Here is a 56136-nt window from a genome sequence, read left to right on the forward strand (position 1 = left end):
CCGAACTCGGAAGTTAAGACCTCCAGCGCCAATGATACTGCCAGTCCACTGGTGGGAAAGTAGGTCGTCGCCAGGACTTTTTTTATTTCTGCTCTCCACCCCGTATGTCCACATTCATCGCCGCTTTTGTCTTTCTCCTCCTCATCACAGCCTTCTCTACACACGTCTTCGGCCTGCCGGCGAACTGGCTGGTGATCCTTATTCTCTGGATTTGGGACCTGCTAAATCCGGAAGTGAGCATCCCTCTACAGACCTACCTGCTTTTCCTCGGTTTTTCATTTCTCGGAGAATGCATCGAATTCGGGCTGCAGACTGTCGGCGCCAAAAAATATGGCGCCTCCCGGTCCGGAAACTGGGGCGCCATCGCCGGCGCCATTGCCGGCGCAATTTTCGGCGCCCCGTTCCTGCTGGGTCTGGGCGCGCTGGTCGGGGCCATCGTCGGGGCTTATTTCGGTTGTTTCGGCATTGAATTGCTGAACAAGCGCCCTGTGCACGAAGCCAAGCAGGCCGCTTGGGGCGCCATGCTCGGCAAGGTGCTCGGGCTTTCGGTCAAGATAGGAATCGGAGCGGTATTGCTGGTTCAGTCTTTCGACTTCATGTTCTGAACATCGCCCGCGCCGGTCACGAATCCGACCGATACCCTTCGTCCATAACCCTTCCCGTTGTCATGGCCGCGTTCTTGGCCAGTTCGTCACAGCGTTCGTTTTCCGGATGCCCGTTGTGGGCCTTGATCCAGTGGAAGTGGACCTTGTGCTTTTTCAGTAGAGGGATCAGCCGTTCCCACAAATCGCGGTTTTTCACAGGCTTTTTCGCCGATGTGAGCCACCCGTTTCTGACCCAGCCTGCAATCCACCGTTTGGCAACGGCGTCGCATACATAGCGGGAGTCGGTGTGGACATGGACGGTGCACGGCCGCGTCAGTTCCGAAAGGGCATGGATGACCCCGCGGATTTCCATGCGGTTGTTGGTCGTCTCGAGATACCCCTTGCTGATCTCCTTCTTCACGTCTCCCCAAGCCAGAATTGCGGCCCAGCCTCCGGGTCCCGGATTGCCAAGACTGGAACCATCTGTATAAACTGTCACTTCGCAGCCCGGTGCGGGTGCATTTTTATCGCTGTCTTCAGGATGTTGGGCGGGTGCGGCCAATTGGGTCTCCTCTCATTTCCTTGACCTCTCATGAGGAGTCTTTTACCAAGGATAATTATGAATTGGGATTGGGAAAAACTACAAGAACGGCGGCAGAGGCAGTCTGGGCCCATACCAGGCCCGGATCTCGGTGATTTGAACGAGAAAGTCAAACAGTTGAAACAGATGAATCTTCCCGGTTGGAAGGTCATCGTGCTCATCGCAGTTGTCCTCTGGCTCGGCAGCGGCATCTACCTCGTCCAGCCGGACGAGGTCGGCGTGGTCAAGCGTTTCGGCGCCTACGACAGGACCACGGAACCCGGCCCGCACTATCGTCTGCCCTTCCCCATAGAATCCGTGCTCACGCCGCAGGTCACCAAGATCCAGCGGATCGAAGTCGGATTCCGTGGAAGCTCCGCGTTCACGGTCCCGACAGGTGCGCAGGTCCGGCTGGTGCCCGAGGAATCCCTCATGCTCACGGGCGACGAGAACATCGTCGACGTGCAGTTCATCGTGCAGTTCCTCATCGAGAACGCCCAGGACTACCTCTTCAACGTCGCCAATCAGGAGAAGACCGTGAAGGACGCGGCCGAGGCGGCCATGCGCGAGGTCATCGGGTACAACAAGATCGACGCCGCCCTCACGGACGACAAGATGACCATACAGAACGACACGCGCGACCTTCTGCAGAAGACCCTCGACAGCTACAAGAGCGGCATCAGGGTTGTGGCCGTGCAGCTGCAGGACGTGCATCCGCCCAAGCAGGTCATCGACGCCTTCAAGGATGTGGCCAGCGCCAAGGAGGACAAGAGCCGCTTCATCAACGAGGCAGAAGCCTACGAGAACGACCTGATCCCCCGCACCAGGGGCGAGGCGGCCGCCATCACCAACCAGGCCCAGGCCTACAAGGAGTCGAAGATACTCCAGGCAAGGGGCGACAGCGACCGTTTCCTGTTCGTGCTCGAAGAGTACCGCAAGGCCAAGGACATCACCAAGAAGAGGCTCTACCTCGAAACCATGGAGGAAATCCTTTCCAGGCCCGAGGTCGAGAAGATCATTATTTCCAACGAGTCCATGCAGAGGGTATTTCCGTACCTTCCCTTGCAGCGGTCGGGCAAGGCGGGCGTGTCCACGCAGGGAGGGGCGCAGCAATGAGAACGATCCAGATCACCCTTGCCGCCATTGTCGTAGGTGTTTTTCTGCTGCTGCAGTGCGTGTTCGTGGTTGACCAGACCGAGCGGGCCATTCTCCTGCAGCTGGGCAAGCCCATTGGCGCGGACTTCGGCCCTGGGCTGCATTTCAAGCTGCCCTTCGTGCAGAACGTCATCCTCTTCGACGGGCGAGTGCTGGAGTATGACGCCCCCGCGGCCGAGATCATCACCCAGGACAAGAAGAACATGGTCGTGGACAACTATTCGCGCTGGAAGATCGAAAATCCGCTCCTTTTCTATAGGACCGTGCGCAACATCCAGGGCGGCCTGTCCCGCATCGACGACATCGTCTACTCGCAGATGCGCGAGGCCCTCGGGCGCTATACTCTGACCGAGATCGTGGCCGTCGAGCGCTCCACCATCATGGAGGAGGTCACGACCAAGTCCAACGCGCTGCTCGGCGAATACGGGATTCGCGTCATCGATGTGCGCATCAAGCGCACCGACCTGCCCAAGGAGAACCAGATGGCCATCTACGGCCGCATGCAGGCCGAACGAGAGCGGCAGGCCAAGCAGTATCGCTCCGAAGGCCGGGAGGAGGCAGCGAAGATCACGACCATGGCAGACCGGCAGAGAACCGTCATCCTGGCCGATGCGAAGCGGGCTGCCGAGTCCGCCCGAGGCGAGGGCGAAGCGGCGGCCACGGCCATCTACGCCCAGGCCCTGACCCAGGATCCCGAATTCTACGAGTTCGTGCGGACCATGGATGCGTACAAGAAGACCATGAAGGACCAGACGCAGTTCGTTCTGACTCCAGAAAGCGAGTTCTTTAAGTTTCTGAAGTAAGTTGGCTGAACACAAGGCAAAAGAAAAGGCGGGGTGACCCGCCTTTTCTTTTGCAATTGTTGCCAAACGCTACAGCGTCTTCGCGTCTTCCTCGACCTGTTCGATCATCTTGCGTCGCTCGGCCTGAATCCGTTCGGCCAGGGCCGCATCGTGCAATGCCAGGATCTGGGCCGCGAGCCAGGCCGAGTTGCGGGCGCCGACCTTGTCCAGGGCCAGGGTGCCGACGGGGAAGCCCGGAGGCATCTGAACCGTGGCCAGCAGTGCGTCCCATCCGCCCAGGGACGAGGCCGAGATGGGTATGCCCAGCACCGGCCGGATGGTCTTGGCCGCCACGGCGCCGGCCAGGTGCGCCGCAAGACCCGCGGCGCAGATGAAGACCTGCACGCCGGCGTCCTCCAACTCGCGGATCAGCCGGGCCGTCCGCTCGGGCGTGCGGTGGGCGGAGGTGATGGTGAAGGTGTACGTGATGCCGAGTTTGTCCAGCACGTCCGCGCACGGGCGCACCGTGGCCTCGTCGGATTTGCTGCCCATGAAGATCGCAACTTGGGTCATTGTGTTCTCCTAAGTCCTTTGACGGCGATATCCGTGCGGTAATAGCTGTTGTCGAACGATATCCTCTGCACTGCCTCGTAGGCGCGGGCGCGCGCCTGTCCGAGGTCCGAGCCCAGGGCGGTCACGCCCAGAACCCTGCCGCCGCTGCTGACGGTCCGCCCGTCCTGAAGCTGCGTTCCCGCCTGGAACACGTTGACGCCTTCGATTTTTTCCGCCTCGTCGATCCCCTCAATGATCATCCCTTTCGGGTAGCTTTGGGGGTAGCCCTTGGCGGCCATGACCACGCAGCAACTTGTTTCCGTATGGAAGACAACCTTGGCCGGGTCAAGGGTGCCATGCACGCAGGCAAGCATGATCTCGACCAGGTCTGACTTGAGTCGCGCCATGAGCGGCTGGCATTCCGGGTCTCCGAAACGGACATTGTACTCCAGGATCATGGGGCCCTTTTCCGTCATCATGAGGCCGGCATAGAGCACGCCCTTGAAAGGCTGGCCGATGGCCGCAAGGTGCGTGGTGATGGGGCTGATGGCAAGGTCGGCCATGGCGACGTACCGGTCCTCGGGCAGGACAGGGGCCGGGCTGTACGCGCCCATGCCTCCGGTGTTGAGGCCCGTGTCGTTGTCACCGATGCGCTTGTGGTCCTGCAGGGAAGGCATGGGCACCACGGTCGAGCCGTCGCAGAAGGCCAGGAAGGAGGCCTCCTCGCCCACCAGGGCCTCCTCGACGACGACCGTCAGGCCGGCTTCGCCGAAGACGCGGTCCAGCATCATGTCCTTGAGGGCGCCTTCGGCCTCGGCCATGGTCTGGGCGATGACCACGCCCTTGCCCGCGGCCAGTCCGTCGGCCTTGATGACCATGGGCAGGGGATGGGCGCGGACGTATTCCAGGGCGCTGTCATAGGATTCGAACACCTGGAAGTCGGCCGTCGGTACCCCGGTCTCCCGCATCATGGTCTTGGCGAAGGCCTTGGAGCCCTCCAGCTGGGCGGCGAAGGCGCACGGGCCGAAACAGGGGATGCCCACCGCGTCGAGAGCCTCCTTGAGGCCCAAGACAAGGGGCAGCTCCGGGCCGGCGACGACAAGATCGATCCGGTTGTCCCGGGCAAAGGCCGTCAGACCGTCGATGTCGTCGTCCAGGATGGCGACGTTGGACCCGAGCAGGGCCGTGCCGCCGTTGCCGGGGGCGATGAAGAGCTTCGAGAGAAGCGGACTGCGGCTGATCTTCCAGGCCAGGGCGTGTTCGCGGCCCCCGGCCCCAACGATGAGAATATTCAAAGGTTCCTCCTCGAATCTGATGCGTGGTGCGAGGCGCTTCCTTCAGGAGCGCCTCTTGAACTGTTTCTCCAGGTCGCCGACGCTCCAGCGCAGGGTGACGGGGCGACCGTGGGGGCAGAAATTTCTGTCTGGCAGGGACTGCCAGGATTCGATCAGGGCCAGGGCCTCGTCAGGGGTCAGTACGTCGCCGGCCTTGATGGCCGCCTTGCAGGCCATGACCGCCCAGAGATCTTCCATGGAGCTGGCCTTGTCCGTCAGGGCGTCCTCCAGGAATTCCCGGGCTTTTGACGGTGTCAGCAGGGCCGGCACGGCGTGGAGCAGGAGCTTCGGTTCGGTCGCTAGTTCAAGGGAAAAGCCGAGTTCGTCGAGCTGGGTCCAGATTTCCTGCACCAGCAGCGCCTGCGACGGGTGCATGGGGATTTCCAGCGGCATAAGCAGCGGTCGGCGGTCGCCGCGGGACCCGCTGGTGCGCAGCATGTGGAAGAGCACGCGTTCGTGCGCCGCATGCTGGTCGATGAGCGTGATCTCGGTCGAACCCGCCAGGATGAGATACGTGTCGGCGAACTGTCCCAGGTAGCGGGTGAGCGCGGCCTCGGGCTGCGGGGCGGGGTCAGGGCTGCGCTGCGGTGTTGGCTCCGGGGGCACGGGCGCCGCCGGTGTTTCGAAAAGTTGCTGCACGGCCGCAGAGGAGGAGAATTTCCGGGGCCAGGGCTGCTCGTAAAGCGGGCTGTCTGGTCGGGCAGGGACGGGGGCGTCTGCAAACGCCCGCTCCTGTGGGGGAGCGACGGGCAGGACGGGAAGGCTCCGGGACACGGAAAAGTGCGCCGCATTTTCGGTCAGGGGTGGCACGTCGGTGCATGCTTCCAGCGCCTTGGCCACGGCGCGTCGCACCAGACGGAAAACGGTGCCCTCATCTTGGAAGCGGACCTCGGTCTTGGCCGGATGCACGTTGACGTCGACTTCATCGGGGGGGAGTTGTAAAAACAGCACGGCCTGAGGGTATTCCTTGCCCAGGATTCTGCCGCGATAGGCCTCCCGGACGGCGCTGATCATGGTTCTGTCCTGGACGGGGCGGCCGTTGACGTACACGAGAATGCGGTCGCCGCGGGCCTGCGCCGTCGCCGGGTCGCCAATCAGGCCGCGGACGGAGAACGGGCCGTCGGCCATGTCCACGTGGTGCGCGGAATCCACCAGTTCACGCGGCCAGATGGCGCTCAGGCGCCTGGGCAGGTCTTCGCCTGCCAGAAAACGATGCACGGTTCTTTCACCGTTCAGCAGTTCGAAGTCCACGTCCAGGTTGGCCAAGGCGATGCGGACAAACAGATCGCCGCATTTGCGGGTTTCCGTGGCGGGCTGTTTCAGAAACTTGAGTCTGGCCGGGACGTTGGCGAAGAGATCCTGAACTTCGACTTCGGTCCCTCTGGGCATGGCCGCAGGACCGATGGCCACCACGCGGCCGTGGAGGACTTCCAGGGCCGAACCTTCTCCATCATGCGTGGCGGACGCCAGCCGGAACCGGGACACGGAGGCGATGCTCGGCAGCGCTTCGCCCCGGAACCCGAAGCTGCGGATGGCGCTCAGATCCTCGATGGTCGAGAGCTTGCTCGTGGCATGCCGCGTCACGGCCAGTTCGAGCTCGTTTTCGGGGATGCCGCACCCGTTGTCGCTGACCCGGATGCAGGACTGACCGCCGTCGCGGATAAGGACGCGCAGGCGGGTCGCGCCGGCATCCAATGCGTTTTCGATGAGTTCCTTGAGAACACTGGCGGGACGTTCCACCACCTCGCCCGCGGCAATCTGGTTCTGCAGTTCGGGCGGAAGGAGGCGTATCTGTCTGGCGCTGGCCATGGTCTAACGGCCTACGGAGCCCAACTGCGCCAGGATGACACGGAATTCGAAACGGGTGTCGTCATCAGTCTGGGTCCAGGCCGTCTCGGTGGAGAAGCACTGGTGGTCGTAGCGCAGGGCGATGCGTTTCTCCAAATCGGTGCCGGACTCCCAGTCCACCCGGTACAGAAAGGCGGCGCTCCATTCCTTGGTGATGCCAAAGCCGCCGCCGAAGCCCGCGATGCGTTCCCGTTCCTGTTCCTGCCTGAGATATTCGTCGATCTCTTCCAGGAAATCCAGGCTGAAGGACGCGTACACCCTGTCTTCGTAGTACGCCCAGAGCGCGTGCTCGTGTTCGGTCACGTGGTTTTCGTACGGCGAGTACCACGTCTTGTTCGTCAGGTAGAGCCAGGGGGAGAGGCGTGTCGTCAGGTCCGCAAGCACGTCGGAGAAGGGACGGTTGGGGTACTCGTCCGTGTCTTCGGTCCTGGTATCCTCACGGATGTCGAACGACTGTTCGAGGCGCAGGCGGGCCAGGTCGAGGTAATCGACCTTCAGGCCCGTCTTGCCCTGCGTGTCGGGGCTTGGCTGCATCCTTCCGGTCTTGGTGGTGAAGATGTTGGTCAGGGAGTAGGTCAGTTCGTTGGTGGGCCTGATGCGGTCGTCTTCATCGAAATAGGGGTATTCGCCCTGAGACGCGTAGGGAATGTAGGTGTATTCGAGCCTCGGCTGCACGGCGTGCCGGAGTTTGAGCCAGGTGAAGGAGCCTGAATCGGGAGAGACGTCGCTTTCGTCCGTCAGGGTGAAGACGCGAGAAAACTCGGTGTAGGCCGAGGTGGTGAAGTCTGGCAGGAACCGCGACGGGTTGGTGTCGTCGGTGTTCACGTCGTCGTCTTCGCCTTCGTATTTTTCGACGAACCAGGTCGTGCCTCTGAGGCCGCCCTTGGGGATGACGGAGCCGTACTCGAAATGCAGGGGCAGCCCCAGGACGGGATGAACATCCAGGCGCGAGCCCGTGGTCCCGTATTCGCGCCAGAAGGACGCCAGTTGCGAACTTCCTTCGATCGTCAGCGGCGTGCTCAGAAGCTGGGTCTGGTACAGGTGAAGATTGAGTTCGGGCAGACGCTGCAAGGTCGGGTCGTCTTCCTTGCCCTTGTTCGACAGCTTGCTGTTGCTGCCGTATTCCAGGTTCTGGGTGTATTCGACCAGGCCCTGCACGCCGACATTGGCCCAGTTGTGGCTCAGCAGGAGGCGGTTGACGCGCAATTCGCTGTCGTTGTCCTCGATGTCGCGGCCGAAATACTGCAGGAAGTCCTTGCGGCTTTTGTTGAAGCCCGAATATCCGCGTGAGAATTCGCGCAGATAATCCTGATCAGAAACCAGGTCCAGGTCGAGCTTGAGGTTCCAGTCAGGCTCGCCGAGATAGCCGTCGAATTTGCCGCGGGCCCACCACCTGTTGCGGTCCTTCCTGCTCATTTCCGGGTTGTCGCTGTAGAGCGAAGTGTCCTCGGTCTCCTGGTCGAAGAGATAGTCGAGCTTGAAGATGCCCTTGGTGTGGATGTCCGGCACGAGTCGGTATTCACCGCCGAGCATGAGCCCTTTGGCCGTCATCAGGTGGGAGTAGAGGGTCACGTCCTGCTCTTCGTCGATGACCTGATAGTACGGTTGGTCATACGTGATGCCGAGCCTTTCGCTTGTGCCGATTTCCGGGAGCAGGAAGCCGCTTTGACGTTCCGTCTTGACCGGAATCACCGCGTAGGGCGCCATGAGCACGGGCTGGTCCAGAATCTGGAAGCGCGGGGCCCAGAGGTGCGCGTAGCCGTCGACGGTGATGTCTCCTCGTGACGTCTTGATGGACCAGGCGGGTCGGTCCCCGTCGCAGACCGTGACGGTGGCCTCTCGGAATTCATAGGTTTCGGGGCCCGTTTTCTTCAGCACGGCGCCTTCGAAGTACATGTGCGGGTCTTCCATGAAGACCTGGCCGTTCTTGAGCCATCCCGTGTTCGATGCGAGGTCGAATTCGGCTTCCTCGGCCTTCAGGAAATCCCCCTGAAACCTGGCCTCGACGTTGCCGCGGAGGAAGACCCATTTCGTGGATTGGTAATAGCGTGCGTAATCGGCGCGGATGTAGTCCGCGCCGCGATCGAGCACCACGTTGCCGAAGGCTTCGATATATTTGTTGTCATGGCTGGCTGCGGTCCTGTCCGCCAGCAGACGCCAGGATTGGGGTTCCGTCTCGGGGGCGTCGGCGGCGAGTGCCAGCCCAGCTGAAAAGAAAAACAGGCAAATCAGGCCGGGAAGCAGAGTGCGTAACTTCATGTAGGTGCCGTTGCGGTGTCGAAAGTTCGTGTGGACGTGGCGGCACTGGTAGCACAAGCGGCGCTGGATGCCTAGCCCGAAGACGCAGGGTGTCCGGAACGGGCGCTGGACGAAGGACGGCCGGTGACATGAATTAACATGGCGGATTCACGGCCATGTTGCGTTCATCGTCCTTGTTTCATTTTTCACAAACGCTTGACCTTGAGGGGGAGGTGATTTAAGAACCCCGCAAATCTGTCCTGCTCGCCACATGCGTTGCTCCGGCAACGTTCGCTTTTTTTAACAATCTGGAATTCAAGGTAATTATGGAACTGAACAAATTTTTGACCGACAATCAGAAGGGCATTTGTGCGCAATGGACAGACGCCATCATCAAAACCTATCCCGACGAAGGCGCCAAATTTTTTTCCGGATCTTCCAACCAGTTCGCCAATCCGGTCGGGCACACCTTTCGAAACAACATTGAGAAAATATTCCTGATCCTTGCGCGTGGCGGAGACGTCGCGGAGTGTTCCACGGATCTGGACGGAATTCTGCGCATCAGGGCGGTGCAGGGTTTCGCGCCGTCCGTGGCGCTCAGCTTTCTGCCGGCGCTGAAGGAGATCGTACATCGGGAGTTGGCCAAGACCGGCCGGCCGGAGGAGATGGCTGAGGCGCTGCACGACTGGAACGTGCGCGTCGATCGTCTGACCATGGTCGGATTTGATCTGTATATGGCGTGCCGCGAGGTTCTGTGGAAGCAAAAGGCCAATCAATTGTACAACAGAACACACAAGCTGCTTGAGCGAGCAAATTTGCTGAAAGACGAGGAGGTAGCGGGGTAGTGTCCGTTAAGTATATTTTCAGTGTTAACCCTTTAGCGAGGTAAAAGGTACATGAAAGCTCTTTACTCCCTATTCCTGGTCTTTGCCCTCGCGGCAATAGCCCTTGTGGGCGCCGGGGCCTTGGGTATGGAAAAAGCCTTTGGGCTGTACATACCCTTCCTGGCAGTCGCGGTTTTCGTGGTGGGATTCTGTGTGAGGGTTGTGGGCTGGGGCAAATCGGCTGTGCCGTTCTGCATCCCCACAACGTGCGGCCAGCAGGAGTCGCTTCCCTGGATCAAGCAGAGCACCATCGAGAACCCCTCCACCACGGGCGGCGTCGTGATGCGCATGCTTTTCGAAGTGCTGCTGTTCAGGTCCCTGTTCCGCAACACGAAGGTGGACCTGCATGAAGGCACGAAGGTGACCTACGGTTCGAGCAAATGGCTGTGGCTTGGCGCGCTGGCCTTCCACTACTCCTTCCTGACCATCGTGCTGCGTCACATGCGGTTCTTCACCGAGCCGGTTCCGGGACTCATCGCCGGCATCGAGTCCCTGGACGCCTTGTTGCAGATCGGCGCACCGACCCTGTACCTGACAGACCTCGTCTTCGTGGTCGCGGTGACCTATCTTTTCCTGCGCCGCGTCGTCGTGCCCCAGGTCCGCTACATCTCCCTGGTGCAGGACTACTTCCCGCTGTTCCTGATCCTCGCGATCGCGTTCACGGGCATCTTCATGCGCTACTTCGCCAAGGTCGACATCATTTCCGTCAAGCAGTTGGCCATGGGCCTGGTGACTTTTTCCTGGAACGTGCCGGAAGGAATCGGCGTGCTCTTTTACATCCACATGTTCCTGGTCTCCGTGCTGCTGGCCTACTTCCCCTTGAGCAAGCTCATGCACATGGGCGGCGTGTTCCTTTCGCCCACGCGCAACATGAACTGCGCTTCCAGAAAGTTCAGGCATGTCAACCCCTGGAAGTTCGAGAACGTTCATTACCACACTTATGAAGAATACGAGGACGAATTCCGTGAGAAGATGGTCGATAAGGACCTTCCCGTGGACAAGCCTCTAGCAGAAGGAGCCGAGTAATGTCTGATCTGCCACGCCCTGAAAAGCTTTTTGCGAGTATCGACTACACGCCCCCCAAGGCGGACTGGATGGACGTGCCGACGGTGATCAAGCCCGGCCGCTACTGCTACGCCGCCAACCCCGACAGCGTGAACTACGTCGGCCTGCCCAACGCCCATAAGTGGAACCCTCTCGACGAGGATTGGGGTCTCCCCGAGAACTGGCAGGAGATCATTTTCAACGGCCTGCGCGAACGGCTGCACAAGTTCCGCTCCTTCAAGATCTTCATGGACATCTGCGTGCGCTGCGGCGCCTGCGCGGACAAGTGCCATTTCTTCATCGGTTCCGGCGACCCCAAGAACATGCCGGTGCTGCGCGCCGAACTGCTGCGTTCCGTGTACCGCGGCGAGTTCACGACCTTCGGCAAGATCCTTGGCCGATTCGCTGGCGGCCGCAAGCTGACGGCTTCCGTGCTCAAGGAGTGGTGGTACTACTTCTTCCAGTGCTCCGAGTGCCGCCGCTGTTCCGTGTTCTGCCCCTACGGCATCGACACGGCCGAAGTGACCATAATCGGCCGCGAACTGCTGAACCTTCTGGGCCTGAACATCGACTGGATCGCAACGCCGGTGGCCAACTGCTACCGCACCGGCAACCACTTGGGCATCCAGCCTCACGCTTTCTTCGACATGATCGACTTCTTCTGCGACGACATCGAAGACATCACCGGCATCCGGCCCGAGCCGAACTTCAACCAGAAGGGCGCCGACATCCTCTTCGTCACGCCTTCGGGCGACGTCTTCGCCGATCCCGGCACCTACACCTGCATGGGCTACCTCATGCTCTTCGAGTACCTCAAACGCGAGTACGGCCTGAGCGTGACCTGGTCGACCTACGCGTCCGAGGGCGGCAACTTCGGTTTCTTTACCTCGCACGAAACCATGAAGCGCCTGAACTCCAAGATGTACATGGAAGCCGACCGCCTGGGCGTGAAGTGGATCCTCGGCGGCGAATGCGGTCACATGTGGCGCGTCATCCATCAGTACATGGACACCCTGAACGGCCCCGACTTCCAGTCCTCGCGCATGGAAACCCCGGTCAACCCCATCACGGGCACGGTGTTCAAGAACGCGGCCAGCACCAAGATGGTCCACATCGCCGAGTTCACCGCCGATCTCATCAAGCACGGCAAGCTTAATCTGAACAAGAAACGCAACGCCAATGTGCATCTGACCTGGCACGACTCCTGTAACCCCGCCCGCGGCATGGGTCTCCTCGACGAGCCCCGTTACGTGGCCAAGAGCGTGGTCGAGAAGTTCACCGAGATGCCCGAGGGAACCATCCGTGAGCAGACCTTCTGCTGCGGAGGCGGCGCCGGCCTCAACGCCGGCGAGAACGACGAGCTGCGCATGATGGGCGGCCTGCCCCGCGCCAACGCCGTGAAGTACGTGCACGAGAAATACGGCGTGAACATGCTGGGCTGCGTCTGCGCCATCGACCGCGCCGTGCTGCCCAACTCCATGGCGTACTGGGTGCCTGAAGTCAGCGTCTGCGGCCTGCACGAACTTGTCGCCAACGCGCTGGTTTTCCCTGGCGAAAAGGAACGTGAAACCGATCTGCGTGGTGAAGACCTGCCCGGGGAGGATGAATAATGTACGACAAGAATAAGATTCTGACCGGTCTTGCCGTGTTCGTGGTCTTCATGACCTATCCTTTCTGGAACAACATCGGTAGCGCCGCTTACGTGAGACCCGAAATCGAGAAGCCGAAGAACTCCAAGGAATGCGTGGAGAGCGTCGAGTTCATGCGCGCCGAGCACATGGCCATGCTCAACCAGTGGCGCGACGAGGTCGTGCGCGACGGCGTCCACGAGTACCACTCCAAGGCGAATCACCAGGCCTTCCAGAAGAGCCTGACCAAAACCTGCATGAAGTGTCACGAGAACAAGGATCAGTTCTGCGACAAATGCCACGCTACGGTTTCCGTGAACCCCTACTGCTGGGATTGTCATGTTGATCCGAAGGGGGTGAAGAAATGAAGACCATGCGTAGAAACTTCCTGAAAATCGCCGCCGTGGCCGTGCTCGGCTGGAGTGTGCGTCCCGCCTCCCAGCTCCTGGCCTCCGGCGGCGCCGAGCCGAGCGAAGGCCTCCTCTTCGCCTCTCGTCACAAGGTCCATGCCGGCCCAGGCGCTCTCAAGGCGCAGCGCTGGGCCATGGTCATCGACACGGCCAAGCTGAACGAAAAGGTCATGGAAGACATCGTGCATGTCTGCCACTCCATCCATAACGTGCCGAACATCCCGGGCAACCAGAACATCAAGTGGATCTGGGAGACGCACATGGAGCACCTTTTCCTGGATGATCTCCACGAGTTCCAGCCCGAGGCCGGCGCCAAGGCCGCCCTGGCCCTGTGCAACCATTGCGACAATCCTCCCTGCGTGCGCGTCTGCCCGACCAAGGCCACGTTCCAGCGCGAGGACGGCATCGTCATGATGGACTTCCATCGGTGCATCGGCTGCCGCTACTGCATGGCCGGTTGTCCCTACGGCTCCAGAAGCTTCAACTTCATGGACCCGCGTCCGTACATCGAAAAGACGACCCCCGATTTCCCGACCCGCACCAAGGGTGTCGTCGAGAAGTGCGAGTTCTGCGCCGAGCGTCTGGCCGAGGGCAAGCTGCCGGCCTGCGTCGAGGTATCCGAAGGGGCGCTTACGTTCGGCGATCTGGCCGACCCCGAGTCCGATGTGCGTAAGCTGCTGGCGGAGCGTTTCTCCATCAGGCGTAGTCCGACCCTTGGAACCAAACCTTGTGTCTACTATCTCGTGTAAAGGGGTGAACCATGCTTGAAAAAGCCATAAAAGGATCAAAAGTTTACTGGGGCTGGATCGCCTTCCTGCTCCTCCTGATGAGCGTCGGGGCGGCCTGCTACTGGCAGCAGCTCTCCCACGGTCTGACCATCACCGGCATGAGCCGCGACGTGACCTGGGGCTTCTACATCGCGCAGTTCACCTTCCTGGTCGGCGTGGCCGCCTCGGCCGTCATGCTGGTCATCCCCAAGTACCTGCACGACTACCACAAGTTCGCCAAGATCCTGATCCTCGGCGAATTCAACGCCGTGGCCATGGTCATCCTGTGCCTGCTCTTCATCGTAGCCGACCTGGGTTCCCCGCAGCGTCTGATGAACGTCCTGATCCACCCGACGCCCAACTCCATCCTGTTTTGGGACATGGTGGTCCTGAACGGCTACCTGCTCATCAACATCCTGGTCGGCTGGGTGACCCTCGAAGCCGAGCGCAAGCAGGTCGCGCCGCCCAAGTGGATCAAGTTCTTCATCTACCTGTCCATTCCCTGGGCGGTGTCCATCCACACGGTCACGGCCTTCCTGTACTGCGGCCTTCCCGGCCGCGGCTACTGGCTGACCGCCGTGCTGGCCGCCCGCTTCCTGGCCTCGGCTTTCGCCGCCGGCCCCGCGTTCCTCATCCTGGTGACGTACATCGCCAAGGTCTTCACCGGCTTCGATCCCGGCAAGGGCGTCCTGCCCACTCTGGGCAAGACCGTGGTCTACGCCATGTGCGTAAACCTGTTCCTGCTCCTGTGCGAAGTGTTCACCGTCTTCTACAGCCAGATCCCTTCGCACATGGCGCACCTGCAGTACCTCTTCGCCGGGTACCACGGACACGGCGTGCTCGTGCCCTGGATGTGGTCCGCCATGATCATGGCCGTAGCGGGCATCCTCATCCTGCTTGTTCCCAAGAACAGACAGCAGGACAACATGCTTATCATCGGTTGCCTCCTGATCTTCATCGGGGCCTGGATCGACAAGGGCCTTGGCATGATCGGCGGCGGCTTCGTGCCGAACCCTCTGCACGAGATCACCGAATACGTTCCTTCCCAACTCGAACTGGGTGTCTCCCTGGGCATTTACGCCACCGGCTTCCTGGTTTTGACCATCCTGTACAAGGTCGCCATCGGCGTGAAGCAGGAAGTCGAGTAGATCGCCTCGTCCGCGGGCGCCCCACCGGGCGCCCGCTTTTTTTTCTGCCTGAAATCACAGCATAAATTTACTTTGTCGCAAAGTCTCGATTTGGGTTTACAGCTTTTTTGATCGTGTGTAAGGGTCCCTTATCCAACTCGCAAAAGCGGGAATTTCAAAGAATTTTGGAGGTAGATCATGGGTTATACTGTTACCGTCGATGTCGACAAATGCGTTGGTGATGGCGAGTGCGTGGACGTGTGCCCCGTTGAAGTTTACGAACTTCAGGGTGGCAAGGCCGTGGCCGTGAACGAAGAGGAGTGCCTCGGCTGTGAGTCCTGCGTCGAAGTCTGCGAGCAGGGCGCCATCACCATCGAAGAAAACTAGGTCTTTTTCTCAGGCAGGCCCCCCGCGGGCCTGCCTTTGTCCCAACCGCCAACGGCTCAGGGCGCGCTCCCTGCTCCGCCGATAATCCATTTTTCAGTCCCAGATTCGGCTGTCGCGCCCATTTCCACGGGATGCCCTGCGCTCCCGGTGAAGGTAGTATTCCATGAATTCAGACTTCTCAGTTTTCTTCAGCGAGTATGAGTCTCTAGTTGCTCAGATCGACGCCGTTTTTCAGAAGGTCGCCGGAAACTTCGTCGCCGAAGTGAAGTGCCGCCAGGGATGCAGCGACTGCTGTCATGCCCTTTTCGACCTGACGCTTATCGAAGCCATGTACCTGAACTCGAAATTCGCCGAACTGGAAGAGTCCCGCCGCAACGAGATTCTGATTGAAGCCGACAAGGCCGACCGCAAGGCCTATGTGTTCAAGAAGAAAGCCTCCCGGGAAGCGGAGGTTGTGGACCATTCCGAAATCCTGCTGCGCACGGCCCAGGAGCGTCTACGCTGTCCGCTGCTCGGACCGGACGACAAATGTGTCATGTACCGGTATCGGCCCATCACCTGCCGCATTTACGGAATCCCGCTCGAAATAGGCGGCAAGTCGCACACCTGCGGCTTGTCCGGATTCGAGCCCGGAAAGTCCTACCCGGCGGTGAAGCTCGAGCGTATTCAGGACATGCTGCTGGCGCTCAGCAACAAGGTGCTCGATTCCGTCGGTTCGCAGTACTCCGATTTCCGGTTCATGCACGTCCCGGTTTCCTCGGCCCTGATGACCGTCTATTCCGATGAATTTTTCGGTCTGCAGAAAGACGATGCTGCTACGGGCGGCTTCGCCGGAGGATCCGATGCATAAGCCTTTCGCCATGACCGAAGAACACGAAGCCCAGAAAAAGGCCATCTATGAGACGATGTCCCCGCGACGGCGCAAGTTCGTGGACCGCATCGGCTACGAGCGCTGGAATCCCTTCGCCGAGCCCAAGGAGCCCATCGAGTGGCGCACTGACGGGACCAAGAGAACCACGCAGCAGCTCGTCAGGGAATACCTGCAGAAGCATGCCCCCGAGAAGTACAGCAATGCTTACGGGCAGGGCGTTCTCGAGATGTGTCTGGGCATGGTCAACGGCGACGAGCGCTATATCGGAATGTTCGAGTTTTCCCTGTGGTATGCGGAAGAACTCAAAAAGCACAGTGTCGACATCAACGATTACAAGCCCTAGGTGCCTTATGAAAAAACATGCTGATTACGGCCCCAAGTCGGTGGCAGCCCTCAAAGCCGCCCTGCAGGACAACCCCGATTCCGCAACGCTTCTGTACAATCTGGGCGTGTCCCTTGTCGCGGAAAGAAACCTCGATGAGGCCCAGAAAGCCTTCGAGGAGGCTCTCGCCCTCGAACCAGGGATTGCCGAGGCCTACGTCCAGCTCGGCGGTCTGGCAATGCACCGCGGCGACCTCGATGAATGCCTGAAGATGAATCGCAAGGCCACCGAGGTACGTCCTCGCTTCGCCGTTCCGTGGGGAAACATCGGGTTCGTGCACATGCAGCAGCAGAACCCCGACAAGGCCGTGAAGGCCCTGAAAAAGGCCATCAGCCTGGACCCGCAGTTCATTCAGGCCCATACGACTCTCGGGAGCGCCTATCTCGCCCTCGGCGATCCGGACGGGTGCATCATGCAGTGCAGCAAGGCCATCGAGATCGAGCCGATGTTCGGCCCTGCCTACAACAACATCGGCCTGGCCTACTTGGACAAGGGTGAGCCGAAGAAGGCCCTCATCTACTTCGACAAGGCAGTCGAGACCGGTTTCGATGTCGAGTCCCAGGTGCTGGCGGAAATCGCGCAATATAGATAAACTCTTTGTTCCGGGCCGACGGCGGGTGAAATACAGGTTGACAATTAACCGGTATTGTACGAAGATTCACGAGCATGAATTTTTCAGAACTTGCTGAAATTGTTAAGAGGTAGAGGGTCGCGCAGTAGTTAGAAACTGTCGCGATGACTGTGCACGGTCTAATCTTTTTAAGGAGGATGTGTAATGGCTAAACATGCGACCCCGTTGCTGGATCAGCTTCAGAGCGGTCCGTGGCCGAGTTTTGTGGCGGACATCAAGGAGGAAGCCGAGAGACGTCTTAAGAACGCGAACAACGTTGAATACCAGATTCCCGTTGACGTTTGCGATGACCTCCTCGGTATCCTGGAGCTGTCCTACAAGGACGGCACCACTCACTGGAAGCACGGCGGCATCGTCGGTGTTTTCGGTTACGGCGGCGGCGTTATTGGTCGTTACTGTGACCAGCCCCAGATGTTCCCCGGCGTTGCTCATTTTCATACCATCCGTGTCGCTCAGCCCGCGGGCATGTACTACACCACGGAGTTCCTGAAGCAGCTCTGCGATCTTTGGGAAATGCGCGGTTCCGGCCTGACCAACATGCACGGCGCCACCGGCGACATCGTGTTGTTGGGCACCACTACTCCCCAGCTGGAAGAGTTCTACTTCGAGCTGACCCACAAGATGAACAACGACTTGGGCGGTTCCGGTTCCAACCTGCGTACCCCTGCTTCCTGTCTGGGCGACTCCCGCTGTGAATGGGCCTGTTACGACACCCAGGAACTGTGCTACCAGATGACCCAGGAATATCAGGACGAACTGCACCGTCCGGCCTTTCCCTACAAGTTCAAGTTCAAGTTTGATGGTTGTCCGAATGGTTGCGTGGCCTCCATCGCCCGTTCCGACATGTCCTTCATCGGCACCTGGCGCGACGACATCCGCATCGACCAGGAAGCTGTCGCCGCCTATATCGGTGGTGAAATCCAGCCCAACGGCGGCGCTCACGCCGGCAAGGACTGGGGCGCTTTCGACATCCAGAAGGAAGTCATCGACCTGTGCCCGACCGAATGCATGTGGCTGGAAGACGGCAAGCTGAAGATCAACAACCGTGAATGCACCCGTTGCATGCACTGCCTGAACGTCATGCCCCGCGCTCTGCGCATCGGTAATGACCGCGGTCTGTCCATCCTCGTCGGCGCCAAGGCCCCGATCCTGGATGGCGCGCAGATGGGCTCCCTGCTCGTGCCCTTCATGAAGGTCGAAGAGCCTTATGACGAGATCAAGGAGATCATTGAAGGCATTTGGGAATGGTGGATGGAAGAAGGCAAGAACCGTGAACGTCTTGGTGAACTCATCAAGCGTCAGGGCTTGGCCAAGGCCATCGCTGCCGTCGGTCTGACCCCGGTGCCCCAGCATGTTATGGAACCCCGCCACAATCCGTACATCTTCTGGAAGGAAGAGGACGTTGAAGGCGGCTGGGATCGCGACATCGCGGATTACCGTAAACACCATCAGAGATAAGAAGGGGGGTTGAAAATGGCTTTTGTTTCTTCCGGATACAATCCCGAAAAACCAATGGAAAACAGGATTTCGGACATCGGCCCCCGCCATGCTTCCGACTTCTTTCCCCCGGTCATTGCCAAGAATAAGGGGCAGTGGCTGTGGCACGAAATCTGTGAACCCGGCATCCTGATGCACAAGGCCGAGAGCGGCGACGAAGTCTACACTGTTCGTTGCGGCGGCGCCCGCCTCATGTCCATCGGTCACGTTCGCGAAATCTGCGAAATCGCCGACAAGTTCTGTGGTGGCCACCTGCGTTTCACCACGCGTAACAATATTGAGTTCATGGTCGGCACCCTTGCCGAAGCCAAGAAGCTCAAAGAATTCTTGAACGCCCAGAAGTTCGACGGCGGCAGCCACAAGTTCCCCGTTGGCGGAACCGGCGCCGGCATCACCAACATCGTCCACACCCAGGGTTGGGTCCACTGCCACACCCCGGCCACGGACGCTTCCGGTACGGTCAAGGTCGTTCTTGACGAACTGTTCGAAGAGTTCGGCCAGATGCGCATGCCCGCTCAGGTCCGCATCTCCATGGCGTGCTGCCTGAACATGTGCGGTGCCGTTCACTGCTCCGACATCGCCATCCTGGGCTACCACCGCAAACCTCCGGTCATCGACCACGAGTGGCTGGACAACCTGTGCGAAATTCCGTTGGCCGTCGCCGCCTGCCCCGTAGGCGCCATCCGTCCGACCAAGAAGGAAATCGTGACCGAAGCCGGCGAGACCAAGACGGTCAACACCGTTGCCATCAAGAACGAGCGCTGCATGTTCTGCGGTAACTGTTACACCATGTGTCCGTCCCTGCCCCTGTCCGACCAGACCGGTGACGGCCTCGTCATCATGGCCGGCGGCAAGGTTTCCAACCGCATCAGCAATCCCAAGTTCTCCAAGGTCGTCGTGGCCTTCATTCCGAACGAGCCGCCCCGCTGGCCCACGCTGGCCAAGACCATCCGCAAGATCGTCGAAGCCTACGCCGGTGACGCCCGCAAATACGAGCGCGTTGGTGACTGGGCCGAGCGCATCGGCTGGGAACGTTTCTTCGAAAAGTGCGGTCTGGATTTCTCCGAGCACATGATCGACGATTTCCGTGATCCGGCCTACTACACTTGGCGTCAGACCACGAACTTCAAGTTCTAAGCTGACCCGCCGATTTGAAAACCTATAGGGCCGGCGCAAGCCGGCCCTAAACCATAAGAGAGGCGAGCATGTCAGATCCTAAACAGATCGTTTTGGAGTACATCGAGTCCAAGTCCAAGCAGAAATCCAAGTTTTATTTCAACGACCTGGCCGCTCTTTTTCCCGATATGAAAATGCGCGAAGCCAAGAAGGTGATCAACCAGCTCGTTTCCGACGGCGTGCTTGAATACTGGTCCAGCGGCAGCACCACCATGTACGGTGTTCCCGGGGCTGGTAAGCAGGCTCATACCGAAGGCGAAGATTAAGATTTTCTGATGCCTGCCTCTGTTTTGACGTGTCCCCGGATACTTGTTGCCGGTCTTGGCGGCGGTTCCGGCAAGACCATCGTCAGCCTGGGGCTCGCACGCGCCTTCACGGAGCACGGCCTGAGCGTTCAGGCCTTCAAAAAGGGTCCAGATTATATCGATGCCAAATGGCTGAGCCTGGCCAGCCGGAGCGACACGACGAATCTGGATCCTTTCTTGTTGTCGTCAGATGCCTTGCGGAACCTTTTCTGGTCTCGGGCTCGCGGAGCCGATCTGGCCTTGCTCGAAGGCAATCGGGGGTTGTACGACGGCAAGGACGTCGAAGGCTCCTGCTCATCGGCCGAACTGGCCAAACTTCTGAACTGTCCCGTCATCGTCGTTGCCGACTGCACCAAAGTCACCCGCACCATGGCCGCCATCATTCTTGGCCTGACCGCCTTCGACCCGCTGGTCGATATCCGGGGCGTCGTTCTGAACCGCACGGCCGGGTGCCGTCATCAGAACATCCTGCGAGATTCCATCGAGAAATACACCGACGTCAAGGTTCTCGGCATCCTGCCGAAACTAGCAGAAAACCCCATTCCAGAACGGCACATGGGGCTCATTTCCGACGCCGAGCACGAACGCGACCCGTTCGCGGCCATCGCCGGTTGCCTGCGCGACAACGCCGATCTCGACGCGTGTCTGGCGATCGCCCGCTCGGCGCCTGCTTTCCATGGGGAACTGGCGTCTCTGTACCCGACCGCTTCTGCTGGGAAGTCAGTGCGCATCGGCGTGGCTCGTGACGCTGCCTTGTGGTTCTACTACCAGGAAAATTTCGAGGCCTTGCGGCATGCCGGGGCCGAACTTGTCGAATTCAGCCTGCTTGAGGACAGCGCAGTGCCTGACGTCGATGCCGTGTACATGGGCGGCGGGTTTCCCGAGACCCTGGCTCAAGGCCTGGCTGCTAATGCCGCCATGCGCGAGTCGGTCCGTGGCCTCGTTCACGCAGGGATGCCCTTTTACGCCGAATGCGGGGGCCTCATGTACCTGAGCCGTGAGCTTTTGTATGGCGGCGTTTGCTATCCCATGTCCGGGGTGTTCCCGTTGACGACGAAGGTCTTCGAAAAGCCGCAGGGGCACGGCTACATGAGTTCCGTCGTGTCTGCGCCCAACCCCTTTTATGTCGGCTCCACGCGGCTCACCGGTCACGAATTCCATTATTCCCGCTGCATCGACATCGAAAACGTTTCATCCTTCGTTTTCAAGGTCGAGCGTGGCCAGGGCATGGCCAAAGGGTGCGATGGCGTGCTCTTTCGCAATTGCCTGGCCGGCTACACACATATGCATGCGCTCGGAAACCCCTCCTGGGCCGGAAATTTTGCCGCCGCGGCCAGGGTGTACCGCGATGCCCGTCTTGCCGGCCATCTCTGCCCCGATATCAGACTTTGAAAGTCCACTTGACCTACTCAGGAATAGTTATTAATAGTTAATCTCAAGAAACGGAGGTGAACTATGGGACAGTTACGAGCTTTCAAGGATCTCATCATTGATTGGGAAATGACCCCGGAAGATGCCGTGGCCATCTATCTCGAATGGGGCAACAACGGATATCGAGGCGGCTATCAGAACGCAGTGCGAGGCAAGGAAGACTTTTCCCATTACTTCGTCATAAATACCTGGAATGAAAAACCGACGGTCACGCTTTTGTATCGCAACTCCGACGGTGCCGACGAACTCGCGGTCCTTCCGCTCCCTGACAAACTGGCGGACAAGTTCCTCAAGGGCGTGTACAACCACAAGGGCGTTTACCCAGTCAACGACGATGTGAGACAGTGGCTCGAAAAAGAGCTGTATAACTGACCTCATTTTCCATATTCTCTTGAAAAGCCGGCTAGTCCGGCTTTTCGCGTTTTTGCGCATTGACTGTTCGTGCCACATCGCTACCGTATTTTCAGGCGTACCTGAGGTGCGTCGGCGTTTTCACCGTCGCTATGATGACCGACATGCTCCCAAGGAGGGCCGATGTCTTTGAATACATGCCGCAGGTGCGGTACCTGCTGTCGAAAGGGTGGGCCGGCCCTGCATCTGTCGGACTCCGGGTTGCTTGAACACATTCCCATGGGCAGCCTGGTCTGCCTCAGGCGCGGGGAGCAGGCCTTTGATCCACGCGCGAAGGGCCTTCGTCCATTGGAGGTCGAGTTGCTGAAGATCCGCGGTCGGGACGGGGGATGGGCGTGCATGTATTTCGAGGAGGAGAACGCGGCGTGCGGTGTCTACACGCACCGGCCCCTTGAATGTCGTTCCCTGTCCTGCGCGGATACGGGAGACATATTCTGCGCCATGGACACTCCGACTCTGGCCCGGGAGCATGTCGTTGCCGTCGGGTCGGCCCTGCGGGCATGCATCGAGGAGCACGAGCGCCTCTTTCCTGCAGGGGAAGCGGTTGGGCTTGCCGCTGTCCGGCGGACTGGCGACGGTATCCCGCAGGAACTCGACAGCCTCATCCGCCGCGAGGCGCATTTCAGGCAAAGCTTCGCGGAGAAGGTCGGGACGACGGACGAAGACCTGTGGGCGTACTTCGGCCGTCCGCTGTGGCTGGTCCTGGCTCCGCTGAACCGCGACTACATGCAGTATGGATTACGGTAAAATCGGCGTCAAATTGTTGACTTGCGTTCGGAGCGCATTATCTGTGACGCGAACGATTCGAGCATAAGGAGTGGTACTACTTTGGAATACAAGGACTATTACACGCTGCTCGGTGTGGCCAAGGGGGCGAGTCAGGAGGAAGTCGGCAAGGCATTTAAGAAGCTGGCCCGAAAATACCACCCCGATCTGAACCCCGACAATCCCGAGGCCGAGGCCAAGTTCAAGGAGATCAACGAGGCCTACGAGGTCCTGAAGGATCCGGAGAAGCGCAAGCTCTACGACTCCCTCGGGCCCAACTGGAAGGATGGACAGAACTTCCAGCCGCCGCCGGGTTTCGAGAATTTCCAGTTCCGTTCCGGCGGGTTCGGCGGCGAGGGCTTCAGCGACTTCTTCGAGACCATCTTCGGCGGCGCCGGCGGTTTCGGCGGGGGCGGAAGCTACGGTGGCGGCCGCTTCGGCGGCGACCCGTTCGGTCGGACCATGCGCAGCCGCGGCCACGACGCCGAGGTGCGCCTCAACCTGACCATGGAGGAGGCCTACCGCGGCGGGCGCAAGACCCTGACCCTGCAGGAGCAGGTGCGCGGGGCCGACGGCAGGCCGCAGATGCAGTCCAAGACCCTGGAGGTCAACATCCCTTCAGGGGTCAAGGACGGGGCCAAGATACGTCTGGCGGGGCAGGGTTCGCCCGGCATGGGCGGAGGGCCGGCCGGAGATCTGCTGTTGCAGGTGACCATTGCCGAACATCCGCTCTTTCGCCTCGAAGGAGTGAACGTCGTCTATGACCTGCGTCTGGCCCCGTGGGAGGCGGTCCTGGGATGCACAGTGCGCATCCCGACCCTGGACGGGCCCGTGGACATGAATATCCCGGCCGGGATGAGCAGCGGACAGAAGCTGCGCCTGGCCGGCAAGGGCCTGGGCAAGGGCGAGAGCCAGGGAGACCAGTTCGTGCGCATGGTCATCCGTTCCCCGAAGAATCTTACGGACCGGGAGCGCCAACTGTGGCAGGAACTTGCCGAAATCTCTTCATTTCAGGCCAGGTAGGAGTGGGGAATGACCATCGTGCAGATACATGAACATGCCGTGCCGGCGACCTCGGACCGCATCAGCCTCAGGGAGTTCCTGGATCTGACGGGGGTGACCGAGGACGCGCTCATGGAGCTGGTCCGGCTTGACTGGATTGTCCCGGCCCGGACCGCCCGGGAGGAATTTCTTTTTGTCGATATGGATGTGTATCGCGTGCGCAAATACAGACGCCTGTGTTCGGATTTCGAACTCAGCCCCGTGGCCGGCATCATAATCGTCGACCTTCTGGAACGTATCGCACACTTGGAAGAACGGCTGAGCGCCTCGGCTGACCGACTCTGACGGTCCCGCTCGCGCGACGTTAACGGAGGATTCACATGGATCTGAATAAATTCACGCAGAAATCACAGGAAGCGGTGGCCGAAGCCCAGCAGGCGGCCATCCGTTTCGGGCACCAGCAGGTGGATGTCGACCACCTCTTCCGCGCCCTGGTGGGGCAGGAGCAGGGTCTCGTCCCCCGACTGCTGGAGCGCGCCGGCTACGACGTGAAGGCCATCGCCCAGGCCCTGGACACGGAGCTCGGCAGGCTGCCGCGTGTCAGCGGCCCCGGCGCCCAGCCCGGACAGATTTACGTTACCCAACGCATGAACGAGGTCATGCTGGCCGCACTGGACCTGTCCAAGCAGATGCAGGACGAGTACGTCAGTGTGGAGCACGTGTTCCTGGCCATCCTCGACAAGCCGGGCACGGGCCCGGCGGCCGCGGTGTTGCGCCAGTTCGCCCTGACCAAGGACAAGGTCCTCTCCGTGCTGGCCGAAGTGCGCGGCAACCAGCGCGTGACCTCGGCCAACCCCGAGGAAACCTACGACGCCCTGAAGAAATACGGCCGCGACCTGGTCGAGGACGCCCGCAAAGGCAAGCTCGACCCCGTCATCGGCCGCGACTCGGAAATCCGCCGCTGCATCCGCATTCTCTCGCGGCGCACCAAGAACAACCCGGTCATGATCGGCGAGGCCGGCGTCGGCAAGACGGCCATCGTCGAGGGCCTGGCCCAGCGCATCCTGAACAAGGACGTGCCCGAGGGCCTCAAGGACAAGACCGTCTTCGCCTTGGACATGGGCGCGCTCATCGCCGGGGCCAAGTACCGCGGCGAGTTCGAGGAGCGCCTCAAGGCCGTGTTGAAGGAAGTGCAGAAGTCCGAAGGCCGCGTCATCCTCTTCATCGACGAACTGCACACCATCGTCGGCGCGGGCAAGACCGAGGGCGCCATGGACGCGGGCAACCTGCTCAAACCCATGCTGGCGCGCGGCGAGCTGCACTGCATCGGCGCCACGACCCTGGACGAGTATCGCAAGTACATTGAGAAGGACCCGGCCTTGGAGCGCCGCTTCCAGCCCGTGGTGGTGGACGAGCCCAGCGTCGAGGACGCCATCTCCATCCTGCGCGGCCTGCGCGAGCGCTTCGAGGTCCATCACGGCGTGCGCATCTCCGACTCGGCCCTGGTCACGGCCGTGACCCTGTCCAGCCGCTACATCTCGGACCGCCAGCTGCCCGACAAGGCCATCGACCTCATCGACGAGGCCGCGGCCATGATCCGCACGGAGATCGACTCCCTGCCGACGGAACTGGACGAGATCAACCGTAAGACCATGCAGCTCGAGATCGAGCGCGAGGCCCTGCGCCGCGAGAGCGACGCCGCGTCGCGCGAGCGCCTGGAGAAGCTCGAGAAGGAGCTGGCCGAGCTCAAGGAGACCCAGACGGGCCTTCGCGCCCAGTGGGAGCGCGAGAAGAGCGGCATCGACGAGATCAGCCAAATCAAGAAGGAGCTGGAGGCCACCAAGGAAGCCATCGCCAAGGCCGAGCGCGAGTACGACCTGAACCGGGCCGCCGAACTCAAGTACGGCCGTCTGACGGAGCTTGAGAAGAAGCTCGCGAGCCTCTCGGGCGGCGGCGACGGCGAGCCGCGCCTGCTGCGCGAGGAGGTCGGCCCCGACGACATCGCGGCCATCATCTCCAAGTGGACGGGCATCCCGGTCTCCAAGCTGGTGGAAGGGGAGCGAGAGAAGCTTCTGAAGCTCGCCGACATCCTGCACGAGCGCGTCATCGGCCAGGACGAGGCCGTGCAGGCCGTGGCAGACGCGGTCCTGCGCGCCCGGGCGGGCCTGAAGAACCCGCAACGGCCCATCGGCTCCTTCATGTTCCTGGGGCCCACGGGCGTGGGCAAGACCGAGTTGTGCAAGACCCTGGCGAAGTGCCTCTTCGACACCGAGGAGAACATGGTCCGCCTCGATATGAGCGAGTACATGGAGAAGCACACCGTGGCCCGGCTCATCGGCGCGCCTCCCGGCTACATCGGTTACGACGAGGGCGGCCAGCTGACCGAGGCCGTGCGGCGCAAGCCCTACAGCGTGGTCCTCTTCGACGAGATCGAGAAGGCCCACCCCGACGTCTTCAACGTGCTCCTGCAGATCCTCGACGACGGCCGGCTGACGGACAGCCACGGCCGGACCGTGGACTTCAAGAACACGATCATCATCATGACCTCCAACATCGGCTCGCCCATGCTCCTGGACGGCATCACCGAAGGGGGCGAGCTGCGCGAGGGCGTGCGCGAGGCGGTCATGGGCGTGCTGCGCGGACACTTCCGGCCCGAGTTCCTGAACCGGGTGGACGAGATCGTGCTCTTCAAGCCCCTCCTGATCGAGCAGATCACGCGCATCATCGACCTGCTCCTGGGCAACCTGCAGAAGCGCCTCGAAGAGCGCAAGATCACCCTTGCACTCACCGACCGGGCCAAGGAGTTCATCGCGCGCGAGGCCTACGACCCGGTCTACGGCGCGCGGCCGCTCCTGCGCTACCTGCAGCAGCGCCTGGAAACCCCGCTGGCCCGCGAGATCATCGGCGGTCGTCTACACGACGGGCAGAAGCTGGTGGTGGATGAGGAGGGCGGAAGCCTGGTTTTCAAGTCCTGATCCCAGCCCTTTCATGACACGGCCCGGTTCCGGCGGGATTTCGCCGGGGCCGGGCTTTTTTGCGTTCACGGAGTTTGCGGCCCGGAATTCTGGACCTCGGTGCCGAAAGCGGCTACCCGGGACCTTCGGGCCTCGGTGGCTCGAAATTCTCTCATCGCAAGGAGCGCGACCGTGCAATCCACGACCTGTCTCATTCTCGATATCGGAAGCGGCACCCAGGACGTGCTGCTCTATCAGGAAGGCCTGGAGCTGGAGAACTGCCCCAAGTTGATCCTGCCGTCCCCGGCCCGGAACGTGGCCGCCCGCATCAGGGAGCTGACGAAGGCCGGGCGCGACATCTATTTGCACGGCCAGAACATGGGAGGGGGCTTCTGGCGGGCGGTCAAAGCCCACCAGGACGCGGGCCTCAAGGTCTACGCCCACCCCGAGGCCGCCCTGGCCCTGGGCGACGACCTGGACCAGGTGCGCGGCCACGGCATCGAGATCACCTCCATCCCGCCTCTTTCGGCCTCGCAGGTGCTGCTGACGGACTTCGACCCCGGCTTCTGGCGCGGCCTTCTGCAGCACGCCGGGCTGCCCCAGCCCGACCTCGTCCTGGCCTGCGTGCAAGACCACGGCTTCCACCCCGGCAAGAGCAACCGCATCTCGCGCTTCGCCTACTGGGAGCGGTTCATGAACGAGGACGGTGGGGACATTTCGCGCCTGCTGTACGCCGACCCGCCCGAGGAGATGACCCGCCTGCAGTGCCTGCGCCGCTCCATCGGCGTGGGACTCGTGGCCGACACGGGCTCGGCCGCCCTGCTGGGCGCGCTTTTCGACCCGTCCGTGGAGCGCACGGCGGCGGACGAAGGCGTGCTCGTGGTCAACGTCGGCAACAGTCACACCATCGCCTTCCTGGTCCTCGGCAGGCGGGTCTTGGGCGTGTACGAACACCACACCGGCCACCTGGACGAGGCCAGGCTGCTCGATCACCTGACGCGCTTCAGGCACGGGGAATTGAGCAATGCGGAAGTCTTCGACGACGGCGGCCACGGCTGCGTGACCGTGCCGGACCTGCCCGAGGGTTTCGAGCGCATCGTGGTCCTGGGCCCCCGTCGAGCCCTGCTGGCCGACGCCAAGGTGGAATTCCTGGCTCCCGGCGGCGACATGATGCTGGCCGGGTGCTTCGGCCTGCTGAAAGGGTGGCGGGAGATGGGCGGCGCGGCATAGCCGTCGCGCCGTTTCGGGGCGGGCCGGACAGGCGTCTGGCCCGCCGGTATCGTCACTGCGCCCGTTTGCCCGTCATCTCGAGAATCCCGATCTTCCAGACATCGACTTTTTCGATCTTGTCCGCAGGTACCCGTTCGCCGTTTGTCGAGTATTGGTCCGCGATGACCTGCAGGGCCGCGCGCTTTTCGGACGGGTCCGTGATTCGGCCGGCTACGCCGTGGACGATGACCGTGGCGTAGGCGAAGCCCCAGGCGCAGGGGCTGTCGCCTTTGGGTTCGAAGGCAAGGCCGTGCTCGAAGAGACAGCACACACGGGGGTTGCGGCACAGGATGTCGAGCTTGAGTCCGTCCTGAGCGCAGTGAATGAAGATGGACGCGCCGTCGTATCCGAAGGACATGGGCACGACGTAGGGCTCGTCGTCCAGGCACATGGCCAGGCGCATGACCCTGGCCGAGCGGATGACGTGTTCCATCTCGGAAGGGTCGGTGATTTGGTTCTTCGCGCGGCGCATGGGGTGGTTCAGCATCGATGGGTCCTTGAAGGAATGAGCGGGTTACGGAAAGATGCGCAGGGCGGCTGCCGCCACGGGAGAAACGGCGACCGTCGCGAGGACCAGGGGCCATATGTCCCCGTTCTCGAAACGGTAGGCGCGCAGGAGTTCCGACCAGGATTTCCGGGCGACGAAACGGCCGAAGAGAAACTCGAAGGCCACGGTCAGCGTCAGCCAGGCGAGGCCGACTCCCGCGTAGTGCAGGTGACCGGGGAGCGGAATCCAGGGGACGGTCAGCAGAGTCCAGCCCAGGATGACCGCGCTCAGGATCAGCCCGCTGACCGTGCGCGCCCGTTTCGGTCCGAGCGTTCCGACGAGGATTGTGTCGCGAAGTATTCCGTTGGCTATGGCCATGGGGATGATGGCCGCCCAAAGGAGCAGTAGCCTGAAGGTCATGAACCGGTCTCCGGAGAGGTGAATGCCGTGCCCGGCCGGGTCGGGGCGGAGCGGGGACGCTGATTGCCCCGTCCGCAGCATGTACGGTATTGATCTCGCGTCCCGCAAGCACTACGTCGGCCCTTCGATCGCACATTCAAGGAGTTGCAATGCCTCAATCGGATATTTTCAAGCGCGTCGGCAAGGCCGTGTCCATTTCCGAGACCCAGGTCAGGAGCGTGGCCGAACTGCTGGACGAAGGCGGCACGGTCCCGTTCATCGCCCGCTACCGCAAGGAACGCACAGGAGGCCTGGACGAGGTGGCCATCCAGAACGTCCGCGACGCCCTCGACGCGGCCCGCGAACTGGACAAGCGCCGGGAGGCGATCCTGGGCAGCCTGCGCGAGCGGGACCTGCTGAACGCCGAACTGGAGCGGGCCGTGCTGCGGTCCGGGACCCTGGCCGAACTGGAGGACGTCTACCTGCCGTACCGTCCCAAGAAGCGCACCCGCGCGACCATGGCCCGGGAGCGGGGTCTGGAGCCTCTGGCCCGGGCGATCCTGGGCGGCGGGGTGAATCCGGAAGCCGCGGCCGTGCAGTACGTCAACCCTGGGAAGGACGTGCCCGACGCTGCGGCCGCCCTGGCCGGGGCGCGGGACATCATCGCCGAGGCGGTCAGCGAGGACAGGCGCTGCCGCGAGGGGCTGCGCGCCCTGTTCGCGGCCAAGGGCGTCATCTCGTCGGCGGTGCGCAAGGGCCAGGACGCCGAGGGGCAGAAGTACCTCGATTATTTCGACTGGCGCGAACCCGCGCGCACGGCTCCGGGGCATCGCATCCTGGCCATGCTGCGCGGGGAGCGGGAGAAGGTGCTGTCCCTGTCTCTGCGTCCGGACCAGGACGAGGCCCTGTCTCTGCTGCTGCGGACCTTCCCCGTCCCCAAGGGGCCGTGCGGCGAGGTGGTCAAGGAGGCCGCAGCCGACGGCTACTCCCGCCTTCTGGCCCCGTCCCTGGAGACGGAGCTGTGGGGCGAGCTCAAAACGAAGGCTGACGCGGAGGCCATCGGCGTGTTCGCCGCCAACCTGCGCGAGCTGCTGCTGGCCCCGCCCCTTGGGCCGCGCCGCATCCTGGCCCTGGACCCGGGCCTGCGCACGGGTGCCAAGCTCGTCTGCCTGGACGAGCAGGGGATTCTCCTGCACTGGCAGACGATATTTCCCGTGGGCGGCAAGGGCCAGGCCGAAGAGGCCGGGCGGGCGATCGTCTCATTGGTCCGAACCCACTCCGTGCAGGCCGTCGCCGTGGGCAACGGCACGGGGGGGCGCGAGACCGAGGCGTTCGTCAGGGGGCTTGGCCTGCCGGCGAACGTTGACGTCATCCTGGTCAACGAGGCCGGGGCTTCGGTCTATTCGGCATCGGAAATCGCGCGGCGCGAGTTTCCGGACCTGGACCTGACCTACCGCGGCGCCGTGTCCATCGGACGGCGGCTTATGGACCCGTTGGCCGAGCTGGTCAAGATCGATCCCAAGTCCATCGGCGTGGGCCAGTACCAGCATGACGTGGACCAGACGGCCCTGAAGAAGAGCCTCGATGACGTGGTCGTGTCCTGCGTCAACCAGGTCGGCGTGGACGTGAACACGGCAAGCCCGGAACTCCTGGCCCACGTCTCGGGCCTGGGCCCGGTCCTGGCCGCCAATATCGTAGAGCATCGCAAGGAGAATGGGCCCTTCACGGACCGTCGAGGCCTGCTCAAGGTCAAACGCCTGGGGCCCAAGGCCTTCGAGCAGTGCGCGGGCTTTCTGCGCATCCGGAACGGAAAGAACCCCCTGGACGGCAGCGCCATCCATCCCGAGCGCTACGAACTGGTCGGGCGCATGGCCAAGGATGTTGGCTGCGGGATTGCCGAACTCCTGCGGGACGAAGGCCAACGCAGACGCATCGATCTTTTGCGGTACGTGGGGGACGAGGTGGGGCTGCCCACCCTCAAGGACATCCTGGCCGAGCTGGAGAAGCCTGGGCGCGACCCGCGCCAGGCCTTTCAGGTCTTCCGCTTCGCCGACGTGCATGACATCGTGGACCTGCACCCGGGCATGAGCGTGCCGGGCATCGTGACCAACGTGACGCGATTCGGGGCCTTCGTGGACGTGGGCGTGCATCAGGACGGCCTGGTGCACATCAGCAACCTGGCCGACCGCTACGTGCGCGACCCCTCGGAGGTTGTCCGCACGGGCCAGCAGGTGCAGGTCACGGTGCTCGAAGTGGACGTGAAGCGACGCCGCATCGGCCTGTCCATGCGCGCAATCTGAACGCGTATCGTTACCCAATCAAAACCATCCCCCACGCGCGGGTGCAGGGGGCGCGCCCCCTGCCCGCCGGAGGCATCTTCTTCTTTCCCCCTACGACGCGCCCGGCCGGTTGGCCAGGTACACGCCGGAGATGACCATGGCGCCGCCCGCGAGCAGGGCGGAGGTCACGGGTTCGTCCAGGATGACGTAGCCCATGGCGATGGCGAAGACGGGCACGAGGTTGATGAAGATGCCGGCTCGGGCGGCGCCGATGGCGCGGATGCCGGCGTAGTACCAGGTGAAGGCCACGCCCGTGGCCACGACGCCCAAAAAGAGGATGTTGCCCCAGTCCACGAGGCTGGCGCGGCCGATGTCTTCCAGCAGGCCGTGGGTCAGGGCCGGGGTGACGAGCATCAGGGTGCCGAGGATGCAGGACCAGGTCACGGCCATGAGCGGGTTCACCCGTTTCATGACCCGGCTTCCGGCCACGGAGTAGGCGGTCCAGGCGGCCACGCAGCCGAGGATCATGAGATCGCCATGGGATAGGCCGCCCTGGAAGAGTTTCAGGGGGTTGCCTCCGGAGAGGACGATGGATGCGCCTGTCAGGGACAGCAGGGTCCCGGCGATCTTGCCCGGAGTGAGGCGTTCGCCGAGCAGGAGGGCCGAGATGATGCTGATGATGACGGGCACCGAAGCAATGATGAGGGCCGCGCGGCCGGCGGGGACGGTTTGGAGGCCGGTGAAGAAGAATGCGTTGTAGAGGAAGATGCCGGTCAGGCCGAGGAAGGCCACTGGCAGGATGTCCTTGCGGGGCAGGGCCGGGAATGCGCCGTTCACGCGCCAGGACCAGAAGAGCAGAAAGGCCGAGGCCGTGACGAAGCGCAGCAGGGCGGCGGAGAAGGGCCCCATGTCCTGGGCCAGGATGCGGCCGGAAATCCAGGTCGCGCCCCAGAAGAAGACGGAGCCGACGAGTTTGGCATAGACGAGCATGGCGTTCCTTGGAGCGAAAAGCGGTGTGCGTGAAGATGCGCTGTGTACTCCCGATGCCCTGCGGCATCAAGAGAGCGGGCCCGGAAAATCAGTTTTGAAATGACTTGCCGCTTGCGCCCTGTCTTTGGTAAACTGTTAATGTTTTATGCAGAAGCAAGAAAACCTTTAATATCTCAGGAGGATAATATGGCTCTTTCGAAGGAAGAACGCCGTGCCCGCGTCATCGATGCCTTGAACCAGGCTCGGGCCATGGAACTCTTCGCCATCACCCAGTACATGAACCAGCACTACAATCTGGACAGCATGGATTACGGCGAACTGGCCGCCAAGATGAAGCTCATCGCCATCGACGAGATGCGCCACGCGGAGATGTTCGCGGAGCGCGTCAAGGAACTCGGCGGCGAGCCGACCACGTCGTACGAAGGCGACCTGAAGAAGGGCCAGGACGTGCGCAGCATCTTCCCCTACGACACCCAGCTCGAGGACGACACCATCGACGTCTACAGCCAGTTCCTGCTGACCTGCCGCGACAACGGCGATCCCATCAGCGCCAAGCTCTTCGAGACCATCATCGAGGAGGAACAGGCCCATATGAACTACTTCGACAACGTCGGCAACCACATCGAGACGCTGGGCGACACCTACCTGTCCAAGATCGCCGGCACCTCCGCTTCCACGGGCCCCTCCACCAAGGGTTTCCTGATCAGCGGCGGCAACTGAACCCTTCCCGTTTCAAGCCGATGCGCGGGCCTCGCCCGCGCATCTTTTTTTGTCACGGCTTGCCTTGACTCCCCAACCGCGCTAGTTTGCCCAACATATTGAATCCGTTCGCAGTGGCAATCGAGTCCGCACAGGAGGCCCGAGCGCATGCCCCAGACCGCAACTCCCGAAATTCACCCCGATCCGCCCCGAAGGGCCGTGTCTGAAGCCCTGCACAACGACGTCGCGGCATGGGTCGTCCTGGCCATTTCCCTGATCATTACTCTTCTCAGCTGGCAGATCGCGTCCAGATCGGTTGAGAACCATTTGCGGGACAGTTTCAACTTCGAGGTGGAGAAGGCCGGGCAGGCCATCTCCAAGCGGATGCAGGAGTACGAGCAGGTGCTGCGTAGCGGCGTCGGGCTCTTTCTGGCTTCGGAGAGCGTGACCCGCAAGGATTGGCACCTCTTCGTCGAAAATCTGCAGATCGACACCTACTGGCCTGGCATCCAGGGCATCGGCTTCAGCCTCATGATCTCACCGGAAGAACTGGCCGGGCATGAACGGCAGATACAGGCCGAAGGATTCCCCGACTACGGGGTTCGTCCGCGCGGGCCACGTGAGCAGTACAGCTCCATCATCTATCTCGAACCGTTCGACGACAGGAACGTGCGCGCCTTCGGCTACGACATGTTCTCCGAGTCCGTGCGGAGGGCGGCCATGACCCGGGCCAGGGACAGCGGCTTGCCGGCAGTGTCGGGCAAGGTCACCCTGGTGCAGGAGACGGACCAGGACGTGCAGCCCGGATTTCTCATGTACCTGCCCCTCTATCGTCCGGGGCTGCCCACCGATACCGTCGAAAGGCGCAGGGCCGCGTTGCACGGTTTTGTCTACAGCCCGTTCCGCATCCGGGATCTGATGAACGGAATCCTTGGTCATGGACTGCCGAACCTGCACTTCCGCGTCCATGACGGGCAGGGCGCGAACGCGGATTCGCTACTCTACGACTCGCAGCCGGCACGGATTTTCGGCCGGGATTGCTCGCTGGTCACCGAGAGAACCATTGAACTGCCCGGCCGGACGTGGACGGTCCGCTTCGCCGCCCTGCCCGAGTTCGAGGATGAGATGAGGACGGATCAGCCCCTGATCATCGCGGTCGGGGGCGTGGCCGTGGACCTGTTGCTGTTTGCGGTGATCTGGTCCCTGTCGTTGCAGCGCAGGCGTTCAGTGCGGCACGCGGCGGCCATGGCCGCGGTCATGGGGGATCTGCAGGCGGCCAGGGACCAGGCCGAGGCGGCCAACCTGGCCAAGTCGGCGTTTCTGGCGAACATGAGCCATGAACTGCGCACTCCCCTGAACGGGATCATGGGCATGCTGCAACTCCTGCAGATGACGGAGCTCAACGGGGAGCAGGAGGATTACGCGTCGACGGCGGTGTTTTCCTGCACCAGGCTGACACGGCTGCTGGGGGACATTCTGGACCTCTCGCGGGTTGAAGCCGGCAAGATCCAGATTCAGCGCCAACCTTTCAATCTGCGGGGGATGCTGCATTCCCTCGGAGAGTTGTTTCAGCCGGCGGCGCGCCAGTCCGGAGTCGAGCTCTCGGTGCACATCCCGGACGATCTGCCGGCCATGGTCGAGGGCGACGAGCACCGGGTGCTGCAGATTCTCTCGAACCTTGTCGGCAACTCCGTGAAATTCACCGGCAGCGGTTCGGTGCGGCTCGAAGCCTGCATGCTGCCGTTTTCTCCGGTCGGCGACAGGATGTTTCTCTTTCTGGTTGCGGATACCGGGCCGGGCATCGACGACCGGAGTCTCGGGTCCATTTTCGAGCCGTTCAGACAGGGGGAGAACACGGGCGAGAAAAGCAGACAGGGCGCGGGCCTGGGCCTGAGCATCGTGCGTGGGCTGGTCGGGCTCATGGGCGGGACCGTTTCCGTGGAGACGGAACCGGGCGCAGGGACGACCTTTGCCGTTGCCCTGCCCCTTGGCGAGGCCGAGCGGGAAACTCCGGCCGAATGCTGCGAACTCGGGTTGCGTCCCGGTCAACGGATGACTTCCCTGCGTGTGCTGCTGGTGGAGGACGAACCCGTCAACCGCCTCGGCATCTCGGCCATGCTGGGCAAGCGCGGCGTCGAGGTCCTCCAGGCGGGGAACGGGCAGGAAGCCCTCGACATTTTGGGCCGGCAGCGTGTGGATCTCGTGTTCATGGACGTGCAGATGCCGGTTCTGGACGGCTTGGAAACCACGCGAATCATCAGGACCGACCCCCGCTTCGCCGAGTGCTCGCGTGTGCCCATCGTAGCCCTGACGGCCTATGCCATGGTCGGAGACCGTGAGCGGCTGCTGGCGGCGGGCATGGATGCCTATTTGGCCAAACCTGTTGAAATGAAGAGCCTTTTCGAAATTCTTGAACGCCTGGTCCCCGAGGGGGAGCGAGGCGTGCAGGCAGAGGCGGATTCCGGCGCATGAACGCGGGCTTTACCGGAGCGGACCGAAGGCGTAAAAGCCGCCCTCCACGCAAACGTCAACCACAGGCAACGTCATGAACGCCCCCTCCCGCCCCGGCGCGCGGCACCTCCCGCCGAACCTGCGCATCATCCACGAAGACCGCGACATCATCGTCGTGGATAAGCCCGCCGGCATGCTGACCATGGCCACGGACACGGAGAAGGAGCGCACGGCGTATTTCGCCCTGACGGACTACGTGCGCAAGGGTAACTCCAAATCCCGCAACAGGATCTTCATTGTCCACCGCCTCGATCGCGAGACCTCGGGCCTCGTCATCTTCGCCAAGTCCGAAGAGGCCAAGCGGACCCTGCAGGAGCGCTGGGCCGAAACGACCAAGATCTACGCGGCGGTGGTGCACGGGCGCATGGACAAGGCCTCGGGTCTGGTCATATCGCATCTCATGGAGAGCGGCGTGCACAAGGTCTATTCCACCCGCGACACGACCCAGGGGAAGCTCGCGCGCACGGCTTGGAAGGTGGTTCAGGAGCGGGGGGAGTATACGTTGCTGGAGATAGAACTGCTGACGGGCCGCAAGCACCAGATCCGCGTGCAGATGGCGGACCTGGGCCACCCCGTGGTCGGGGACAGGAAGTACGGGGCGGGCGGGGATTCCTTCCCGCGTCTTGCCCTGCACGCCAAGTCCGTCACCTTCGCCCACCCCTTCAGGGGGCAGAGCATGACGCTGACGGCTCCGGTGCCGGCGGCCTTTGCGCAGCTGGTGGGGAGAATCGGTCAGGACGAACCCAAAACGGGGGATTGACCCGGAACCTACCGGCCCGTGCCCACGATCTTGCCCAGGAAGTCCCGCAGGCGGGGGTTCTTCGGGTTGCCGAAGAAATCTTTCGGCGCTCCTTCCTCCTGGATCACGCCCTGGTCGATAAAGATGACCCTGTCGGCCACCTCGCGTGCGAAGCCCATCTCGTGGGTGACGACGATCATGGTCATGCCTTCGGCGGCCAATTTTTTCATGACTTCGAGCACTTCGCCGACGAGTTCCGGGTCCAGGGCCGAGGTGGGCTCGTCGAAGAGGATGACCTTGGGCTGCAGGGCCAGGGCGCGGGCTATGGCCACGCGCTGCTTCTGACCGCCCGAGAGCTGCTCGGGGAAGGCTTCGGCCTTGGAGGCCAGACCAACCTTGGCCAGCAGGTCGTAGCCGAGGTGCTCGGCGTCGGCTTTGGGCATCTTGCGGACTTTTATAGGACCCAGCGTCACGTTGTCGAGGACGGTCATGTGGGGGAACAGGTTGAACTGCTGGAAGACCATGCCCGCCTCGGTGCGGACGTAGTTGATGTCCGTGTGCGGGTCCATGATGTCGTGCCCGTCGACGACGACGGTGCCGGATGTCGGCGTCTCCAGGCGGTTGATGCACCTGAGCACCGTTGATTTGCCCGAGCCCGAGGGGCCGATGATGCAGACCACCTCGCCGGCGTTGACGGTCAGGTCGACGCCCTTCAGTACTTCCAGATCCCCGAAACTCTTGTGCAGATTCCTGATCTCGATCATGCCCGCTTCGTCCTGTTGATCAATCTGTTTTCCAGCATTTTCAGAGCCTTGGCGATGCTCATGGTCATGACGAGATAGACCATGGCCACGGCCATGTAGACCTCGAAGGCCCGGAAGTTGACGGCCACGATTTCCTGGCCCGTGCGCAGCAGTTCGCCCACGCCGATGACCATGAGCAGCGACGTGTCCTTGAGGCTGATGATGAACTGGTTGCCCAGCGGCGGGATCATGCGTTTGAAGGCCTGGGGCCAGATGATGTAGCGCATGGTCTGGGCCCGGGTCAGGCCGATGGAGCGGCCGGCTTCGGTCTGGCCGACGTTGATGGACTGGATGGCGCCGCGCACGATCTCGGCGATGTAGGCGCCGGAGTTGACGGCGATGACGATGATGCCGGCCATGAGCGGCGGGATGCGGATACCGACGGCCATGGGCACGCCGTAGTAGAGGAACATGGCCTGGACCAGCATGGGCGTGCCGCGGATGAGTTCGACGTAGGTCTCGGCGACCTTGCGGGCCACCCAGGGGCGGGCGATTTTCATCAGACCGACGGTCACGCCGAGGAGAAATCCGAAAAAGAGTCCGCCCACGGTCAGGTAGATGGTGTACCAGACGCCGCGCATGAGCATGGGCAGGGTGTCGACGACTACGCTGGGTTCAAACTGGAAGGCCATTGGATGTCTCGGGACGGAGGCAGGCACGTGCCTGCCTCCGGGGATGATGTGCGGGGCTTACTTGGGCTCGGTGCCGAACCACTTGATGTACAGTTCGCGGTAGGCGCCGCTGTCCTTGAGCTTCTTCAGAGCGGCGTTGGTCTTGGAGACCAGGTCGCTGCCCTTGGGGAAGGCGATGCCGTAGGACTGGCCCATGTACAGGGGACCGACGACCTTGACCTGGCCCTTGCCGGCGGTGCGCATGAACTCGGACACGACGGGGGAGTCGAAGATGACGGCGTCGGCGCCGCCGGCCAGGAGTTCCATGAACATGGCGTCATTGTTGGGGAAGAGCTTGACTTCCTTGGCCCCGGCTTCCTTCTTGGCGAAGTCCTCGCTGGTGGTGCCGAGCTTGGTGGACACGACCTTGCCGGCCAGGCCCTTGACGTCGGCGATGTCGTTGTTGTCGGCCTTGACCAGGATCAGCAGGCCGGCGTTGTAGTAGGGGTCGGAGAAGTCCACGACCTGGGCGCGTTCGGGCTTGATGGTCATGCCGGCGATGCCCACGTCGAGCTGGCCGGACTGCAGGCCGGGGATGATGCCGTTGAAGTCCATGGGCTGGAGGTCGTATTCCGCCCCGATTTCCTTGGCGATGGCGGCCCAGAGCTCCACGTCGAAGCCGGTGTGCTTGCCGGATTCAGGGTCCTTGAACTCGAAGGGCGGGAAATTGGTGTCCGTGGCCACGATCAGTTTCTTGGCCGACGCGGTGGTCGCGCACAGGGCCAGGACCAGGGCGGCGAAAAGCAGAATGCGTTTCATGGAGCCTCCTTTGGGTATGGGTGAGATTCGACGGGTTGGCCGGTGTGGCCTGAAATCGTTCTTGGCATGGTTCAAAAACAGGGAAAATGCAATACGGCAGTCGAAATTCGGGCTCTTCGTTCCTATAGTGGGATTATTGGTTCGCTCAGCGGATCGATAAAATGTGCACGACCTGCAAAAGACGTGGGCAAACGTCTGTCCGCAGTGTAGAAGGAAGCCAAAAAAGGAGGTCGACATGGGTACCTGCGATCTGAAGGAATCGGCTGCTTTCATAACGTCCAAGGACACTCTTGACGGCGTGTATCCGGGTCTCATCCTGGGCATCAACGCCTGTCGCATCGGGATGAGCGCCAGCGTGTTCTACACGTTCATGGGCATCAATGTCATTCGCAAGGGGTGGGCGGAAAAGATCAAATTTCATCCACCGGGCTTCATGGGCGCGCTGCCGGGCATGTCCAGCGTGGCTACCTGGATGATGAAGCAGAAAATGGGCAAGGCCAACGTGCCGTCGGTCACGGATCTGCAGGAGGTCGCGGCCATAGAGGGAGTTCGCTTCGTTGCCTGTCGCATGACCGTGGACATGATGGGAATCAAGGAGAGCGATTTTATCGACGGCGTGACCATCATGACGGCCGAGGAATTCCTGCGGCACGCCAAGGACTGCAAGATTCTTCTCTATACCTGACCTGACGTTTTGGGCGATGGCGGTTGTGTGCTGTGTGCGGGGGGCGCGAGTCGGCGTGGTCCGGGCCGGGGCTGCCGGAACTTCTTCGCGGGCCTCGTAATGCTTCCCGGCCTTGCGGTTTGGCGGGGTTGCGGTCCCCGGTTCGGGGAGCGGCCGGGAAGCAAACGATGCCTGGCTCAGTCGGACAGCCGACAACCCCGGCCCGGACCACGCCGACCCGCTTGAGGACGAGCACAAGGTTGAGATGAGTGAACGGGTGCAGGGGCGAGCCCCTGCCCGCCGGAGGCATTGCTTTTGTGCTGTGTGCGGGGGGCGCGAGTCGGCGTGGTCCGGGTCGGGGCTGCCGGAACTTCTTCGCGGGCCTCGTAATGCTTCCCGGCCTTGCGGTTTGGCGGGGTTGCGATGCCCGGTTCGGGAGACGGCCGGGAAGCAAACGATGCCTGGCTCAGTCGGACAGCCGACAACCCCGGCCCGGACCACGCCGACACGCTTGAGGTGGTGCGGGAGGTTTGGGAAGAAAGTGAACGAGGTGCAGGGGACGCGTCGGAGGCAAGAGTTGGAACAAGAAAACGCCCCGGTTTGCACCGGGGCGTTCTTTATTTAGCCTACATGAATGGGGTGCAGGGGGCGAGCCCCCTGCCCGCCGGAGGCATTTCCTACGCCATCTCCTGCTCGGTCCGCCGGATGATCTCTTCCTGGTGGTCGAGGTCGAGGTCGACGAAGTAGTCGCTGTAGCCGGCCACGCGGACGAGGAGGTTGCGGTATTCGTCGGGGTTGGCCTGGGCGTGGCGCAGGGTTTCGGTGTCCACGACGTTGAACTGGATGTGGTGTCCGTTCAGGCGGAAGTAGGTGCGGATCAGGCGGCAGAGCTTGTCGAGGTCTTGGTCGGTTTTGAGAACGTCCGGGAGGAAGCGCTGGTTGAGGAGGGTGCCGCCGGACTTGATCTGGTCCATCTTGGACAGGGACTTGACCACGGCGGTGGGGCCGTTTCGGTCCGCGCCGTGGGAGGGCGAGGTGCCGTCGGACTCGGGCAGGTGCGCGAGGCGACCGTTGGCCGAGGCGCCGAGCATCTTGCCGAAGTAGACGTGGCAGGTGGTGGAGAGCATGTTCAGGTGGTAGGCCGTGCCCTTGGTGTTGGGGCGCCCGTCGATGGCGGTGAAGAGGGAGTCGTAGACGCGGCGCATGATGTCGTCGGCGCGGTCGTCGTCGTTGCCGAAGAAGGGGGTCTTGTTCCAGAGTTTGAGGCGCAGGGCCTCGGCGCCGTCGAAGTTGGCGCGCAGGGACGTCAGGAGACGGTCCATGGGGACGGCGGCGGTGTCGAAGACGTGGGTCTTGATGGCCGAGAGGCTGTCGGTGACGGTGCCGATGCCGCAGCACTGGATGTAGTTGGTGTTGTAGCGCGGGCCGCCGTTGTAGTAGTCGAGGCCCTTCTCGATGCAGTCGTGGATGACCGTGGACAGGAAGGGCGCGGGCGAGTGGGCGGCGTACATGCGTTCGATGTAGTTGTTGACGCGGACCTTGAGGTCCACGATCCATTCGAGCTGGCGGGTGAAGGCGGCGTAGAGGTCGTCGAAGGTCGCGAAGGCGAGCGGGTCGCCGGTGCGCGGGCCGATCTGGCGGTCCGTGAGCTGGTCACGGCCGTCGTTCAGGGCCAGTTCCAGGACCTTGGGCACGTTCAGGTAGCCGGTCAGGATGTAGGCTTCCTTGCCGAAGGCGCCGGTCTCGATGCAGCCCGAGCAGCCGCCCTCGCGGGCGTCCTCCACGGTCTTGCCGACGCGGATCTGCTCCATGACCACGGCGTCGGTGTTGAAGACGGACGGGTAGCCGTAGCCGCTCTTGATGACGCGGGCGGCGGCCTTGAGGAAGGCGTCGGGGGTCTTCTGGCTGACGTGGACGCTGGTCTGGGGCTGCAGGAGGCGCAGTTCGTCCACGACCTCGAGGATGAGGTAGGAGACGTCGCTCACGCCGTCGGAGCCGTCGCGTTTCAGCCCGCCCAGATTGATGTTGGTGAAGTCGTTATAAGTGCCGCTCTCCTTGGCGGTGACACCGACCTTGGGCGGGGCGGGGTGGTTGTTGACCTTGATCCACAGGCAGCAGAGCAGCTCCTTGGCCTTTTCGCGGGTCAGGGTGCCGTCGGCCAGGCCCTGCTCGTAGAAGGGCGCGAGGTGCTGGTCCAGGTGGCCGGGGGTCATGGCATCCCAGCCGTTCAGTTCCGTGATGGTGCCCAGGTGCACGAACCAGTACATCTGCAGGGCTTCCCAGAAGTTTCGCGGGGCGTGGGCCGGGACGCGGCGGCAGACCTCGGCGATGCGCGTCAGTTCGGCCTTGCGGACGGGGTCGGCTTCGGTCTTGGCCCTTTCCCAGGCCAGGTCGGCGTGGCGCTCGGCGAAGACGATGGCCGCGTCGCAGGCGATGTCCATGGCCCGGAGCTGTTCGGCGCGATACGAGGCCAGGGGGTCGTGCAGGTAGTCCAGGCAGGCCAGGCGGTCGGCGATGCGCGTTTTGAAGTCGAGCATGCCCGTGGAGTAGATGGTGCCGTCCAGAGCCGTGTGGCCGGGTGCGCGCTGCTCCATGAACTCGGTGAAGAGGCCGGCCTCGTAGGCGGCGCGCCATTCGTCCGGAACCTGGGAGAAGACGCGGTCGCGCATGGACCGGCCCGTCCAGTAGGGGATGACCTCGCGCTCGTAGGCGGCGATGTCCTCTTCGGACACATGGTAGCGGGTCATGGGCCGGGAGTTCAGCACGCGCAGGTCCTCGGCCGAGTGGCAGGTCAGCTCGGGGAAGGTCGGCACGCATTTGGGCCGCGGGCCGCGCTCGCCGACGATGAGCTCGCCGTCGCCGAGCCAGAGGGTCTTCTTTTCGCAAAGGTCCTTGAAGACCATGGCTCGCAGCACGGGCAGGGAATGTTTGCCGTAGTTCTCGCGGTAGAAGGCCGTTTCGAGGAGGGCGCGCTCGATGGAGATGGATGGCTCGGTCTCGAAGCTTTCCCGGCGCAGGCGGGCGATTCTGTCGTTCATCTATCCTCCGATGCGGACCGTGAGCCCGCAGTTCCGTAAGATTTCCGCGGCCCACTCCGTCTGTTGCGGGTCGGCGGCGGGGAGATCGGCTCCGGGGTAGGCGAGGCCGAGCTTGGCGTACTTGCCTTTGGCCGTGGAGTGGTAGGGCAGCACGTCGATGCCGTCCACGCCCGGCAGGGAGGCGGCCAGGAGGCCCGTCCGCCGTATGTTTTCATCGCCGTCGTTGAACCCCGGTATGAGGGGTAGGCGCAGCTGGACGTGCGCCCCGGACTCGGCCAGGAGGCGGAGGTTGGCGAGGATGGGGGCGTTGTCCACGCCCGTGGCGCGGAGGTGTGCGGCCGGGTCCATGTGCTTGAGGTCGAAGAGGAAGAGGTCCGTGTGGCGGGCGATGCGCAGCGCGGTCTCGGCCGTTGCGAAGCCGCTGGTGTCCACGGCGCGGTGGACGCCGAGGCGAAGGCAGGCCGCGAGGAGCGCTTCCAGGAAATCGGGCTGTGCCAGGGGCTCGCCGCCGGAAAACGTCACGCCGCCCTGGCTGCCCTCGAAAAAGGGGAGTTCCTTTTCGATCTCGGCCATGACCTCGGCCACGGTCCAACTCCTGCCCAAGGCCTCGTGGGCCAGGGCAGGGCAGGTTTCGACGCAGGCACCGCATGCCGTGCAGGCTCCGGCATCCCGTCGCACGGAGGCCGGTCCGGCCGAGAGGGCGCCCTGGGGGCAGGCCGTCAGGCATTCGCCGCAGCCCACGCACCGGTCGGGAATGCTCAGGATCTGCGTGCCCGGCCGCATGCCCTCGGGGTTGTGGCACCAGAGGCAGGACAGGGGACAGCCCTTGAGGAACACGGTCACGCGCAGGTCGGGGCCGTCGTGCAGGGCGTAGCGCTTGATGGCGAAGATGGTTCCGGATGGGTTCGTGACGGGCATCTGTATTCAGTAATGGATATTGTTAGCCTTCTCAAGCAAAAGCTTGTGGAGGTGTATCCGGAGATAGCGTTATCGGCTGTCGTTGAAAAGAGTGCGGCAATTGTTCCCCTTTTTTAAAAGAAATTCTTGCCTCTTCAGTGTAAACCACGTATTTTCCAGAGCCATGTATCAGTCATGCGGCTGATGCGTGGTACGAGGTGACGGGAAGGGGTTTGGCCCAAAGGCGCGACGATCCGATGGGAGACTCAACCTGGATTGTTCAGTTTTTTTTACAGGAGACTAGTGCATCATGTCGAAGAACATTTATGTCGGAAACCTGCCTTGGAGTGCCACCGAGCAGGACGTGGAAAACCTGTTTGCCACCTACGGCCAGGTTGCCAATGTGAAACTCATTTCCGACCGTGAGACAGGCAGAGCCCGCGGGTTTGGTTTCGTGGAGATGGAGAGCGGCGCCGAAGAGGCCATCGCCGCCCTGGACGGTGCCGATTACGGCGGACGTTCCCTGAAGGTCAACGAAGCCCGTCCGCGCCCCGAGCGTGAACGCCGGCCCAGATGGTAGTCGCGTCGATCTGAGCCATGAAACCCTGCTCCGGCAGGGTTTTTTTTTGCCCGGAGGTCGGACTGCCGGCCCGCAAAGTTGATCTGTCTACTTCCTGTCTTTCTCCGTATCCGGTTCCTCTCTGTCTTGCTCTTCCTCCGGAAGAGGCTGCCGCGCCCCTCAGGGCCTGTGCCCCATGCGGCGGTCTCCGCTGGCTACCCCGTCCATCCAGAACCAGGCCAGCGCGGCGCCGGCTGCGGCCAGCACGATGAACACCCCTATTTCCATTTCCCCCTCCTAAGCGCGCAGGCGCCGCCCGAAGCGCTTGATGTCTTCCAGGACCATGTACAGCGAAGGCACGATCCCGAGGGTGATGAAGGTCGCGAAGACGATGCCGAACCCCAGGGACAGGGCCATGGGGATGAGGAAGCGCGCCTGCCGCGACGTTTCCCAGATCATGGGCGCGAGCCCTCCGAAGGTCGTGACCGTGGTCAGCAGGATGGGGCGGAAGCGCTCCACGGCCGCACCGTGGATGGAACTGAGGGCCGCCTCGCCGAGACGGCGCTTTCCGTTGGCGCAGTCGATGAGCACCAGGGAGTCGTTGACCACCACGCCCGTCAGGGCGACGATGCCGAAGAGGGAGACGAGGCTCAAGCTGTAGCCCATGAGCAGATGCCCGAACACGGCCCCGACGATGCCGAAGGGGATGCTCGACATGATGATCAGCGGCTGTACGTAGCTCTTCAGCGGCACGGCCAGCAGGGCGAAGATACAGAGGTTGGCCATGCCCAGGCCGAAGAGCAGAGCCTTGACGCCGTCCTGGATGTCGGCCTGCTGCCCTTCGAAGCTGAATTCCAGGCCCTGGTAGCGATCCCGCAGCTGCGGCAGGTACGTGTCCTTGAGCACCTCCTGGATGCCCGCCGCCTCGGATGGCGGGTTCACGTCGGCCGTGACGGAGATGACGCGGCGTCCGTTTCTCCTGTCGATGCTGGTGTAGGAGCGGCCCGTGGCCACGTCGGCCACCTCCCGCAGGGGCACGTCCGTCCCTGCGGGCGTGCGGACCAGGAAATCCTCGATGTTCTGCAGGGAGACGCGCTGGACCTTGGGCAGGCGGACCATGACCTTGACCTCGTTGCGGCCGCGCTGCTGGCGTAGGGCCTCGGCCCCGAAAAAAGCGGCCCGGGTCTGTCTGGCCACGTCCTGGGACGTCAGGCCGAGGCTGCGGCCCTCGGGCCGGATGCGCACGTCGAGCTGCACCTTGCCGGCCGAAAAGCCGTCGTCGATGTCCGATACCTGGGCGTACTTGGTCAGGGCCTGGGCCAGTTCCTGCCCGGCCCGTTCGAGGATGTCCGTGGAACGGTGGGAGAGCTCCACGGTCAGCGCGGCTCCGGAGCCTGGTCCGCCGCGGTCGGACTCGAACTTGACGTACTCGGCCCCGGCGATGGGCCCCACGCGCTCCCGCCACCGGCGTGTGAATTCCGCAGTGCCCAGAGGCCGCTCTTCAGGGGGAGTCAGAAAGACCCGGACCGATCCCTCGTGCCCTCCGTTGCTGGTTCCGACCTGGGAATAGATGCCCTCCACGAGCGCCTCGCCTCCGTTTTCCTCGGCCAGTTCCCTGGCCACACGGACCATGCGGTCGATGGCCGCCTCGGTCCTGGCCACTGGGGCGCCGAAGGGCATGGCCACCTCGACGTAGGCGAAGTCCGATTCCACCCGTGGAAACATGACCATGCCCATGCGCCCGCTGGCCACGTACCCGACCGTCCCGGCCAGGACGGCCAGGGCCACGGCCAGGGTCAGGTAGCGCAGGCGGATGGTCCACAGCAGCAGCGGGGAGACGACGGTCCGAACCACGTTCAGGAAGCCGGCGCTGAAGCGCGCCTGGGCCTTGAGCAGGAAGGAGAACCATGACTTCCCGCCTGCCTTCTGGTGCCCGAGGTGGGCCGGCAGGACGAAGAGACTCTCCACCAGGGAGATGAGGAACACGCTGACGACCACGGCCGGCACGGCCCAGAAGATCTTGCCCATGGTGCCCGGCACGAAGAACATGGGCAGGAAGGCCACGACGTTGGTCAGGACCGAGAAGGTCACGGGCACCACGACGTTGCGCGCGCCTGCGGTGGCGGCCTTGAGGTAGGGCAGGCCGCGTTCTTTGTGCTGGTAGACGTTCTCGCCGACCACGATGGCGTCGTCGACCACGATGCCCAGCGTGATGATGAAGGCGAACATGGAGACCATGTTGAAGCTCACGCCGAAGGCGGGCAGCACCAGGAAGGAGCCCATGATGGACACGGGGATGCCCATGCTGACCCAGAATGCCAGACGTATCTCCAGGAAGAGGGCCAGGAGAAGGAAGACCAGGGCGAGGCCCATGATGCCGTTGCGGGTCAGCAGGTCCATGCGCTGACGGAAGACGTCGGAGCTGTCGTTGCGCTTGGCCAGATGCACGCCGGGCGGCAGCATCCTCTCCAGCCGCTCCATGTGCCGTCTCACGGCATCGGACACGGAGATGGGCGTCTGGTCGCCCACGCGGTAGATGTTCAGCAGTACGGCCGGCTGGTTGTTGTAGCGGGCGTAGAGGTCCGTGTCCTCGAAGCCGTCGGTCACTGTGCCCAGGTCTTCCAGGCGGACCACGGAGCCTTCGGGCGTGGTGACGATGGGCAGGGACGCGAATTCGGTACCCAGGTCGCGCCGGTCCTTGACCCGGACCAGAATTTCGCCCTGGTCGGTCTTGACGCTGCCGCCGGGGAGTTCCAGGGCCGAGCGGCCGATGATGTCGGCCACCTGCCGCAGGGTCAGGCCGTGGGCCCGCAGCTTTGCCTCGGAGATTTCCACGGCGATTTCCAGGTCGCGCACGCCGCTCAGGTCAACCTGGGTGATTTCGGGGTCCTGGAGGAGTTCGTCGCGCACGGTCTCGGCCACTTCGCGCAGCACCCGTTCGTCCATGGCCCCGTACACGGCCACGGACATGGTCTGACGCCGGTTGGAGGCGATGACCACGGCCGGTGTCTCGGCGTCCTCGGGGAAGGACGTGATGCGGTCCACCTCGCTCTTGACGTCCTGGGCCAGGCGTTCGACGTCGGCCCCGGCCAGGGCCTCCACCGTGACCGTGCCCGCACCCTCCACGGAGGAGGACGTGACCTTCTTGACGCCGTCCAGGCCCGTGACCCGTTCCTCGATGGCCAGGACGATGCCCTTCTCCACTTCCTCAGGACTCGCGCCGGGGTAGGGCACCGTCACGGTCACGATGTCGGACTCGAACTCCGGAAAGACCTCCTGCTTGATCTGCGTGCTCATGATGAAGCCGCCGACCAGGCAGATGAGCATGATCAGATTGGCGGCAACCGGGTTGGAGGCCATCCAGGCGATGGCGCCGTGCTGTATCCTGTCGCGCATGGCTCAGTTTCCCGCGTCCCGGGCCAGGGTCAGGGGCATGTCCTGGATGGGCGTGGCCAGTTCGCTGGTCACGATGACGTCGCCCGCCGCAAGTCCGCTTGCCACCAGCACGGTTTCGGTGTCGCGCCAGGCCACGGCCACGGGCCGGATGTCCAGGGTGCCGTTCTGCACGGCCCAGACCGTGTCGTTTTCGCGCAGGGCGGAGCGCGGCAGGCGCACGACCTGATCGAGGTGTTTGCCTTCGATGTCCAGCCGGACGTACTCGCCCAGCAGGATGGGCGCGGGCGATGTCTCCAGGGGGCGCGGCAGGCTGACCAGCACGCGGGCCAGGCGGCCCTGGTCCTCCAGGTCGCCGCGCAGGCGCAGGATGCGCCCTTCGCGCTGGGCGCCGCTGGCCTGGGAGCGGACCAGCACGGAGGAACCGGGCCTGCCCTTTTCCGGCAGGAAAACCCAGGGCAGACGGTCCATGGGCAGCGTCGTCTCGACCCAGTACTCGCTTGCGTCGACCAGGGTGGCCAGGGTGTCGGTCGGTCCGATCCGGAATCCGATCTCCACCTGCTTGTCGAGCACCAGGGCCGTGAACGGCGCGGTCACGGTCGTGCGCTTCAGGTCGAGCCTGGCCTGGTCCAGCGCCGTTTCGGCCTGCAGGACCTTGGCCCTGGCCTGGGCCAGTTGCGGTTTGCGCAGGGCCAGGTTCGGGTCTTCTAGGGCTTTGCCGGATTTCTGCAGCAATTCGAGTTCGTGCCGTGCGACCTGCTGGTACCCGAGTTCGAGGTCCAGGGCCGCCCGGGCGCTGTCCAGGTCGGCCTGCCGGGCGCTCACGGCCAGGCGGAAGTCCTCGGCCTCCAGACGCAGGAGCGGCGCTCCGGCCTTCACGGTGGTGCCGGGCAGGAAATCCGGGGATACCTCCCGCACCACGCCGGACACTTCGGGCCGGATGAGCGTCCGGCGCGACGGGACCACGGTCCCCATGGCGCGGACCACGACCGTTTCCGGCCCGGCCTTGGCGGTCATGACCTCGACCAGGGGCGCGATGACCGCTGGCGGACGCTGGGGCGGCTTGGGTCGGGTCTGGATGAAGCGTACGGCGGTGAAGACTCCGGCGCCGATGACGAGAATGGCCAGGAGAACGATGACGATTCTGACCTTGGAAGGCAGGGGCCTTGAGCTGTCGCACTCGGGGATGATCATGACGCGTCCGGTTCCGTGGTTGCTGGCTGGTCGGGGAAGGCCTGCCGCCAGCCTCTGCCCAGGGCCCGGCACAGGCCGGTCTGGAAGTTCAGCAGGGAGGCCTTGGCCTGGATTCTGGTGCGTTCGAGGCCTTGGACCTTGAGCAGCAGGGAAAGCACGGTGTCGTATTCGAGAACACCGTTGCCGTAGCGGACTCTGGCGCTCTGCAGGGCCGAGCGCGCGGCCTCGAGCTGGCGGTCCAGGGCGTCGACGAGGCCGGACTGCTTGAGCACGTCGCTCACGCCCGTATCCACCTCGGACAGGGCCGTGAAGACGGCCTTCTCGTATGCGGCCAGCCGTTCGTCCCGTATGGCCTTCTGGCGTTCGACCTCGGCCGCGCGGCTGCCCCCGTCGAAGATGGGCGCCGTCAGGGACGCGGCCAGGTTGGCGAGCCAGTTGTCGAAAATGCGCCCCACGTCGTCCCCGTTCTGCTCGAAGCGGCCGGACAGGCGCAGGGCCGGCATGCGGTCGGCCCTGGCCGCCGCCACGTCCCAGCCCGCTTCCATGAGCCGCCGCCAGGAGGCGCGGATGTCGGGCCGATCCTGCAGCAGGTCGGAGGGCAGGCCCGTGTCGGGCAGGGGCAGGGGTTGCGGGAGGCGGGTGGAGGCGGAAAGGTCGAGGCTCCCCGGGGCCTTGCCCAGGAGCAGGTGCAGCCTGTTCTCCAGGCGCGCCGCCTCGGCTTGCACGGCGATGATGCGCGTGGTGTTCTCGGCCACGGCCTCGCGCTGCTGCAGCACGTCCAGGGCCGAAGCCAGGGAATTGGCGAAACGCAGGCTCAGGGCGGACTCGATGTCCGCGTTGGTGCGCTGCTGGGCTTCGAGGATGGCCAGTTGCTCGCGGGCCGAGCACAGGCCCACCCAGGCCTCGGCGATCTCGCCGCTCAGGGACAGGACCGCGGTGCGGAGGTCCTCAAGGCTGGCTTCGGCCGCAAGACTGTCGGCGCTGCGCAGGGAGCGCACCCGCCCCCAGAGGTCCAGCTCGAAGCTCGCGGCCAGGCCTAATCCGTAGGCGTCGGCTTCGACCACGTTCCGTTGCCTGATTTTGGACCAGTTGCGGGCCGCATCGCCGTCGGCGGTCACGGACGGCCACAGCGCGGCCCCCGTTCTGGCCGCGGCGGCCCTGGCCTGGTCCAGCCTGGCCAGGGCCGTGCGCAGGTCCGGGGCCGAGTGGAAGGCCTCGTCCATGAGGGCGTCGAGTTCCGGGCTGCCGAGTTCCCTCCACCACGCTTCGGGCGTGGCACGGTCTCCGGCCTCCACGCGGTAGGCCTGCGGCAGGGCGGGCTGGGGAGCCGGGTCAGGGGTGAAGGCGCGGCAGCCGGCCAGAAGAAGGAGAAGAAACAGCAGTCTCATGGGGCATGCTCCGGATGGGAGGGGCAGTCCTCGGGGAAGCCGCATCCGGGGCTGGGTCCGGAGCGGGCTGGTGGCTGATGGTTCATCGGGACGAAAGGGGCGCTACGCCTGCAACTGCTCCGAAAACCGTTTGTCGACGACGAGGATGTGGTTGGTCAGCCAGCCGCGCAGGAAATGGAGCATGTCCCAGGCCAGCCCCTCGGACGCCAGGATGACGTCGAGGTCGAAGAGCAGGATCTGGTCCACGAACATGGCGTGCTCGTCGCGGTGCTCGGCCAGTCCGGCATAGCCCGACTCCTCCATGATCTTCTCTTCGGTCCGGAAATGGTACTGCGCGTACTCCTTGAGCTGCTCGACGATGCCCTTGAGGGTGTTCTTGTCGGCGTGGCCGATGGCGTCGACAAGGGAATTGATGATTTCGACCAGTCTCAGGTGCTGGGCGTCCACCTCGCTGATGCCGGTTTCGAAGGATGAGTCCCACGTGATCTTCGCAGTCATGTCGTGCTCCTGGATGGGCGGGGAGTATTCGAGAAGAATTCCTAACGCAGAACGGTCTTGGGGGAAAGGGGGAAATATCGAAAAGGGCGCAAAAGGAACGCTGCCTGTTGCCGTGCCCAGCGCGCCCGACCCGGCTCAGGCCGGATAGGTCCGGATCGTCCCGGGATCGTCCAGAGCGCGCAGGGCGGCCCGAGTCAGGGCGCCCATCTCGTCCTCGCCGGCATGGACCATGATCTTGGCCAGAAAGGATACCCTGCGGGAGACGGTGTCGACCAGATCCCCGTCATGCGCCAGGCCGCCCGTGAGGATGACCGCGTCGATGCGGCCTTCGAGCACGGCGGCCATGGCTCCGATCTCCTTGGCCACCTGGTAGGCCATGGCTTCACGCACTTCGCGGGCCCTCTCGTCGCCGGCCGTCACGCGCCGGTCGATCTCCAGGCCGTCGGCCGTACCCAGGTAGGCCAGGAAACCGCCCCGGCCGGTGATCCGGCGCCGTATTTCGGCCTCGTCCGCGCCTGGCGCGAAGCACCAGTCCACCAGGGACCCGGCGGGCAGGCCGCCGCTGCGCTCGGGCGAGAAGGGACCGTCGCCGTCCAGGGCGTTGTTGACGTCGACCACGCGCCCGCGGTCGTGGGCGCCCACGGACACGCCTCCGCCCATGTGGGCCACGATCAGGCGCAGATCCTCGTAGGGGCGCCCCAGTTCGGCGGCCGCCACCCTGGACACGGCCTTGTGGTTCAGGGCGTGAAAGATGCTGCGCCGGGAAATGTCCGGATGCCCGGAATAGCGGGCCAGGGGGCCCAACTCGTCCACGACCACCGGGTCGGCGATGAGGGCGGGAATGCCGGCCTCGTCCGCCAGGTCGCGAGCCAGGATGGCTCCGAGGTTGGAGGCATGGGTGCCGAAGCGGCATGAACGCAGGTCGTCCAGCATGGCCTCGTTCACGGCGTAGGTGCCGCCGGGGATGGGCCGCATGAGCCCGCCGCGGCCGATGACGGCCGCCAGGTCGGTGACGGCGAGGCCGTGCCGGTGCAGGGCGGCAAGGATGAGTTCCCGCCTGTACCCTTCCTGGTCCATGATGTGGCCGAAGCCGGCAAGCTCCGTGGCGTCGTGGCGAATGGTCTCGACGAAGACGGGTTCATCGCCGGCGAAGACCGCGATCTTGGTCGAGGTGGAGCCGGGGTTTATGGCCAGGATGTGCGGCGTCACGCGATGCCCTCCGCTTTCGCCGCGGCCATGAGCACGCCCAGCGCTACGGCGTTGATCTTGGTTTCGTGGGAGTCGGCCCGGGAGTTGAGGAGCACCGGGGCCTTGGTGCCCATGACCACCCCGGCCGAGCGGGCGTGGGCGAAGTACATGAGGCTCTTGTAGAAGATGTTGCCGGCGGCCAGGTCCGGAGCCAGGAGGATGTCGGCCTTTCCGGCCAGGGGGTCATCCATGCCCTTGTGGCGGGCGGCGCGCTCGCTGATGGCGTTGTCCAGGGCGTAGGGGCCGCCCACGCGGCAGCCGGGCAGGCGGCCGTCGCGGTTCATCTCGACCAGGGCCGCCGCGTCCACGGTGGCGGGCATCTTCGGGTTGACCTTCTCGGACTCGCACAGCACGCCGACCACGGGGTCCGGGTTGCCCAGGGCGCGGGCCACCTTCACGGCGTTGAGCACGATCTGGCGCTTGGTCTCGAGGTCGGGCTTGATGATCATGGCCGCGTCGGTCAGGAGGTAGAGCTTGTCGAAGCCGGGCACGTCCATGACAACGGTATGGCTGACGGTGCTCCCGTTGCGCAGCCCCGCGTCGCGGTCCAGCACGGCCCTGAAGAGGACGGAGGAGTCCACGAACCCCTTGAGCAGGATTTGGGCCCGCCCGGAGGCCACGACCTGAACCGTGGCCGACGCACCGGCGGCCTCGCCGCGGGCGTCCACGAGTTCGAAACTGGAAAGGTCGAGGCCCATCCCGTCGGCCAGGGTGCGGATCTTGTCGGTCTCCCCGACCAGGATGAACCGGGCCAGCCCCAGGGCGTAGGCCTCGGCCACGGCCTTCAGGGCCTCGGTGTCGTGGGCGCAGGCCACGGCCACGGTCTGGACGGGCAGGGTCAGGGCCTTTTCGCGGATCTGTTGCATCGATGTGAGCATCTCGCCTCCTTGCGAGCCTTGCCGATAGATCATCGATTAGATGAAAACAAGGGGCTGACGCAACCGATTTTGCGCCGGCTGCGCATTCGGTTGCCGGGCTTGCCCCGCGGGCGGGGGAAGGCTAACCAGACCCGACATTCGGAGGAAACATGCAGAACCGAACCGCCGCCCTGGTCGCCGGGTCCATGGCCAGCTTTCTCGTCCCGTTCATGATGTCCGCGGTGGGCATCACCCTGCCCGTGGTGCAGACCGAGCTTCAGGCCACGGCCGTGGAGCTGAGCTGGGTGGCCGGCAGCTACATCCTGGCCCTGGCCGCCATACTGCTGCCGGTGGGGCGCCTGGCCGACATCTGGGGGCGCAGGCGGACCTTCGTCTGGGGCACGGCGGCCTTCGTCGTGTTTTCCGTATGCGCCTCCCTGGCCTGGTCCGTGGCCAGCCTCGTCGTGCTGCGCATCGTGCAGGGCGTGGGCGCGGCCATGATCCTGTCCACGGGCGTGGCCATCGTGACGGACATCTACCCGAAGAACGAGCGCGGCAAGGTCATGGGCGTGCTGGTGGCCTGCGTCTATCTCGGCCTGTCCGTGGGGCCGCTGGTGGGGGGGCTGATGACCGACCTCGCGGGATGGCGCAGCGTCTTTTTCCTGAGCCTGCCCCCGGGTCTGGCCTGCTGGCTGCTGGCCATGCGCATCGAGGGCGAGTGGCGGCCGGCGGAAGGGGAGCGTTTCGACGCCCTCGGGAGTCTCTACTACGCGCTCTTCGTGGTCTGCTTCGTCAACGGCCTGACGGGTCTGGCCAGGCCCGTCCAGGGGCTCCCCCTGCTCGCGGGCGCGGCGTCCCTGGGCCTGTTGTTTGTGCTGCGCTCCAAGCGCGCCGTTCACCCCCTGCTGGAGCTGTCCCTGTTCACGTCCAACCGCGTGTTTCTGCTGACAAGCCTGGCGACCCTCGTCAACTATGCCGGCACCTTCGCCGTGGGCTTCCTGCTGAGCCTCTACCTGCAGGTGGTCAAGGGCTTCTCGCCCATGAACGCCGGGTTTCTGCTCGTGGTCCAGCCCGTGGTGCAGAGCCTGCTGTCCCCTCTGGCGGGGACCCTTTCGGACAGGTTCAACGCGGCGGGCATGGCCAGCCTGGGCATGGCGCTGTGCGCCCTGGGACTTCTGTGCATGGTCGGCGTGGGCGCCGGCACCTCCCTGTGGGCCATCGGGGCGATTCTGGCGCTTCTCGGGCTGGGCTTCGCGCTCTTCGCCTCGCCCAACATGAGCGTGATCATGGGCAGCGTCGAGCCCCGGCATTACAGCATCGCCTCCAGCCTGGTGGCGACCATGCGCACTTTCGGCATGTCCCTGTCCATGGGCATCGCCACGGTGGTCTTCGGCTTCCTGCTGCACGGGCGGCAGGTCAGCCCCGAGACCGTCCCGCAGTTTTTGGTCAGTATGCACATCATCTTCGCCGTGTGCGCGGCGCTGTGCGTCATCGGCGTGTTCTGCTCCCTGGGCCGGGTCCGCAAGGGCTGATGCCTTCGAAGCGCCTGGCGTTTGCCTTCGGTGACCGTCCCGGTGTACAAGGGGGCAGAGTTGGAAACCACAACCGGAGGAATCGAGATGCGCAGAAGCAACCTGTCGTTGGCGACCGCCATCGCCGTGTGCCTGGTGTCCGTGTGGGCCTTTGCCGTCGACGGCGAGGCCCTGGTGCAGCAAACCTGTACGAAATGCCATGACCTGACCCGCGTGCGTGCGGCCTTCGGGGTCAAGGACCAGGCCGCGTGGTCGACCACTGTGGTCAGGATGCTCGCCAAGCCGAACGCCCCGGCCGTGGGCGCCGAGGAGCAGGCGGCCATCATCGGCTGGCTTTCGGCGCAGAAAAAATGAGCCGGAAAGGGCAACGAGCTGGGAAACCGGGCGTGAATGCAGCATCGGACAAGTACCGGCGCTGCATTTTTTTACGTCTGCGCGCATGGTGTTGCGAACCCGACCTGTTTGGGCGGAATTTGCTGTCATCGTTGACATATTCGCTTTTCGAGGCATAATTCCAGGGTCATTTCATAACCCTGGAGGTAACTCATGAACAGCGTGACGTGTGTCTGGTCGATCAAAGCCCTGATGGCGGCCCTCTTCGTTTTCATTCTGGCCGGTCCGGTCTGCGCCGAACCCTCGGGCAAGCTGGTCATTTTTCATGCCGGCAGCCTGGCCGTGCCTTTCGGGGACATGGAAAAGGCCTTCGAGGCCAAGTACCCCAAGGTCGACATCCAGCGCGAGTCCGGCGGAAGCACCAAGCTGGCCCGCATGATCACGGAACTCGGCAAGCCTGCTGACATCATGGCTTCGGCCGACTACTTGGTCATCGACGAAATGCTCGTGCCCGGGTTCGCCGGCTGGAACGCCCGTTTCGCCACCAACCAGATCGTCCTGTGCTACACGCCCCAGAGCAAATACGCCGCCGAGATCAACGACAAGAACTGGACGGAGATCCTGCAGCGTCCCGACGTGGTTTGGGGGCATTCTGACCCCAACTTGGACCCGTGCGGATACCGCAGCCTCATGACCGTCCAGCTGGCCGAGAAGTTCTCGGGCCAGGCCGGCCTCTATGACAAGATTCTGGCCAACAGGCCGGAAAAGAATGTGCGGCCCAAATCCGTTGAGCTCATCTCCATGCTCGAATCCGGAAACATGGACTACGCCTTCGAGTACATGTCCGTAGCGGTGCAGCACGGGCTCAAGTTCGTGGCCTTCGACGACCACATCAACCTGGGCAACTACGCCATGGACCCGTTCTACGCCACGGCCGTGGTCAAGGTCACGGGCAAGGAGCCCGGCACGTTCATGGAAATGAAGGGCAGCTCAATCACCTACGGCGTGACCATGCTCAAGAATGCGCCCAATCCCGAGGCGGCCGAGGCCTTTCTGGCCTATCTGCTGGATGAGAACGGGGGCCTGAAGATTCTCAAGGATCAGGGCCAGCCTCCCATCATGCCGGCCAGCGTCGCTACCCAGGACATGCATACAGCGCTTCCGCAGGGCCTCAAGACTTTGGTCAAGGTCTCGAAATAAATGCTCCTTTCCTTTGCTGGCGTGCGCCGGGAAGGCCTCCCAGGAGGCCTTCCCGGACGTGTTTTTCAGGCCTGGCTGGCGCTGTCCTGCGTGCTGGTTCTGCTTTTCATCGTCGTGCCCCTGGCCCGGACCGTGGTTTCGCCGGATGCGGAGCGCATGTGGGCCACCCTGCGCGATCCGGATGTGCTGCGTTCCGTGGGCCTGTCCATGGGCGCATCGGCCATGGCCGCCGTCCTGTCGCTGTTCTTCGGCACCCCCCTGGCTTATGTCCTGGCCAGACGGGAGTTTCCCGGCAAGAAGGTCGTGGAGAGTCTCATCGACCTGCCCATCATGATCCCGCATCCGGTCATCGGCATCGCTTTCCTGACCCTGGCCGGCCGCAACAACTGGTTCGGGCGGATGCTCGGTGGGATGGGCGTGGAGATCATGGGCACGGTCACTGGCATCACCATGGTCCTCTTTTTCGTGGGGCTGCCGTTCTACATCAACACGGTCAAGGCCGGATTCGAGAGCGTGCCCGTGCGCCTGGAGCGCGTCTCCCGCTCCCTTGGCGCGGGACCCGGCGAAACGTTCTTCCGCGTCACGCTGCCCATGTGCCGCCGATCCGTGCTGGTGGGCATGATCATGTGCATGGCCCGGGCGCTGAGCGAGTTCGGGGCCGTGGTCATCGTGGCCTACCATCCCATGATCGCGCCGGTGCTCATGTTCGAGCGCTTCACCGCCTACGGCCTGAAGTACTCGCAGCCCGTGGCGGTCATCCTCATTCTGGTCAGCCTCGTTTTCTTCGTGCTGTTGCGTTTGCTGTCGCGCGGCCCCGGGGGGCGGGCATGATCCGCATTTCAGGCCTGTGTCTGCGCCTGGCTGGTTTCAGCCTCAAGGACGTGACCTTCGGGGTCGGCGCGGGGGAATTTTTCGCCCTCATGGGTCCCACGGGATCGGGCAAGACCTTGGTGCTGGAGTCCGTGGCAGGGCTTGCGGAGTATC

53 protein-coding genes and 1 rRNA gene (1 of these 54 only partly in view) are annotated in these 56136 nt (G+C 63.2%); 35 read left to right on the forward strand and 19 right to left on the reverse strand.

Annotated elements, in window-relative coordinates; translation table 11 throughout:
* Positions 1 to 76: ribosomal RNA gene (gene rrf / locus G394_RS21840) — 5S ribosomal RNA — on the forward strand; the annotation flags it as partial.
* 28 nt (positions 77 to 104) lie between these two features.
* Positions 105 to 605: a DUF456 family protein gene (locus G394_RS0112815; protein WP_028577990.1), complete on the forward strand. Its 501-nt coding sequence runs from the start codon at positions 105 to 107 to the stop codon at positions 603 to 605.
* A 16-nt stretch (positions 606 to 621) separates the two neighbouring features.
* On the opposite strand, the gene rnhA is transcribed toward G394_RS0112815, so the two are convergent.
* The gene (gene rnhA / locus G394_RS0112820) at positions 622 to 1083 is read right to left on the reverse strand and encodes a ribonuclease HI (protein WP_028577991.1); all 462 of its coding nucleotides are present in this window, start codon (positions 1081 to 1083) and stop codon (positions 622 to 624) included.
* 120 nt (positions 1084 to 1203) lie between these two features.
* On the opposite strand from rnhA, the gene hflK reads away from it, so the two are divergent.
* Together hflK and hflC are read left to right on the forward strand one after the other, a co-directional pair.
* On the forward strand, positions 1204 to 2280 hold the full coding sequence (hflK, locus tag G394_RS19145) for an FtsH protease activity modulator HflK (protein ID WP_043775871.1): 1077 nt from the start codon (positions 1204 to 1206) through the stop codon (positions 2278 to 2280).
* The gene (gene hflC, locus G394_RS0112830; RefSeq protein ID WP_028577992.1) at positions 2277 to 3122 is read left to right on the forward strand and encodes a protease modulator HflC; all 846 of its coding nucleotides are present in this window, start codon (positions 2277 to 2279) and stop codon (positions 3120 to 3122) included. The genes hflK and hflC overlap by 4 nt, the downstream gene beginning before the upstream one ends.
* A 69-nt stretch (positions 3123 to 3191) precedes the next feature.
* Here the strand turns inward: hflC and purE are convergent, their stop codons facing one another.
* The 4 genes from purE to G394_RS19150 are packed head-to-tail and all read right to left on the reverse strand — an operon-like array spanning position 3192 to position 9094.
* Positions 3192 to 3674, reverse strand: a complete 483-nt coding sequence (gene purE, locus G394_RS0112835; protein ID WP_028577993.1) for a 5-(carboxyamino)imidazole ribonucleotide mutase — start codon at positions 3672 to 3674, stop codon at positions 3192 to 3194.
* The gene (gene purD / locus G394_RS0112840; RefSeq protein ID WP_028577994.1) at positions 3671 to 4948 is read right to left on the reverse strand and encodes a phosphoribosylamine--glycine ligase; all 1278 of its coding nucleotides are present in this window, start codon (positions 4946 to 4948) and stop codon (positions 3671 to 3673) included. The genes purE and purD overlap by 4 nt, the downstream gene beginning before the upstream one ends.
* A 42-nt stretch (positions 4949 to 4990) precedes the next feature.
* On the reverse strand, positions 4991 to 6796 hold the full coding sequence (mutL, locus tag G394_RS0112845; protein ID WP_028577995.1) for a DNA mismatch repair endonuclease MutL: 1806 nt from the start codon (positions 6794 to 6796) through the stop codon (positions 4991 to 4993).
* 3 nt (positions 6797 to 6799) lie between these two features.
* The gene (locus tag G394_RS19150) at positions 6800 to 9094 is read right to left on the reverse strand and encodes an LPS-assembly protein LptD (protein ID WP_051307178.1); all 2295 of its coding nucleotides are present in this window, start codon (positions 9092 to 9094) and stop codon (positions 6800 to 6802) included.
* A gap of 305 nt (positions 9095 to 9399) precedes the next feature.
* On the opposite strand from G394_RS19150, the gene G394_RS0112855 reads away from it, so the two are divergent.
* The 20 genes from G394_RS0112855 (at position 9400) to G394_RS0112950 (ending at position 27975) form a co-directional block, all read left to right on the forward strand.
* Positions 9400 to 9918 (forward strand): RsbRD N-terminal domain-containing protein, encoded by a 519-nt coding sequence (locus tag G394_RS0112855; protein WP_028577996.1) that lies wholly within the window; start codon positions 9400 to 9402, stop codon positions 9916 to 9918.
* 51 nt (positions 9919 to 9969) lie between these two features.
* Positions 9970 to 10983: a sulfate reduction electron transfer complex DsrMKJOP subunit DsrM gene (dsrM, locus tag G394_RS0112860; protein ID WP_028577997.1), complete on the forward strand. Its 1014-nt coding sequence runs from the start codon at positions 9970 to 9972 to the stop codon at positions 10981 to 10983.
* Positions 10983 to 12611, forward strand: a complete 1629-nt coding sequence (gene dsrK / locus G394_RS0112865) for a sulfate reduction electron transfer complex DsrMKJOP subunit DsrK (RefSeq protein WP_028577998.1) — start codon at positions 10983 to 10985, stop codon at positions 12609 to 12611. Before dsrM ends, dsrK begins: the two co-directional genes overlap by 1 nt.
* Positions 12611 to 12997: a sulfate reduction electron transfer complex DsrMKJOP subunit DsrJ gene (dsrJ, locus tag G394_RS0112870; RefSeq protein WP_028577999.1), complete on the forward strand. Its 387-nt coding sequence runs from the start codon at positions 12611 to 12613 to the stop codon at positions 12995 to 12997. Before dsrK ends, dsrJ begins: the two co-directional genes overlap by 1 nt.
* A complete protein-coding gene (gene dsrO / locus G394_RS0112875; protein ID WP_028578000.1) occupies positions 12994 to 13788 on the forward strand; it encodes a sulfate reduction electron transfer complex DsrMKJOP subunit DsrO in 795 nt (264 codons plus the stop codon). The genes dsrJ and dsrO overlap by 4 nt, the downstream gene beginning before the upstream one ends.
* 11 nt (positions 13789 to 13799) lie before the next feature.
* On the forward strand, positions 13800 to 14954 hold the full coding sequence (gene dsrP / locus G394_RS0112880; protein WP_028578001.1) for a sulfate reduction electron transfer complex DsrMKJOP subunit DsrP: 1155 nt from the start codon (positions 13800 to 13802) through the stop codon (positions 14952 to 14954).
* 177 nt (positions 14955 to 15131) lie between these two features.
* Positions 15132 to 15320 (forward strand): ferredoxin, encoded by a 189-nt coding sequence (locus G394_RS0112885; RefSeq protein WP_028578002.1) that lies wholly within the window; start codon positions 15132 to 15134, stop codon positions 15318 to 15320.
* Positions 15321 to 15483: 163 nt separating this feature from the next.
* Positions 15484 to 16170: a YkgJ family cysteine cluster protein gene (locus G394_RS19155; RefSeq protein WP_051307179.1), complete on the forward strand. Its 687-nt coding sequence runs from the start codon at positions 15484 to 15486 to the stop codon at positions 16168 to 16170.
* Entirely contained in the window at positions 16163 to 16534 is a 372-nt protein-coding gene (locus tag G394_RS0112895) for a hypothetical protein (protein ID WP_028578003.1), read from the forward strand. The genes G394_RS19155 and G394_RS0112895 overlap by 8 nt, the downstream gene beginning before the upstream one ends.
* Before the next feature lie 7 nt (positions 16535 to 16541).
* The gene (locus tag G394_RS0112900; protein ID WP_028578004.1) at positions 16542 to 17165 is read left to right on the forward strand and encodes a tetratricopeptide repeat protein; all 624 of its coding nucleotides are present in this window, start codon (positions 16542 to 16544) and stop codon (positions 17163 to 17165) included.
* A gap of 183 nt (positions 17166 to 17348) precedes the next feature.
* The gene (gene dsrA / locus G394_RS0112905) at positions 17349 to 18662 is read left to right on the forward strand and encodes a dissimilatory-type sulfite reductase subunit alpha (RefSeq protein ID WP_028578005.1); all 1314 of its coding nucleotides are present in this window, start codon (positions 17349 to 17351) and stop codon (positions 18660 to 18662) included.
* A 15-nt stretch (positions 18663 to 18677) separates the two neighbouring features.
* Complete coding sequence (gene dsrB, locus G394_RS0112910) at positions 18678 to 19838, forward strand: dissimilatory-type sulfite reductase subunit beta (RefSeq protein ID WP_028578006.1); 1161 nt, start codon at positions 18678 to 18680, stop codon at positions 19836 to 19838.
* A 68-nt stretch (positions 19839 to 19906) separates the two neighbouring features.
* Positions 19907 to 20143: a dissimilatory sulfite reductase D family protein gene (locus tag G394_RS0112915; RefSeq protein ID WP_028578007.1), complete on the forward strand. Its 237-nt coding sequence runs from the start codon at positions 19907 to 19909 to the stop codon at positions 20141 to 20143.
* 9 nt (positions 20144 to 20152) lie between these two features.
* Positions 20153 to 21574, forward strand: a complete 1422-nt coding sequence (locus G394_RS0112920) for a cobyrinic acid a,c-diamide synthase CobB (RefSeq protein ID WP_028578008.1) — start codon at positions 20153 to 20155, stop codon at positions 21572 to 21574.
* Positions 21575 to 21637: 63 nt separating this feature from the next.
* Positions 21638 to 21985 (forward strand): DVU0772 family protein, encoded by a 348-nt coding sequence (locus tag G394_RS0112925; RefSeq protein ID WP_028578009.1) that lies wholly within the window; start codon positions 21638 to 21640, stop codon positions 21983 to 21985.
* Positions 21986 to 22147: 162 nt separating this feature from the next.
* The gene (locus G394_RS19160; RefSeq protein WP_051307180.1) at positions 22148 to 22771 is read left to right on the forward strand and encodes a YkgJ family cysteine cluster protein; all 624 of its coding nucleotides are present in this window, start codon (positions 22148 to 22150) and stop codon (positions 22769 to 22771) included.
* An 81-nt stretch (positions 22772 to 22852) separates the two neighbouring features.
* Entirely contained in the window at positions 22853 to 23812 is a 960-nt protein-coding gene (locus G394_RS0112935) for a DnaJ C-terminal domain-containing protein (protein WP_028578010.1), read from the forward strand.
* Positions 23813 to 23821: 9 nt separating this feature from the next.
* On the forward strand, positions 23822 to 24136 hold the full coding sequence (locus tag G394_RS0112940) for a chaperone modulator CbpM (RefSeq protein WP_028578011.1): 315 nt from the start codon (positions 23822 to 23824) through the stop codon (positions 24134 to 24136).
* A gap of 35 nt (positions 24137 to 24171) precedes the next feature.
* Positions 24172 to 26766 carry an ATP-dependent chaperone ClpB gene (gene clpB / locus G394_RS0112945; protein WP_028578012.1) on the forward strand — a complete coding sequence of 865 codons (2595 nt, stop codon included), beginning with the start codon at positions 24172 to 24174 and terminating at the stop codon, positions 26764 to 26766.
* A gap of 171 nt (positions 26767 to 26937) precedes the next feature.
* Positions 26938 to 27975, forward strand: a complete 1038-nt coding sequence (locus tag G394_RS0112950; RefSeq protein ID WP_028578013.1) for a DUF1786 domain-containing protein — start codon at positions 26938 to 26940, stop codon at positions 27973 to 27975.
* A gap of 52 nt (positions 27976 to 28027) precedes the next feature.
* Here the strand turns inward: G394_RS0112950 and G394_RS0112955 are convergent, their stop codons facing one another.
* Together G394_RS0112955 and G394_RS0112960 are read right to left on the reverse strand one after the other, a co-directional pair.
* Complete coding sequence (locus G394_RS0112955; RefSeq protein WP_051307181.1) at positions 28028 to 28501, reverse strand: pyridoxamine 5'-phosphate oxidase family protein; 474 nt, start codon at positions 28499 to 28501, stop codon at positions 28028 to 28030.
* A gap of 27 nt (positions 28502 to 28528) precedes the next feature.
* Positions 28529 to 28921 (reverse strand): hypothetical protein, encoded by a 393-nt coding sequence (locus tag G394_RS0112960; protein WP_028578015.1) that lies wholly within the window; start codon positions 28919 to 28921, stop codon positions 28529 to 28531.
* Between the two features lie 149 nt (positions 28922 to 29070).
* Here G394_RS0112960 and G394_RS0112965 point away from each other — a divergent pair, with 149 nt between their 5' ends.
* Complete coding sequence (locus tag G394_RS0112965) at positions 29071 to 31200, forward strand: Tex family protein (protein ID WP_028578016.1); 2130 nt, start codon at positions 29071 to 29073, stop codon at positions 31198 to 31200.
* Between the two features lie 90 nt (positions 31201 to 31290).
* On the opposite strand, the gene G394_RS0112970 is transcribed toward G394_RS0112965, so the two are convergent.
* A complete protein-coding gene (locus G394_RS0112970; RefSeq protein WP_028578017.1) occupies positions 31291 to 32169 on the reverse strand; it encodes a DMT family transporter in 879 nt (292 codons plus the stop codon).
* Between the two features lie 186 nt (positions 32170 to 32355).
* Here G394_RS0112970 and G394_RS0112975 point away from each other — a divergent pair, with 186 nt between their 5' ends.
* The 3 genes from G394_RS0112975 (at position 32356) to G394_RS0112985 (ending at position 36139) form a co-directional block, all read left to right on the forward strand.
* The gene (locus G394_RS0112975; RefSeq protein ID WP_043775874.1) at positions 32356 to 32889 is read left to right on the forward strand and encodes a ferritin-like domain-containing protein; all 534 of its coding nucleotides are present in this window, start codon (positions 32356 to 32358) and stop codon (positions 32887 to 32889) included.
* Between the two features lie 147 nt (positions 32890 to 33036).
* Entirely contained in the window at positions 33037 to 35340 is a 2304-nt protein-coding gene (locus tag G394_RS20320) for a CHASE domain-containing protein (RefSeq protein WP_051307182.1), read from the forward strand.
* A 73-nt stretch (positions 35341 to 35413) separates the two neighbouring features.
* Positions 35414 to 36139 carry an RluA family pseudouridine synthase gene (locus tag G394_RS0112985; RefSeq protein ID WP_028578019.1) on the forward strand — a complete coding sequence of 242 codons (726 nt, stop codon included), beginning with the start codon at positions 35414 to 35416 and terminating at the stop codon, positions 36137 to 36139.
* An 8-nt stretch (positions 36140 to 36147) separates the two neighbouring features.
* Here G394_RS0112985 and G394_RS0112990 read toward each other — a convergent pair whose 3' ends face one another.
* Genes G394_RS0112990 through glnH form a run of 3 tightly spaced genes read right to left on the reverse strand, consistent with a single transcriptional unit; the run spans position 36148 to position 38351 of the window.
* On the reverse strand, positions 36148 to 36882 hold the full coding sequence (locus G394_RS0112990) for an amino acid ABC transporter ATP-binding protein (protein WP_028578020.1): 735 nt from the start codon (positions 36880 to 36882) through the stop codon (positions 36148 to 36150).
* The gene (locus G394_RS0112995) at positions 36879 to 37553 is read right to left on the reverse strand and encodes an amino acid ABC transporter permease (protein ID WP_028578021.1); all 675 of its coding nucleotides are present in this window, start codon (positions 37551 to 37553) and stop codon (positions 36879 to 36881) included. The genes G394_RS0112990 and G394_RS0112995 overlap by 4 nt, the downstream gene beginning before the upstream one ends.
* Before the next feature lie 57 nt (positions 37554 to 37610).
* Positions 37611 to 38351: a glutamine ABC transporter substrate-binding protein GlnH gene (glnH, locus tag G394_RS0113000; protein WP_028578022.1), complete on the reverse strand. Its 741-nt coding sequence runs from the start codon at positions 38349 to 38351 to the stop codon at positions 37611 to 37613.
* A gap of 235 nt (positions 38352 to 38586) precedes the next feature.
* Between glnH and G394_RS0113005 the strand changes: the two genes are divergently transcribed.
* Complete coding sequence (locus G394_RS0113005; RefSeq protein ID WP_043775876.1) at positions 38587 to 39036, forward strand: DsrE/DsrF/DrsH-like family protein; 450 nt, start codon at positions 38587 to 38589, stop codon at positions 39034 to 39036.
* A gap of 656 nt (positions 39037 to 39692) precedes the next feature.
* On the opposite strand, the gene hypD is transcribed toward G394_RS0113005, so the two are convergent.
* A complete protein-coding gene (hypD, locus tag G394_RS0113010) occupies positions 39693 to 42053 on the reverse strand; it encodes a trans-4-hydroxy-L-proline dehydratase (RefSeq protein WP_028578024.1) in 2361 nt (786 codons plus the stop codon).
* Positions 42054 to 42971: a glycyl-radical enzyme activating protein gene (locus G394_RS0113015; protein ID WP_028578025.1), complete on the reverse strand. Its 918-nt coding sequence runs from the start codon at positions 42969 to 42971 to the stop codon at positions 42054 to 42056.
* Between the two features lie 289 nt (positions 42972 to 43260).
* On the opposite strand from G394_RS0113015, the gene G394_RS0113020 reads away from it, so the two are divergent.
* Positions 43261 to 43530: an RNA recognition motif domain-containing protein gene (locus G394_RS0113020; protein WP_028578026.1), complete on the forward strand. Its 270-nt coding sequence runs from the start codon at positions 43261 to 43263 to the stop codon at positions 43528 to 43530.
* A 276-nt stretch (positions 43531 to 43806) separates the two neighbouring features.
* Here G394_RS0113020 and G394_RS0113030 read toward each other — a convergent pair whose 3' ends face one another.
* The 6 genes from G394_RS0113030 to G394_RS0113055 form a co-directional block, all read right to left on the reverse strand.
* On the reverse strand, positions 43807 to 46905 hold the full coding sequence (locus G394_RS0113030; protein WP_028578027.1) for an efflux RND transporter permease subunit: 3099 nt from the start codon (positions 46903 to 46905) through the stop codon (positions 43807 to 43809).
* Positions 46906 to 46908: 3 nt separating this feature from the next.
* Positions 46909 to 48096, reverse strand: coding sequence for an efflux RND transporter periplasmic adaptor subunit (locus G394_RS19175; RefSeq protein WP_043775881.1), 1188 nt, complete (start codon positions 48094 to 48096; stop codon positions 46909 to 46911).
* A complete protein-coding gene (locus G394_RS0113040) occupies positions 48093 to 49484 on the reverse strand; it encodes an efflux transporter outer membrane subunit (RefSeq protein ID WP_028578028.1) in 1392 nt (463 codons plus the stop codon). The genes G394_RS19175 and G394_RS0113040 overlap by 4 nt, the downstream gene beginning before the upstream one ends.
* A gap of 102 nt (positions 49485 to 49586) precedes the next feature.
* A complete protein-coding gene (locus G394_RS0113045) occupies positions 49587 to 49982 on the reverse strand; it encodes a bacteriohemerythrin (protein WP_028578029.1) in 396 nt (131 codons plus the stop codon).
* Positions 49983 to 50117: 135 nt separating this feature from the next.
* Complete coding sequence (buk, locus tag G394_RS0113050) at positions 50118 to 51191, reverse strand: butyrate kinase (RefSeq protein WP_028578030.1); 1074 nt, start codon at positions 51189 to 51191, stop codon at positions 50118 to 50120.
* Complete coding sequence (locus tag G394_RS0113055) at positions 51188 to 52108, reverse strand: bifunctional enoyl-CoA hydratase/phosphate acetyltransferase (protein WP_028578031.1); 921 nt, start codon at positions 52106 to 52108, stop codon at positions 51188 to 51190. The genes buk and G394_RS0113055 overlap by 4 nt, the downstream gene beginning before the upstream one ends.
* A 149-nt stretch (positions 52109 to 52257) precedes the next feature.
* Here G394_RS0113055 and G394_RS0113060 point away from each other — a divergent pair, with 149 nt between their 5' ends.
* The 5 genes from G394_RS0113060 to G394_RS0113080 form a co-directional block, all read left to right on the forward strand.
* Complete coding sequence (locus tag G394_RS0113060; protein ID WP_028578032.1) at positions 52258 to 53619, forward strand: MFS transporter; 1362 nt, start codon at positions 52258 to 52260, stop codon at positions 53617 to 53619.
* A gap of 87 nt (positions 53620 to 53706) precedes the next feature.
* Complete coding sequence (locus G394_RS0113065) at positions 53707 to 53973, forward strand: hypothetical protein (protein WP_043775882.1); 267 nt, start codon at positions 53707 to 53709, stop codon at positions 53971 to 53973.
* Between the two features lie 192 nt (positions 53974 to 54165).
* A complete protein-coding gene (wtpA, locus tag G394_RS0113070) occupies positions 54166 to 55152 on the forward strand; it encodes a tungstate ABC transporter substrate-binding protein WtpA (RefSeq protein WP_043775884.1) in 987 nt (328 codons plus the stop codon).
* 90 nt (positions 55153 to 55242) lie between these two features.
* Entirely contained in the window at positions 55243 to 55983 is a 741-nt protein-coding gene (locus G394_RS0113075) for an ABC transporter permease (RefSeq protein ID WP_245578338.1), read from the forward strand.
* Positions 55980 to 56136 carry the 5' end (the start) of an ABC transporter ATP-binding protein gene (locus G394_RS0113080; protein WP_051307183.1) on the forward strand. The gene runs 887 nt beyond the window's last position, so the window shows 157 of its 1044 coding nt (coding positions 1–157); it begins with the start codon at positions 55980 to 55982; its stop codon lies beyond the right edge, outside the window. Before G394_RS0113075 ends, G394_RS0113080 begins: the two co-directional genes overlap by 4 nt.

The sequence above is a fragment of the Desulfomicrobium escambiense DSM 10707 genome (assembly GCF_000428825.1).
GTDB classification, from domain to species: Bacteria; Desulfobacterota; Desulfovibrionia; order Desulfovibrionales; family Desulfomicrobiaceae; genus Desulfomicrobium; species Desulfomicrobium escambiense.

Excerpts from the sequence above, each read along its gene's own strand:
- G394_RS0112815 (WP_028577990.1), top strand. The coding sequence starts at position 105 with ATGTCCACATTCATCGCCGCTTTTGTCTTTCTCCTCCTCATCACAGCC.
- hflK (WP_043775871.1), top strand. The coding sequence starts at position 1,204 with ATGAATTGGGATTGGGAAAAACTACAAGAACGGCGGCAGAGGCAGTCT.
- hflC (WP_028577992.1), top strand. The coding sequence starts at position 2,277 with ATGAGAACGATCCAGATCACCCTTGCCGCCATTGTCGTAGGTGTTTTT.
- purE (WP_028577993.1), bottom strand. The coding sequence starts at position 3,674 with ATGACCCAAGTTGCGATCTTCATGGGCAGCAAATCCGACGAGGCCACG.
- mutL (WP_028577995.1), bottom strand. The coding sequence starts at position 6,796 with ATGGCCAGCGCCAGACAGATACGCCTCCTTCCGCCCGAACTGCAGAAC.
- G394_RS19150 (WP_051307178.1), bottom strand. The coding sequence starts at position 9,094 with ATGAAGTTACGCACTCTGCTTCCCGGCCTGATTTGCCTGTTTTTCTTT.
- G394_RS0112855 (WP_028577996.1), top strand. The coding sequence starts at position 9,400 with ATGGAACTGAACAAATTTTTGACCGACAATCAGAAGGGCATTTGTGCG.
- dsrM (WP_028577997.1), top strand. The coding sequence starts at position 9,970 with ATGAAAGCTCTTTACTCCCTATTCCTGGTCTTTGCCCTCGCGGCAATA.
- dsrK (WP_028577998.1), top strand. The coding sequence starts at position 10,983 with ATGTCTGATCTGCCACGCCCTGAAAAGCTTTTTGCGAGTATCGACTAC.
- dsrJ (WP_028577999.1), top strand. The coding sequence starts at position 12,611 with ATGTACGACAAGAATAAGATTCTGACCGGTCTTGCCGTGTTCGTGGTC.
- dsrO (WP_028578000.1), top strand. The coding sequence starts at position 12,994 with ATGAAGACCATGCGTAGAAACTTCCTGAAAATCGCCGCCGTGGCCGTG.
- dsrP (WP_028578001.1), top strand. The coding sequence starts at position 13,800 with ATGCTTGAAAAAGCCATAAAAGGATCAAAAGTTTACTGGGGCTGGATC.
- G394_RS0112885 (WP_028578002.1), top strand. The coding sequence starts at position 15,132 with ATGGGTTATACTGTTACCGTCGATGTCGACAAATGCGTTGGTGATGGC.
- G394_RS19155 (WP_051307179.1), top strand. The coding sequence starts at position 15,484 with ATGAATTCAGACTTCTCAGTTTTCTTCAGCGAGTATGAGTCTCTAGTT.
- G394_RS0112895 (WP_028578003.1), top strand. The coding sequence starts at position 16,163 with ATGCATAAGCCTTTCGCCATGACCGAAGAACACGAAGCCCAGAAAAAG.
- G394_RS0112900 (WP_028578004.1), top strand. The coding sequence starts at position 16,542 with ATGAAAAAACATGCTGATTACGGCCCCAAGTCGGTGGCAGCCCTCAAA.
- dsrA (WP_028578005.1), top strand. The coding sequence starts at position 17,349 with ATGGCTAAACATGCGACCCCGTTGCTGGATCAGCTTCAGAGCGGTCCG.
- dsrB (WP_028578006.1), top strand. The coding sequence starts at position 18,678 with ATGGCTTTTGTTTCTTCCGGATACAATCCCGAAAAACCAATGGAAAAC.
- G394_RS0112915 (WP_028578007.1), top strand. The coding sequence starts at position 19,907 with ATGTCAGATCCTAAACAGATCGTTTTGGAGTACATCGAGTCCAAGTCC.
- G394_RS0112920 (WP_028578008.1), top strand. The coding sequence starts at position 20,153 with ATGCCTGCCTCTGTTTTGACGTGTCCCCGGATACTTGTTGCCGGTCTT.
- G394_RS0112925 (WP_028578009.1), top strand. The coding sequence starts at position 21,638 with ATGGGACAGTTACGAGCTTTCAAGGATCTCATCATTGATTGGGAAATG.
- G394_RS19160 (WP_051307180.1), top strand. The coding sequence starts at position 22,148 with ATGTCTTTGAATACATGCCGCAGGTGCGGTACCTGCTGTCGAAAGGGT.
- G394_RS0112940 (WP_028578011.1), top strand. The coding sequence starts at position 23,822 with ATGACCATCGTGCAGATACATGAACATGCCGTGCCGGCGACCTCGGAC.
- clpB (WP_028578012.1), top strand. The coding sequence starts at position 24,172 with ATGGATCTGAATAAATTCACGCAGAAATCACAGGAAGCGGTGGCCGAA.
- G394_RS0112955 (WP_051307181.1), bottom strand. The coding sequence starts at position 28,501 with ATGCTGAACCACCCCATGCGCCGCGCGAAGAACCAAATCACCGACCCT.
- G394_RS0112960 (WP_028578015.1), bottom strand. The coding sequence starts at position 28,921 with ATGACCTTCAGGCTACTGCTCCTTTGGGCGGCCATCATCCCCATGGCC.
- G394_RS0112965 (WP_028578016.1), top strand. The coding sequence starts at position 29,071 with ATGCCTCAATCGGATATTTTCAAGCGCGTCGGCAAGGCCGTGTCCATT.
- G394_RS0112970 (WP_028578017.1), bottom strand. The coding sequence starts at position 32,169 with ATGCTCGTCTATGCCAAACTCGTCGGCTCCGTCTTCTTCTGGGGCGCG.
- G394_RS0112975 (WP_043775874.1), top strand. The coding sequence starts at position 32,356 with ATGGCTCTTTCGAAGGAAGAACGCCGTGCCCGCGTCATCGATGCCTTG.
- G394_RS20320 (WP_051307182.1), top strand. The coding sequence starts at position 33,037 with ATGCCCCAGACCGCAACTCCCGAAATTCACCCCGATCCGCCCCGAAGG.
- G394_RS0112985 (WP_028578019.1), top strand. The coding sequence starts at position 35,414 with ATGAACGCCCCCTCCCGCCCCGGCGCGCGGCACCTCCCGCCGAACCTG.
- G394_RS0112990 (WP_028578020.1), bottom strand. The coding sequence starts at position 36,882 with ATGATCGAGATCAGGAATCTGCACAAGAGTTTCGGGGATCTGGAAGTA.
- G394_RS0112995 (WP_028578021.1), bottom strand. The coding sequence starts at position 37,553 with ATGGCCTTCCAGTTTGAACCCAGCGTAGTCGTCGACACCCTGCCCATG.
- glnH (WP_028578022.1), bottom strand. The coding sequence starts at position 38,351 with ATGAAACGCATTCTGCTTTTCGCCGCCCTGGTCCTGGCCCTGTGCGCG.
- G394_RS0113005 (WP_043775876.1), top strand. The coding sequence starts at position 38,587 with ATGGGTACCTGCGATCTGAAGGAATCGGCTGCTTTCATAACGTCCAAG.
- hypD (WP_028578024.1), bottom strand. The coding sequence starts at position 42,053 with ATGAACGACAGAATCGCCCGCCTGCGCCGGGAAAGCTTCGAGACCGAG.
- G394_RS0113015 (WP_028578025.1), bottom strand. The coding sequence starts at position 42,971 with ATGCCCGTCACGAACCCATCCGGAACCATCTTCGCCATCAAGCGCTAC.
- G394_RS0113020 (WP_028578026.1), top strand. The coding sequence starts at position 43,261 with ATGTCGAAGAACATTTATGTCGGAAACCTGCCTTGGAGTGCCACCGAG.
- G394_RS0113030 (WP_028578027.1), bottom strand. The coding sequence starts at position 46,905 with ATGCGCGACAGGATACAGCACGGCGCCATCGCCTGGATGGCCTCCAAC.
- G394_RS19175 (WP_043775881.1), bottom strand. The coding sequence starts at position 48,096 with ATGATCATCCCCGAGTGCGACAGCTCAAGGCCCCTGCCTTCCAAGGTC.
- G394_RS0113040 (WP_028578028.1), bottom strand. The coding sequence starts at position 49,484 with ATGAGACTGCTGTTTCTTCTCCTTCTTCTGGCCGGCTGCCGCGCCTTC.
- G394_RS0113045 (WP_028578029.1), bottom strand. The coding sequence starts at position 49,982 with ATGACTGCGAAGATCACGTGGGACTCATCCTTCGAAACCGGCATCAGC.
- G394_RS0113055 (WP_028578031.1), bottom strand. The coding sequence starts at position 52,108 with ATGCTCACATCGATGCAACAGATCCGCGAAAAGGCCCTGACCCTGCCC.
- G394_RS0113060 (WP_028578032.1), top strand. The coding sequence starts at position 52,258 with ATGCAGAACCGAACCGCCGCCCTGGTCGCCGGGTCCATGGCCAGCTTT.
- G394_RS0113065 (WP_043775882.1), top strand. The coding sequence starts at position 53,707 with ATGCGCAGAAGCAACCTGTCGTTGGCGACCGCCATCGCCGTGTGCCTG.
- wtpA (WP_043775884.1), top strand. The coding sequence starts at position 54,166 with ATGAACAGCGTGACGTGTGTCTGGTCGATCAAAGCCCTGATGGCGGCC.